The sequence below is a fragment of the Desulfobulbus sp. genome (genome assembly GCF_030824455.1).
Lineage (GTDB): Bacteria > Desulfobacterota > Desulfobulbia > Desulfobulbales > Desulfobulbaceae > Desulfobulbus.
In genome coordinates, this window is sequence record NZ_JAVBXR010000013.1 from 1 (window position 1) to 57,396 (window position 57,396).

Sequence of the window (57,396 nt, forward strand, 5' to 3'; positions counted from 1 at the left end):
CCGATCTCATCGCCCGCCTCCGTCTTTATCTCCGCAAAAAGGCCTTTGAAAAAAGATCATTAAAAAACTGCGAGATAGCCGAAAGTTAGCCCACAGTTCCGTCAAGCAGGAGCAGTGTGGCGCCTCCCGTGCAAATGTCCGTAGCCAAGTGGATAAGTTCGTTCCCCCTGGCTTGGACCTGACCAATGGAAAACCCCGGCGCTGAAAATCAAAACACCACCTTGCAGGCGTTTCATCGCCTCTTTCCCACGGAAGAGGCCTGCGTCGACTTTCTCTTTCCGTTGCGCTGGCCCCAGGGGTTTGTCTGCCCCTTTTGCCGCACCCGCCACCCGCGTCTTGCCCTGCGGCGCTACATCATTTGTCCGCACTGCGGCAACCGCAGTTCGCTGACCACCGGCACCCTGATGCACGGGGCCAAAAAACCGATCAAGGACTGGCTGTTGGCCATCTGGTGGTTCAGCGCCTCGCCCTTTGACGTCAGCGCCAAGGAGCTGCAGCGACTCTTGGGCCTCTCCTGTTACCAAACCGCCTGGACCTGGCTGCAGAAGCTGCGCCTAGCCATGGGCCGGGCCGATGGAGAGCGCTGTCGGGGCGTGGTCGAAATCGGCTGCGGACCGACGGCGCCCGCCTATGAGCGCAAGGAGCGCGCCCTGGTGCTGATTGCGGCCGAAATCGTGCTCACCCTGGGCATCACCGGACGCATTCGCATGCGCCACATCCCCCGACTCGACGCCGAAACCCTGCCCCTCTTCCTTCACGACGCGGTCCAGGTCAACAGCAGCCTGCTGGCCGGCGACGAACAGCTGCTGACCCTGCTCAACCAGGTTGGGGCCTATCACGTCGCGCCGACCGAACCCGAGCAACCCTCGCGCGCCACTGAGCTGGCCCGCAGTTTCGAGACCTGCCTCCACACCGTCCACCGGGGCGGGGTCACGGTCAAGCATCTCCAGCTCTATCTCGACGAGTTCTGTTTTCGCAACAACGCCTCGTTCCTGCCCGACCATCTGGCGGTGTTCAAATCCCTGCTGGCCGGCGTTCTGGACGAATCGATCCAGCAGTATCGGCACGCCGTCCAGGCCGGCCGCACGATTGACGAGGCACCGCTTCCAAGGAGGCAGCCATGAAAAATCCGGTGCAACTCGGCCTCTGGCTGTTGGCCCTCACTGCGGTCGGCATCTTTGGCTACAACGTCTATTTGCGCGAAACCACGCCACCGCAGCGCGCCTACACTGAATTTCTCTCCGAGCTGCGGCAGGGCGCCATCGCCAAGGTCCATATTCAGGGCCAGACGCTCACCGGCGAGGATACGGCCGGCCGCGCCTTTGGCGCCTTTGTTCCGGACGTGGCCGCGCTGACCCCGCTTTTGGTGGAAAAAGAGGTCGTGGTCACCGGCGAGCAGGCAACCCCTTCCGGCCTGGCCGACGCCTTCAAAACCCTGCTGCCGGCCCTGCTGATCCTCGGCGGCTGGCTGATCTTCAGCAAAAAATCGTTCAAGGGCGACTTTGCCGCCGGCCGCGACTCGCGCTTTACCCCGATCAAAAGCGAGCGCATCACCTTTGCCGATGTGGCCGGCATCACCGAGGCCAAGGAAGAGCTGCAGGAGATCGTCGAGTTCCTCAAAAATCCGACCAAATACAGCCGCCTGGGCGGCCGCATCCCCAAGGGGGTGCTGCTCCAGGGCGCGCCCGGCACCGGCAAGACCCTGCTGGCCAAGGCCATTGCCGGCGAGGCCTCGGTGGCCTTCTTTTCGATGGGCGGCTCGGATTTTGTCGAAATCTTCGCCGGAGTGGGGGCCTCGCGGGTGCGCGAGCTGTTCGCCGAGGCCAAAAAGAGCGCGCCCTGCCTGATCTTCATCGACGAGATCGACGCCATCGGCGGCCGACGCTCCGGCGGCCAGAACAGCGGCGCCAGCGACGAACGCGAGCAGACCCTCAACGCCCTGTTGGTGGAGATGGACGGCTTTGATTCCGAGGAAACGATCATCATGATCGCGGCCACCAACCGTCCCGACATCCTTGACCCTGCCCTGCTCCGTCCCGGCCGGTTCGACCGCCAGATCACCATCTCCCTGCCCGACGTCAAGGGCCGCCTCAAGATCCTGGAAGTGCATGCCCAGAAAATCGTCGCTGCCCCGGAGCTCAATCTGGCGGCCATCGCCCGCTCCATTCCGGGCTTCAGCGGCGCCGAGATCGCCAACTTGGTCAACGAGGCGGCCCTGACTGCGGCCAAGCGTAACAAGGACGCCGTGGAAATGACCGATTTCGAGGAGGCCAAGGACAAGATCGTGATGGGACTGGCGCGCAAGAGCGTGGTGGTCAGCGAAAAAGACCGCCGCCTCACCGCCTATCACGAGGCGGGCCACGCCATTGTCGGCCTGATGCTGGAAGAGACCGATCCCCTGCACAAGATCACCATCATCCCCCGGGGCCGGGCCATGGGCCTGACCCAGCAGGTGGCTCTGGATGAACGCCTCACCTATTCCCGCGAATACCTGCTCAACCGCATCGCCATTCTCATGGGCGGACGGGCGGCGGAGGAGCTGGTGTTCAACCGCCTGACCACCGGGGCCAGCAACGACATCGTCCAGGCCACCGAGATTGCCTCCCGCCTGAGCTGCGAATGGGGCATGAGCAGCGTACTGGGGCCCATCGCCTACCGAACAAGCGGCGACGGGTTTCTCGGCGAAAGCGGCCAGATCAAGCCGTACAGCGAGATGATCGCCCGCCGCATCGACCAGGAAATCAAACATCTGATCGGCGACTGTTACGACCAGGCCGCCGAGCTGTTGAAGAAGCACAACCGGTTTCTCCATAAATTCGCCGAGGCCCTGCTCCTCAACGAAACCATGGACGCCGAAGAAGTGGATCTTGTGTACCGCAGTTACCTGAAAGAACGGGAGCTTGAACGCATATTGACCGAAAACGGAGGAAAGAATGACAGCATCAACACCAATGAACAGACGGAGGTTTTCCCATGACAATTAACCCCAAGGCCGTGCTTGCGGCTGCGGTTTTGCTGCTGGCCGGGACGCTGACCACGCCGGGCCGGGCCATGGACCAGCTGGACGCGCCGGAAACGGTGACCATCGACGCCCTGGCCGACCTGTACAAACCGGTCGAATTCAGCCACAAGCGCCATGCCCAACTGGCCCGCTGCAAGGACTGCCACCACCACACCACCGGTCAGCAGGACATGGACCCCAACTGCGTCCGCTGCCACGCCCAGTCTCCCGAGACCGGGCGGGTGAGCTGCCAGGACTGCCACATCAAAAAGCAGTTTTACCCGGAACAGGTGATTGCCGGCAACAACCCCAACATCTACCACATCGACAAACCGGGGCTGAAGGGGGCCTATCACCTCAACTGCGTGCCCTGTCACATTAAAAAGAACGCGCCTTCCGAATGCGACAGCTGCCACGCCCTGACCGACAAAGGCCGTGATTTCTTCCATGTTGGCGGCGAGAAAAACGGCAAGGCCGGTCCGGCCAAGGGCAAGGACGAACATGCCCGCTGATGGCGGCCATATCCTGAACACCAACCATACAGGTGAACGATAATGAATAAACTGATTAACCGGAGAGGGTTTCTGCAGGGCAGCCTTGTTGCTTCCGCCGCCGCAACCGTCTCCCTGGCAAAGAAATCCGAGGCCGCAACCTTTGAAGGCTACCCCAACGCCATGGGCGTGCTGGTGGACCTGTCGCGCTGCGTCGGCTGCCGCAGTTGCGAAGCCGCCTGCAACAAGGAGCAGAACCTGCCGGCGCCGGCCAAGCCCTTCAACGATTTCTCGGTGTTCGACGAGATGCAGCACGGCCAGAAACGGCGCACCGACGAAACCCGCTACACCATCGTCAACCGCTACGACATTCCCGGCCGGGAGCACCCGCTGTTCCGCAAAATCCAGTGCAACCACTGCCAGGAACCGGCCTGTCTGACCTCCTGTTTCGTCAACGCCTACACCAAAACCCCGGAAGGCGCGGTGATTTACGACCCCGACGTCTGCGTCGGCTGCCGGACCTGCATGGTCGCCTGCCCCTTCTACATCCCCACTTTCCGCTATTCCAGCGCCTTTCATCCCCGGATCATGAAGTGCGTGTTCTGCTACGACACCCGGCTGACCAAGGGATTGCCGCCGGCCTGCGTCGAGTCATGCCCCCAGGAGGCGCTGACCTTTGGCCGCCGCTCCGATCTGCTGGACATGGGCAAGCAGCGCATTCGCGAAAATCCTGGCGCCTACGTCGACCACATCTACGGCGAGCACGAGGCAGGCGGCACCGCCTGGATGTATATCTCGCCCGCGCCCTTTGAGCAGGCAGGCTTCGACGTCACCGTGCCCAAGGAACCCATCCTCAACTACGTCAAAGATTTCCTGTCGATCGTCCCCATGGTGCTGACCATCTGGCCGGCCCTGTTTGCCGGCTTTCACCTGCTGGCGACCAGAAAAGACAAGATGGAACAACAGAAAAAGAATGAGAACGAGGGGGAGGTCTGAACCATGAACGCCTTTATCAGCAACAAGCAGGAAATACCCATCGCCTCCCATGTCAAGCCGGACGGGGGCGCCTGGAGCATCAAGGAAAAACTGTGGCTGGGTCTGAGCCGCGACGAATACAAGGCCCAGTTTCTGCGCAATCCGGTTAACTGGGCGTTAATTGTGATTTTTGCCGTCGGCGTGCCGATCATCCTCCAGCGCTATCTCTTCGGACTCGGCTCCATCACCCACGCCTCCAACGACTACCCCTGGGGCCTGTTCCTGGGCTTTGGCCTGTTCGGGATGGTGCCGCTGTCGGCCTCGGGATTTCTCCTGGGCACCACGGTGGAGATCTTCGGCCGCAAGGATTTCGTGCCGATCGAGCGGCTGGCCCTGCTCAACGGCCTGCTCGGCTACTTTTTTGCGGTGGTCTACCTGGAGGTCGACCTGGGCATGCCCTGGCGGCTCTACTACCCGATGTTCGTCAGCCTGGGGCCGGCGGCGGTGCTTTTCCTCGTCGCCTGGCATGTGGCCACCTATCTGTCGGTGCAGGTGGCGGAGGTGTCGTCCGCCTATTTTGAATGGATCGGCTGGCTCAAGGGCAAACGGTTCATCAAATCGATTGCCGTTGGTCTGACCATCTCCGGCATCATCCTCTCCACCTTGCATCAAGGCGCCCTGGGCGCGCTCTTTACCTATGCGCCCGCCAAGGTGCATCCGCTCTGGTTTTCCGCCAATTTCCAATGGATCCACTTTTTCTGCTCAGCCATCTTCGCTGGGTTGTCGATGGTGATTGTCGCCAGCGCCCTGTGCAAAAAATACATGGCTTGGCGCTGCGACCGGCGCTTCCTCGACAGCGTCGACGAACTGACCTTGGGCCTTGGCAAAGGCTGCGCCTATGCCATGATCACCTACTTGGTGATCAAGCTGGTCGGCGTGGCTCACGACAACGACTGGGCCCACCTGCTCACCGGCTGGGGCCAGTATTTCCTGCTGGAGATCGGCGTGGCGGTGGTGCTGCCGATGTTCATGTTTGCCGTGGGGGTCAAAAATCGGCTGGTGGGGATGGTGCGCTGGGCCGCGTTGATCAGCGTGCTCGGCATCGTCTGGAACCGGCTCAACACCTCTATGATCTGCTTCAACTGGCAGCTCTACCAGGAGATTCCGCACTGGAAAGAGGTTTGGACGACCGTCACCATCTTTGCCCTCTACTTCATTGTTTACCGCTTTATCCTCTACCGTCTGCCCATTCTCTACCAATGGCAGGGTGAAAAATAATGCGTTCGGTTGCGGATTCCGGCATCCCCCCGCTCTCTTCCCGCGCCGGGATCCGCAACCACCCCGGAGGTGAACAGTGACGGCACGCAGGCAAGGCGCGATGGTGCGGAAAATGGCTGACTGGCCGCTAAATCGGGTGTTTTTCGCCATCACCGCCGCGGTGTTGGTTTTCCTCGCCCTGGTTCTCGCCCTCGGCGTTCGCCAATACCTGCTGTATCACCAGTGCAGCCAGGCGATGACCGAGGGCGACCAGCTGCTGTTCCAGTTCACCGCGGTCAAGGATCATCTCAACGAATCCCTGATTCTGCGGGAAGAAGTCAACCTGCGCGCCTTGAACGGCGAATTGCAGAGTCTGGAAAAAGCGGCCGAGGTCTTGGCGCGCAACCTCCTGGTTCCAGAGAGCCTCAAAGCAACCCTGCCCTCCCGGGTCGACCTGGTCGGCCTGGAGGTGCGGCTTCGGGCCATTCAGGAGCAACCGCAGGAAAAAATTCGGGAAACCGCCGAGCTGGCGCGCCTGCTCAACAGCGTCAACATTGGCCTGCAGCAATTCCGTTTTGGCCTGAGCGACTATACCCAAACCATCCTCCTGGGACTGCACAAGATCATTGTCGGGGCATTGGGGTTGATTGTGACCCTGTCCTGCACCCTGCTCTACCTGCTCAACCGCCGTCTGGCCGCGCCGATCCTCGAACTCTGCACATTGACCGCCCCTGCCGGCGAGGAGGACGACGACGCGCCGTGCTCCCTGCGCATGCTGACCACCCGGGTCCGCGACCTGCTGGCCGGCGAGGAGCAGCGGCGCGCAAGACCGGAAGAGGCGCCCCCCGACGATCCCGAGCAATTGCGGCGGGCCGCGCTTCGCTATCGCTACGCGGTCACCGGCTGCATCGGCGCGGAATTGACCAGCGAACTGACCAATCGCATCAACGGGGTGATCAATTACACCCAAACCCTGATCGACATCGACGAACAGGGCGGCGATCGGAAGCAGTCCGTGGTCGTGCAGCAATCGCTGGTGAGCGAAGAGAAGAAGACCGCCGAACTGGTCGGCGCCATGCAGCGCATCGGCCAATGGCAGCCGGCCCGGGCCTCAAGTGTATCCCTGGCGACCCTGTTTCGCCTCCTGGCTCTGGTGTTCGAAAAACCGTTGCGGGCCGAATCCATCACCCTCGATCTGCCCGTCGAATGCAACCAGGAAGCAGCCGTTGCAGCCGGCGATCTCTGGCTGGTGCTGCTTGCCTTGATGCAGCAGGGCCGCCGCGCCCTCAATCGCGCCTTGCCCGGCAAGCAGGGTGAAAAACGGCTGCAGATCGAATGTCGCGTTCACCCCGGCGAAACCCGCCGCCTCACCTTAACCCTGACCAACACTGCCGGCGCCTGGGACGACGACAGCGCCGGCGCGGTCTGGCCGCCGCTTTCTTTTTGCACCCACCTGTTGCAGATGCACGGGGCCTCGCTCGCCCCTGAATCGACCGGCGGCGAAACCCGCCTTCTCATCGAACTGCCGTACCGCAGTTCCGTTGCCTGACTTCCGCCCCTGACACACCCTTCCCGCCACAGATTCGCGCACAGCGGCTTTTGCATTCGCCGCGCAACCGTGCCTAACCGCGCCTGACCTCACCTCGCCCAGCTGTCTCCAGACCTTGCCAACCTGTCCGCTCACCTGTCTGCCACATGCCGCAACACAACCGTGCCGCAATCGCCACACCTTCGCCGTTGCCGCGCCACGCACCTGTGGTCCCCGTGCGGCGTCGCCACAAATGCGTGGTGCGGCAAGACGCTCCAGCCACAACTTTCAATTAAATTAAATCGAAATAAATCAAATATTTATTCAGAATTTCATTTTAAATCCACCCCGCTCCTTTCTCTGGCGCCGGGGGTGCAATTCCAAGGGCAAAGCAACGCAAACTCGCAGCCTACCCCAGCCCAGGAGGACATTATGACCACTCAAATTATCAACAAGAACGAAACCAAGACCGATGTTGCCCAGGAAACCTCCAAGTTCACCATCCGAGTGGTCATGACCATGGCCGCAATGATTGGCGTGTGGGCCTTGGCCTGCCTGATTGGCGGTTTGGCCAGCGGCGGCGTCGGCAACCTGATCAAAGGATACGTCAGTACGATTATCGGCTACTGATTCACTGAAAATGCAGAGCAAAACAAGGAGCGCAACAATGTCTGAAAACACCAACAGCAAAAAAGTTTCCGCCGTCATGCTGGGGTTTGGAGCCCTGGTTGTCCTCTGGGTGTCGGCCGCGTTTGTCGGCGCCCTGCATCATGCCAACTGGCAGTTCGGCGAACTGGCGCGGCAGTACATGCTGGCCACCGGGATGATGAAGCCGCTGCACACTCTGGTTGATTTTTACTCGCACATCAAAGGCGTCGAATACCTGATCTGCGTCGCCTTCTTTGTCGCCTTCCCGGTGTTCTTCAAGTACGTCAACAAGGAGAAGCGGACCGTCCAGGTGAGCAAATAAACCGCCCGGCGATTGCCGCCAGACCATGGATCAGCCCCATTCCCCGTCGCACGGCGGAGAATGGGGCCTTTTCTTTTTCCCCCTCATCAGGGCAAGCCCGCGACAGTCACCCCAAAAAGCGGCGCGCTGTTGCGCCAGCGGCGCATCCCGTCCATCCAAGCCGCAGCCTGTTGCAACAATCCCCCAAACTTCCCCTTTTTTCTGAGAGTGCTTGACATCGAATCGCCTCTTTTGTACCACTTCTTGGTGTCGGTTCACGCGACAGTTGCTGCGGATCAGGACAAGGGGCGCAGACCTTGACCTTTTCAGAATGCACCGCAGCACGCCCCTTCGATCCAGACGACATAACTTCATCTTTCCTCTGTGGAGCCGCCCATGAAAGCCAGCAGCCCCAAGCGCCTGACGGCCCGAAAGATGTGGTGGTTGTTGCCGGCGCTGTTGGCCTCGAAGAATGTAACGTCTCTAGACCTGTCGCACGCTTCGGCTTCCGACGCCTCGCCCGTTGTTCTCCGCCTGGCCAACGGCGAATGGCCGCCGTATACTGGCCAGCATCTGCCCGCCCACGGCTGCGATTCCCAGGTGGTGACCGAGGTCTTTGCCCAGGAGGGCATCAGGGTGGAATACCAATTCCTTCCCTGGGCGCGCGGCCAGTTGCTCTCGCAAAACGGGAAGGTCGACGGCACGCTCGAATGGGCGGACACCCCTGAACACCGGCTCACTCATTTTCTCAGCAAGGAGCCGCTTTCCCGCCAACAGTGGGTCTTTTTTCACCGCAAAGACAAAACCGTCTCCTGGGAGCGCCTTGACGATCTGCATCACCGCTCCATCGGCCTGACCATCGGTTACGCGTACAGCGACGCCTTTACCGATCTGCACAAGCAGCGCCCGGCCATGTTCCATGAGGCGGCCGGCGATCTGCTCAATTTCAAAAAACTGCTGACCGGACGAATCGACCTCTTCCCCATGGAGCTGGCCGTCGGCCGGCATCTGATCGCCAACAACCTAAGCGCCGATGAGCAGGCGGAACTGACGGCCCATCCCAAACCCCTGGCCGAATTTTCGCCGCATCTGCTGCTTTCCCGCGCCCTGCCCGACAACGAGCGCCGGATGCAGCTTTTTGATCAGGGCCTGCAACGGCTCAAGGCCAGCGACCGTTACCGCGAAATCATGGCGCCATGCACGTGTGAAAGCCCATGAAAACAAAAACTCCCCTCAACTGCAGCGTTCGCGCCCACACCCCATGAAGCCCCTGCTCCCTTTGCTCGCCTCCCTGAGAAGCCGCCGCCTAGCGCTGAGCCTGTTGCTGGCCATTGGCGGCTGCAGCCTGGCGTGCATTGCGCTGGCCATCGGCTTTCAGCTCCACAGCGAGTACCGCCGGGATCTCGACGGCATCGCCCATCGCCTCCAATTCATTGAAAACAGCTATGTCCCGCCTCTGACCGCCGGGGCCTATCAACTGGACGACGAACAGGTGCGGCTGCAGCTCAAGGGCGTGCTGCAACTGCAGGACATCGTGTATGCGCGGGTGCGCGAGGACCTCAACAAAGGCTCCTACGACATTGTCGAAGGCGATCCGGAAGCTCGGGGCGCAATCATTCGCGAATACCCCCTGGTCTATCAGGCCAATCAACCGGTTCCGGTGGGCGTGCTTGAGGTTCGGGCCAGCCTTGACGGGGTTTATGCCCGCCTCAAGGAACGGATTCTGACCATAGCCCTTACCAACGCCCTGCTGATTGTCCCTCTGGCCGGCGTCATTCTGCTCATCCTCCAGGTTGCCCTTAACCGGCATCTGACGCGCATGGCCCGATACACCGGCAGCCTCAGCCTCGACAGTCTGGATCAGAGTTTGAGCCTGCAGCGCGCGCCGAGCCGCTCCGGGAACCAGGACGAACTCGATCAACTGGTGCAGGCCATCAACGAGATGCGGTTGCGCATCCGCGACGACGTGGCGCATCGGCAGGCGGCGGAACAGGAACTGCTGTTCCGCAAGGCCATGCTTGAATGCGTGCTTGAAGCCCGCATCGACGGCATTTGCATCATCGACGCCGACAACGCCTGTTTGTTTGGCAACAACCATTTCCGCAGTCTCTGGCATGTGCCGATCCACTGTCTGCCTGGCGCTCCGGCCCAGCCGATCTTCGCCTTGATCGAGGAGCAACTGCTTGAGCCGGAGAGTTTCCGGGCCGCCCTGGACGAGGCGCGGCAAGCTCCTCTTACTGAGCTTCAGGGAGAAACGGTCCTGATCAGCGGCAGGGTCCTTGAATACTCCAGCGTGCCGGTGCTCACCACCGAGGGCAGGCTCTACGGCCGACTGTGGAGTTTCCGCGACGTCAGCCAGCGCAAACAGCTGGAAGAACAGCTGCGCCAGAGCCGCAAGATGGAAACCCTGGGCAACTTGGCCGGCGGCATAGCCCATGATTTCAACAACCTGCTCTCGCCGATCATTGGCTATGCCGAACTCGGCCTGAGTCGGCTGGAGCCAAACGACGCCCTGGTTGTCGATCTCAACCAGATCCGCAAAGCCGCCGCGCGGGCCGCCGATCTGACCCGGCAGATTCTCGCCTTCAGCCGCAAGCAGATGCTTGAGGTCAAGGTGATTGATCTCAACGAGCTGATCCGCGATTTCGAGCCCATGGTGCGCCGTTTGATTGGCGAGTCGATCACGGTGCGCACCCTGCTTTGTCCGCTGCCGGCCCTCATTCGGGCGGACAAGGGCCAGATCGAGCAGGTAGTGCTGAACATGGCGGTCAACGCCCGCGACGCCATGCCCGAGGGCGGAACCCTGACCCTCGAGACGGCCGAGGTTGCCCTGGACCAACGCTATGCTGAACGCCACGTCGAGGTCGAGGCCGGCGACTATGTGATGCTGTCGATCAGCGACACCGGCGTCGGCATTGAAGAGGCCATCCAAGACCGCATCTTCGAGCCCTTCTTCACCACCAAAGAGCGCGGCAAGGGCACCGGCCTGGGCTTGGCAACCTCGTTTGGTGTCGTCAAGCAGCACCACGGCCATCTCTGGGTCTACAGCGAGCCCGGCCACGGAACCACCTTTAAAATCTACCTACCCAAGGCCCAAGAGGACCTGTCGGCGCCGGAAGCGGTTGCAGCCGCAGTTCCGGCGGATTCGTTCGGCGGCGAACACATTCTGGTGGTTGAGGACGACGCCATGGTGCGCGAGTTGGTCTGCGACACCCTCGTCTCGCACGGCTACCGGATCTCGGAGGCGGAGCATCCCGACATGGCACTGGAAATGGCCGCCCGGATTGATGACGTCGACCTTCTCCTCACCGACGTGATCATGCCGGGCATGAACGGCCGGGAACTGCACCGGCGTTTGTCCGCCCGCATCCCCGATCTCAAGGTGCTCTACATGTCGGGCTACTCGGAAAACGTCATTGCCAACCAGGGCATGCTCTACGAGGGGGTTCATTTCATCCAAAAACCGTTCTCGGTTCGCGCCCTGCTGGAGAAGATTCGCCAGTCCCTGGGGTAAACCGCGCAATTCGACTGGGTTCCCGGCCGGCCGCCCGCAGGGTGCGGCTTTTTTTGCGGACTACAGGCGAATCGCTCACGGGCGTGCAGAGTATCCTTGAGATTTGGCGAATGAATAGGTATACATTTCGCTTTTGAATTCTCACGAACCCATGACGTTCCATGAAAACAAGCGACACATCCACCGCCCCCCCCGTGTTTGAGCTCAAAGGCAGCGTTTTGACCGTGATGGTGCTGCACGTCCGGGAAACCAATCCGGAGTTGCTCTATCCGCAGTTGGAGAAAAAGATCGGCCCGGCCCGCTCTTTTTTTGCCAACGCGCCGCTGGTGATTGATCTCAAAATGGTCGCCGAAGACGAGCAGTCAGCCCTGGATTTGCAGTATCTCGCCGGCTTCCTGCGTGGTCTGGGCCTGGTGCCGGTGGGCGTGCGCGGCCACGTCGCAGCCATTGCCGACCGTGCGCTTGCCACCGGCCTGGGTTTGTTGGCCGCCGCGCCCAAGACCGAGAAATCAGTCGCCAGCCCGGAGGAAGCCCCACCCCAGGCCGTTGCAGAGAAACAACCGGCCGAGGAACACACGGCCGATGCGCAGCCCCCGGAGCCGCCGCAACCGGCCCGGGCCGCAACCATGGTGATCGCCCATCCGGTGCGCTCCGGCCAGCAGGTGGTGGCCCCCGAAGGCGATCTGGTTATTTTGTCCTCGGTCAACGCCGGGGCAGAGGTGATTGCCGCCGGCAACATCCATATCTACGGGGCGCTGCGCGGACGGGCCATGGCCGGCGTGCATGGCGACGTTTCCGCCCGGGTGTTCAGCCTGCAGTGCAACCCGGAACTGGTGGCCGTGGCCGGCGAGTATGTGGTCAACGATCTGCTCGACCGGGCGGTGCTCAATCAGAGCGTGATCGTCACCCACGGCACGGGCGGCCTGCGCTTTGAGGTTCTGGGCGACTTCCGCCCCCATGGGTGACGTGCAAGGAATATGATGACATTAAACAGGAATGCAGCATTCTTGACAGAGAGAGAACAAGGAGGAACACACGTTGTCTAAAGTGGTCGTTGTAACGTCCGGCAAGGGCGGAGTAGGCAAAACAACTACCAGCGCAGCCTTTGCGGCGGCCCTGGCGGTACGCGGATACAAAACAGTCGTCATTGATTTCGACGTCGGTCTGCGCAATCTCGACCTGGTCATGGGCTGCGAACGGCGGGTGGTCTACGATCTGCTCAACGTCATCCACGGCGAGGGCGCGCTCAATCAGGCCCTGATCAAGGACAAGCGGGTGGGCAATCTCTATATCCTGCCGGCCTCGCAGACCAGGGACAAGGACGCCCTGTCCAACGAGGGCGTCGGCAAGGTGATTGAGGCGTTGCGGCAGAGCTTTGAATACATCGTCTGCGATTCGCCGGCCGGGATTGAAAAAGGGGCGATGTCGGCCATGTATTTTGCCGACGAGGCCCTGGTGGTCACCAACCCCGAGATCTCCTCGGTGCGGGATTCAGACCGGATCATCGGCATGCTGGCCAGCAAGACCCAACGGGCGGAGCAGGACAGCGACCCGGTGAACGTCCACCTGGTGGTGACCCGGTACGATCCAGTGCGGGTGGAGCGGGGCGACATGCTCAGCGCCGACGACGTGTGCGAAATTCTCGCCATCCCCTTCCTCGGGGTGGTGCCTGAATCCAAACTGGTGCTGGCCGCTTCCAACTCGGGCATTCCGGTGACGCTTGCCGAGGACAACGACGCCAGCGAGGCCTATTTCGACATGGTGGACCGGTTCCTCGGCGAAGACGTGCCGTACCGTTTTATGGATGTTCAGAAAAAGGGTTTTTTCTCCCGCTTCTTTGGATCGTGACGCCATGAACCTCTTCGACTTTTTCCGACCTAAGAAACCTAAATCCGCGTCGGTGGCCAAGGAACGCCTGCAGATCATCGTCTCCCACGAACGCCGGCGCTCATCCACACCCGACTTCCTGCCGCAACTGCAGACCGACATTCTGCAGGTGGTGCGGAAGTATATCCAGATCAACGAAAACCAGATCAAACTGTCGCTGGACAAAAGAGGCGACTGCGAGGTGTTGGAACTCAACATCTCGCTCTCCGAATCGGGAAAGCCCTAAGCAAATCCGGCGGGATGCAGGTTGATTGCATCCCGCCGGAACACTCCTCGCCGCGCCGCGATCAAGCGCCCGGTTCCCATTGCGGCTCCGGCGTCTGATCGCGTCTGCTTCTCCTACCCCTCGTTTTACCGGGGCGGCCTGTCGTCTGGGCCACCGCTTTCCGAAGCGTGCCGGCTTTGCTCCGGACGCGCCTCTTTCCTCGCCCTTTTGTCAGCACAGTCGACCGTTGAACGCTCGTTCACCGGCGTCCGGCTGATACTTGCCCTGCGTCAGGTCAACTCATCCGCGCGGGAGCGCAACCAAGCTATCGTGCGCGCGGCGCCGAAGCCCATTTTTTCACAATCAGTTTGAGATACAACCGTTCGACCTTGGTGCGAGCCCAGGGGGTGCGGCGCAGGAATTTGAGACTGGAGGCGATGGAGGGATGGTCCTGGAAACAGCGGATGTTAACCTGCTCAGCCAGCCCTTCCCAACCGCACTGCGCCTGCAGTTCGGTCAGCATCTGCTCCAGGGTGACGCCATGCAGGGGATCTTTGTTTTTTTCGGTATCCATGGGAGATGCGTAATCGGGCGGGTGTGTGCTGCTGGGTGCGGAAAAAAATCAGGGGAACAGCAGGTCCGGCGGTGGGGTGCGGTTCGCCGGACCCGTTGTGGTCAGCCCTGCTTCATGAACGCATGAATTTCATCGTAGGTGATCACCTGGATGTCCGCTTCCATGTTGAGAGACTTGATCTTGGTCGGCGGGGCCTGGCCTTGGCGCACAGGCAGGAGTTGAGGTTTTTCCTCGTCAACAAAGACAATCACCGCCGGGGCGCGGTCCGTGTCTTCGAGACGGAACCCGTGCAGTTTTTGAGTCTCTTTGTCAATGACTACCGTGTCGTTTTCTATGGACAACATCGTGCTTTTCCTGGTGAGAGCGTTGCAGGTTGCAGCGCCGGGCAACGGGTGCCCCAACGCGGATTTCCCCCCTTCTATACCATTCCTCAACCGAGAGGTTAAGCAAAAAGGCGCTGCAGTCACACGCCCGTGCGGCAGCCGTGCACCGCAGCCCCGTGCGCGCCGACCATTTCCGGCTGTTCCGGGATGCAAAGCGGCGTTCCCAGGGCGGCGGCAAGTAACCGCACCACGCAGGGATTGTTGGCCACGCCGCCGGCAAAGAGCACCGGGGAGGCAAGCCCCACCCGGGCCAGCATGGCGGTCGTTCGTTTGACGATCGAGGCGTGCAGCCCAAGGGCAATGTCGTGCGGGTCGCGCCCCCGGGCCATCAGACTGACCGCCTCGGTTTCGGCAAAGACCGTGCACATCGAGTTGATCGTGAGCTGCTCCTTGCCCTCCAAGGCATAGGCCCCGAACTCGGCCAGCGGAATCTGGAACACCGTGGCCAGATGTTCCAGAAACTTGCCGGTGCCGGCGGCGCAGCGGTCATTCATCTCAAATTTGAGGATCTTGCCGCCCGCCGCCAGGGCAATGGCCTTGGTGTCCTGGCCGCCGACGTCGAGCACGGTCCGCGCCTCGGGACACAACGCCGCGGCCCCCAGTCCGTAGGCCTTGATCTCGGTGATGGTCTCCACCGCCGCGCAGAGGCCGGCGTTTTCCACCAGTCCTCGGCCGTAGCCGGTGGCCACCAGCCGATCAAGGCGCACGCCCGCCAGCAGTGCGCGCGCCTGCCGCAAAGGATCAAAGGTGGTGGCCGTCTTGCGCTGATCCACCACCCGGTCGCCGTCGTGGAGCACCAGTTCAATTGAGCGGGAGCCGACGTCCAGCCCGCCGACAAGCGGCACGCTACCCACGCTCCCGACGACAACCCGGCGCCGCGCCCGCGTTTTTGCGGCCCAATCCGCTCATTTGATCATCTCAACAAAGGCCTCGACCCGGGTCTTGAGCTGCTCGACATCCTCCATGCTGTAGTCGGTGGCAATCGACAGCATCGGCGTTCCGTCCTGGCTCAGGGTCTTTTCGATCTTGATCGCCTCGTACTCATAAGGCTGGCAGAACAGCAGACTGTAGTGGATGACGCCGTCGGCCTGCAGATCCTTGACCATGGCGCGGACGTTGTCCTGCCGCTCCTGGTTGGGGGTGAAACAGGCGCAGTCGATCTTGAGATAGCGATCCACCAGGGCGTCGATCATCTCGTCCAGGGTTGCGGCCTCCTCGCTGACCAGATCGCGGGTGTTGCGGCTGCCGATGCACGATTCCTCGCCGACAATGACCGCGCCGCTGCTCTCGACAATGTAGGGCAGCTTCCAGTTGGGTACGGCCATGGGACAGCCGCTGAGCAGCAGACGCGGCGTTCCGGCCGGGGCCACGCCTTCCTTTTTGCCCACCCGTTCCCCGATCTGATCGCAGAGGGCGTTGATGCTGGCGGTGAAGCGGATCGGGTCGTCGTAAAAGGCCACCTGGTTGATCAAAAGGGCGTCGCGGCCGGAGATCGGCGCCGGATCGGCCTGACGCAGCGCATTCAACCGCTGCAGCGCCCGCCGTTTGGCGTTGACCGTTTGAATGGCGGCCTGCAATTTTTCGGCGGTGATCTGGTTGCCGGTGAGTTCTTCCAGCAGCTGTTTGTACCGCAGGACCTCGCTCTTCCACAGCAGGCGGTCGGCGGCTGTTTTGCGTTGCGGCACTTCCAGCACCTCCAGCGGCACATGCTCGGCAAAGGCCTCGTAGGCTTTTTTCTTGCCGTCGCAGGTGGTCTCGCCGATCACCAGATCGCAGGATTCGGTGAACGGACAGAGCCGGGCCAGCTTGAAGCCAATAAAGGATTTGATCAGGGCGCAGGTGTTGCGCGGCACCAGTTGTTCGGCCTCAGCGAAGCCCGCCTCGGCCCCGGAACAGAGCCCGACGTGAACGGCGTCGGCGGCCAGGGTCAGTTCCTCGGGCACAAACACGCAGAAGGTTCCCACAATCTTGCGGCCGGAGGCCTTGGCGTCCTGCAGCTCTTTGATGCGCAGGCCATGCACCTCGCTCAGGACAAAATCCAGATATTCCATCCCTTTGAGCCGTCCCGACTGGGACAGGTAGATATCGCCGTAAAATTTGCCCAGCACCGCCAGCAACCCGTCATGGGCCGGGATGTCCAGGTTGAGTTGTTCCCACATTGCCTGATGCGCGTTTGTCGTCATCGTTCTTTCCCTCCAAGGTAAGCGTAGTCAAGAGCCCCCTTCTATCATAGGGGGCCAGGATCCGGCAAATAGGTATTCCTGAAGAGTTTGGCGCGTCCAAAAGGAATATCCTATACCAACCTCCTGGCGAGGATCGCCGGCAATGGGACAATCCCACCAAACGCGGATCAGGAAACGAGCGAGGCGGCAGTGCATGGTGCACGCCTGCACTTGCCCGCAACTTCGCCCAGGAGGGAATGAAAAATGGGCGCGGTGCAGCCTTTGACCTGTACACAGCGAATCGACTCGCCTATCCTTGAGCATATTGACGCCTTCGGCCCACAACCACAACCAAATGCCAGATTGCCGCGCCGTCGCCACCCTGCAGAGCCGTGGCAGCAAGCGCCAGGAAAGCCCGATGAACAAGAAACACACCGTCGCCCAGCTGATCAGCGTAGACCGGGTGCAGCGGTTCAACTCGCAAATTATTGTCGGCATCATCGCCTCGATCCTCATTTCCGTGGTCATGGCCGGCATGCTGCTCGAGGTGACGCCGCCCAGCAAGGTGGCCTGGTGGCTGTCGGCCTTCCTGGTCACCAGTCTGATCCGGCTGTCGATCTACCTGTACTACCGACGACGCGGCACAACCGTCGAATCGGTGGGGCTGCAAAAAAACCTCCTGCTGCTGTCGCTGTTTTTCGCCGGCTGCATGTGGGGCACGGCGGCCATCTTCCTTTTTCCGTACAACTCGATCACCCACCAGGTGTTGCTGGCCTTTGTGCTCGGCGGCATGGTCGCCGGTTCGGTGAACATCTTTGCCTCGATCATGACCAGCTTCTACGTATTCAGCATCCCGACCATCGTGCCGTTGACGGTGGTGCTGTTCAGCATCGGCGACCGGCTGCATATGGCCATGGGGTTGATGCTTTCGATCTTTGTGCTGTTCATGGCCCTGGCCAACAGGAAAATCAATCTGGAAATTTATGAATTTCTGGTGCGTAAACATCAGAATCTCGAGCTGATCCGAAATCTTGAGCTGGAAATTGGGGTGCGGCAGGCGGCAGAGGAAAAATTGCTGCTGAAAAATCAACAGATCGAATCCATCGTCGAAGAGCGCACCGTGGAACTGCGGCAGGTCAACGAGCAACTGCTGGCCGAGATTGACGAACGGATCGAGGCGGAAAAGGCGCTCAAGGAAAGCGAGCTGAAATACCGGGAGCTGGCCAATTCGCTGCCGCAGATCATCTTTGAAACCGACGCCGCCGGCCGGATCACCTTTGCCAACCGCAACGCCGGCAAACTGCTGGGCTACGCCAAAACCGACTTCAGCCAGGGGCTGAGCGCCTTTGACGTTCTCGCGGCGAGTCAGGCTGCGCAATCCGTCGCCGGATTGCGCGCGGTCTTGCAGGGCCGCCCACTGACCGGGGAAGAATATCAGGCCCACGGCAAAGACGGCCGCAGTTTTCCGGTTTCGGTGCATGCTGCGCCGGTGTGCCAGCACGGGGCCATTGTCGGCGCGCGGGGGCTGATGATTGATCTCACCGAGCAAAAGCGGATCGAGGCGGAACAACACCGGTTGCAGAACCAGTTGCAGGCGGTGCAAAAGATGGAGGTGCTGGGCGCGGTGGCCGGAGGCGTGGCCCACGATCTGAACAACATCCTCTCGGCCATTGTCAGTTATCCCGATCTCTTGCTGATGCAAATCCCGCCGGACAGCTCGCTGCGCCAGCCCCTGCTGATCATGCAGGAGTCCGGCAAACGGGCTGCCGCCGTGGTCCAGGACCTGCTGACCCTGACCCGCCGGGGAGTGGTGGTTGAGGAGGTGCTGAATCTCAACGAAATCATTGAGCGCTACCTGCAGAGCCCTGAACATGAACAGCTGATGCAGGCCCATCCGGGCGTCCGGGTGCGCGTCGCGCTGGATGAGCGGCTGCTCAACATGACCGGCTCCAAGGTGCATCTGTTGAAAACCCTGATGAACCTGGTCTTTAACGCGGCCGAGGCCATGCCCGACGGCGGCTTCATTGACGTCGCCACCGGCAACTGCCGCCTGGACCAGCCGCTGAGAAAATACGACGCCGTGGTCTCAGGCGAGTATGTGGCGCTGACCGTGGCGGACACCGGCACAGGGATCGCCCCGGAGGACATTGACCGCATCTTTGAGCCTTTCTTTACGCGCAAAAAAATGGGCCGAAGCGGCACCGGGCTGGGCATGGCGGTGGTGTGGGGCGCGGTTCAGGATCACGGGGGCTACATCGACGTGACCAGCGTCGAGCATCAGGGAACCCGCTTTGCCTTGTACTTTCCGGCAACACGAAGGGAAACCGACGGCGGCGAGCAACCGGCGCCGATCGCGGCGTGGCAGGGCAAGGGCGAATCCATCCTGGTGGTGGACGACGTCCCGGTGCAACGGAGGATTGCCTCCGACCTGCTGACCCATCTGGGCTATCAGGTCGCCACGGCGCAGAGCGGCGAAGAGGCAGTCGAGTTGCTGCGCGCCCGCCCGGTTGATCTGGTGGTGCTCGACATGATCATGGCGCCGGGCATGGACGGCCTGGACGCCTTTCGCCAGATCCGCCGCATGTATCCGGGCCAGAGGGCGGTAATCGCCAGCGGCTATTCGGAAACCGAACGGGTTCGGGAGGCGCTCGCCCTGGGAGCCGGACCCTACGTCAAAAAACCCTACACCTGGATCACCCTTGGCCAGGCGGTCAAGACTGCGCTGAACCGCGCGGAGACAACGCCCCAAGCCTTCGGACCAGCCGGCGAGGCGTGACCGGCGCCAACACGCCGCGCCCGTTGGTCCCGCCGGTCAACCGCAGGCCGCGGTCTCTTTGCCGCGCAGGTAGGTTTCCAGGCGTTCCCTGTCCGCCCGGCAGACCGCGCCCCCCACAAAACGCTGAATAAGCAGAGCCAGTTGCGCCTGATGCAAGCCGTCCATCTCCTGCTGCAAGCGGTAATACATCCACACGCCGCCCCGACGGTCCTGCAGCCAGCCGCAGCGTTTCAGGGTGGCCAGATGGCGGGAAACGGTCGACTGCGGCATGTCCAGGGCCTGCATCAGATCGCAGACGCACAACTCCTGCCCAGACTGGAGCAAAATCAGGATCCGCAGCCGGGTTTCGTCGGCAAGCGATTTGAAAATTTCCACGGTTGTTTGCATCAGGCCACCATATCGTGAGCAGGAATTCCCGTCAAACATTCCCGAAACAGGCTCATCCATCTCGAATTACAGATACACAGCCTGCTGCCAACCCAGCGCGAGCACACATCCGCCAAGATGTGACCGCTATACGAACTAACACAATAGTAACATTTTCACAACAAAACAAACAATTAAGCAGCCGCGCACCCTTTTGCCGATTGACCCCGCACGCATTGCACCAAGGCTTGACGCATCCGTACAGGCGGATTAATATCATGGCCACAATTGGATCAACGCCGGCCAACAGGCCCGCCCCCTTCCCTCTTTCATCAAGGACGCGCCATGCGACAGCACCCTAAACAGCTTGGTTTTCTTGACCGCTTCCTCACCCTGTGGATCTTTCTCGCCATGTTCGCCGGCGTCATGCTGGGGTATGCCGCACCCGGCGCGCCGGACCTGATCAACGCCTTCCAGGTCGGGACCACCAACATCCCCATTGCCGTCGGCCTGATCATGATGATGTACCCGCCCCTGGCCAAGGTCCGGTACGAAAAATTGGGCCAGGTGTTCCGCAACGGCAAGGTCTTGCTTCTCTCCCTGGTGCAAAACTGGGTGATCGGCCCGGCGCTGATGCTGTTGCTGGCCATCGCCTTGCTTCCCGATCACCAGCACTATATGGTCGGCCTGATCCTCATCGGCCTGGCGCGCTGCATAGCCATGGTCATTGTCTGGAACGATCTGGCCGACGGCGACGCCGAATACTGCGCCGGCCTGGTGGCCTTCAACTCGATCTTTCAGGTGCTGTTCTTCTCCGTCTACGCCTGGATCTTCATCACCGTCATTCCCCGCTGGTTCGGCCTGACCGGGGCGGTGGTCGACGTCTCCATCGGCCAGATCGCCCAGTCGGTGTTCATCTACCTGGGCATTCCCTTTATTGCCGGCATGCTCAGCCGTTTGATCGGCGTCAGGATGAAAGGCGAGGACTGGTACGAAACGGTGTTCATCCCGCGCATCAGCCCCCTGACCCTGATCTTTCTCCTCTGCACCATCCTGGTGATGTTCTCGCTCAAGGGCGAGCACATCGTCCAATTGCCCCTGGACGTGCTGCGCATCGCCCTGCCTCTGACCGTCTATTTTCTGGTGATGTTCGCGCTCTCCTTCTTTCTTTCCATGCGGGCCGGGGCCACCTACGAACAAACCGTGACCCTGAGCTTCACCGCCGCCTCCAACAACTTTGAACTGGCCATTGCCGTTGCCATCGCGGTGTTTGGCGTCAACTCCGGCGAGGCCTTTGCGGCGGTTATCGGCCCCCTGGTTGAAGTGCCGGTGCTCATCGCCCTGGTCAATGTGGCCCTCAGGCTGAAAACCAAATACTTCCCGCAGGAACAGCGAACCCTCGCCGGGGTCTGCCACGTCCGCGCGCCCCAGGAGAACAGATCATGACAGACCCGGCAAGCCCGGATCGGGAAGCAACCGCGCCGCCCGCCAAGACCACCATTCTCTTCCTCTGCACCGGCAATGCCTGCCGCAGCCAGATGGCCGAGGGCTGGGCGCGGCATCTGCGCGGCGAGGTTGTCGCCCCCTATTCCGCCGGCATTGAACGGCACGGCTTGAACCCGTATGCGGTGCGGGTCATGGCCGAGGCCGGCGTCGACATTTCGCGCCAGCACTCCAAACTGACCACCGAGTTGCCGATTGCCGCCTTTGATTATGTGATCACCCTCTGCGGCCATGCCCACGAGACCTGCCCCTATTTCCCGGCCAAAACCATGCATCACGGCTTCCCTGATCCTCCCGAACTGGCGAAGACCGCCACGACGGAGGAGGAAATCCTTGCGGCCTACCGCACGGTGCGCGATCAGATCCGCGATTTTGTTGCAGCCCTGCCGGAGTCGCTCCGCACGTAGGCGCTCAGCGCTCGCCCGCTTGAGGATCTCCCGACGGCGCCGTCGCTGAAAATCGCGGCAGCGCCTGTGTTTTTCCCGTCCAGGGGCAAGAGAGGATTGCCTTTCCCGCTGCAATGGTTACAATTCAGCCACAATCTCGCATCCCCACCACACAACCAAGGAGAAAACCCCTATGCAAACACAGATTGGAACCCGCGACATCACCCGCGCCCAGGCAAAGCAGGAGGCTTCCACCGTTTTTCTGGCCAAGGTGTTCAACTGGATGGCCATCGGCCTTGCCGTCACCGGCGGCGTCGCCTTTCTCACCGCCCAGTCCGGCATGGTCAGAACGCTGGTGTCCAGCCCGCTCTTTCTCATCCTGGTGCTGGCAGAGTTGGGCATGGTCTTTTTCCTCTCCGCCCGCATCGACAAACTGCAGCCGGCCACGGCCACCGGGCTGTTTGTCGGCTATTCGGTGCTCAACGGCATCACCCTGTCCACGATCTTCCTGGCCTACACCCACGCCTCCATCGCCGCCACCTTCCTGGTGACCGCCGGCATGTTTGCGGCCATGGCAGTGTATGGCCTAGTCACCAAACGCGACCTTTCCGGCATGGGATCGTTCATGTTCATGGGCTTGATCGGCATTCTGCTGGCCTCGGTGGTCAACATTTTCCTGAAAAGCTCGGCCATGTACTGGGCGATTTCCGCCATCGGCGTACTGGTCTTTGTTGGCCTGACCGCCTACGACGTGCAGAAGATCAAAAACATCGGCGAAGAAGGCATTATGCAGCAGGGCGAATCCGCCATCCGCAAGGGGGCGATCATCGGCGCCCTGGCGCTCTACCTCGATTTCATCAACCTGTTCTTGATGCTGCTGCGCTTCTTCGGCGGCAGCCGCGACTGAACACCCCGCCTTTTTTAGGCGTCAACAAAGGGATCGACCAGGTCGATCCCTTTGCATTGTAAAGGGTTCCCGCTGCGTCGGGATTTTTCCTTTTTCTGCTTGACGCTTATAAATGAACATTATAATATCGTTCAATTTTATTGTTTCCGGCCTGCGACAGGCCTGAGATGGAAGAGAAGCGCACATATTGGATATGTGTCATTTATCAAGTTCTGGGAGGTAATACGCTATGTCTGTTTATGTTTTTGGTCACAAAAGTCCGGATACCGATTCTGTCACCGCTGCAATTGCCTATGCTGAGTTGATGAAAGCCCAAGGGGAAGATTATGTTCCCGTTATGCAGGGCAAACTGAATCCTGAAACAGAGACCGTACTCAAACGGTTTGGCTTTGCCGCTCCCGAGATCATGACCGACGCAGCCGGCAAAAAGGTTGCTCTGGTTGATCACAGCGACCTGGCGCAGGCTCCGGACAATCTCACTGCCAACGATGTTGTTGCCGTGGTTGACCATCACAAAATCGGCGACGTCACCACCAATCAGCCGATCTTTTTCTGCAACATGCCGGTTGGCTGTACCTGCACCGTGCTCAAGATCCTCTACGATGTGAACGGCGTGGCTGTTGCGCCCAAGGTTGCCGGCCTGATGCTTGCCGCCATCCTCAGCGATACCGTGAATTTCAAATCCCCGACCTGCACCCCTGAAGACAAGAAAGCAGTCAAAGAGTTGGCAGCCATTGCCGGCGTCACCGACTGCGACGAGCTGTTCATGGAAATGCTCAAAGCCAAGAGCGCTGTTGCCGGCGTTCCTGCCATGGATCTGCTCCACCGCGACTACAAAGACTTCGATATGAAGGGCAAAAAAGTTGGCGTTGGCCAGCTTGAGCTTGCCACCCTGGAGCAGGTTGCCGAGATGCGCGACGCCCTCTACAACGCCATGAAAGAGCAGAAAGGCAGCGAGCGTCATTCCGTGCTGCTGATGCTCACCGATGTTGTCAAGGAAGGCACCGACCTGATGGTCATCTCCGACGACCCGGCAATGATCGAGACCGCCTTTGGCGCCAAGCTCGCCGGCAACTCCATGTGGATTGACGGCATGATGAGCCGCAAGAAACAGACCATCCCGAATCTGCAGAAGGCTTTCGGCTGCTAAGCAGGATTGTTCCAGCAATAAAAAAAGGCCGCCCTCAGGGGCGGCCTTTTTTTATTGGCGCGTGTCTTTGCGTACCCGCATTGTTCGTTGTTATTGCGGCCCGCGCTGCTGTTGGTCCGACTGCCGCCGGGTCTGCCGAACCACCGCCTCGACTTCCGGATCGTTGGCCACGGAGAGTTTCAAGGCGACGAACCGGTTGGCGAAAATGGACGTTTTCCCCTCCGTCGCCGCCGGTGAGGACGGCTCGCCTTCCTGCCAGCGTCCATGCCCGTTCCAGTTGACGTCAAGCACGCCCAGGTATTTGCCGCGGGTTTCGGTCTGGGCGATCAAGGTCTTGTTGACCAAGAGAGGCGTCATGTTGCCAACCACGTGTCCAGACTGGAGAATGAGGTCGATGGCGTCATGGCTTCTGGCGATGTCCTGATTGTCCGGCAAGGAATAGTTGGACAACAACAGGATGAAATCCGCTTTGCCTTGCACCTCGGCCAAAACCGCCGGCAAACTGTCCCGCCAGGCGAGCGCCTGCGTCTCCCCGGCCTCGGCGCGCACAGCAGTGTGGTCGGCAAGCCCCAACACCGCGACCTTGAGCCCATTGACCTGACGCCACAGCACCGGCACCAACAAAGGCTTGCGCGTTTCGGGGTCGACCAGATTCAACGAAACCCAACTCCATCCAGGCGGTTTGTGATGCTGACGAAGGAAGGACATCCCGGCCGCCAGGTCCCGACTGCCGACGCCGGCCACGACGCCGCCCATTTTCTGGTTGGCCTCAATCACGCCGGCGGCGGTGATTTTGGCAGCCGTCATATTTTCCGGCGGCAAGACGTCGGCCGGGAACAGCAGATTGCCGCTGTTGACAATCAAGGCCGGACGATTCGGATCCGCAGCCAACTGTTTGGTTAAAAACGCTTTTTTGGACAGACCGCCCAATTTGTGGGAGCCTCAGCCGCAGCCGTCGAGTTCGCCGAGGTTGTCGTTGGCGTAGATGAACCGCAGCTCGGCCGCCTCCGCCCCGCCCCAGCTCAAAAGGGCCAGCAGGCAGAAAGCGGCCAGCACCGGTTGCAGTCTATTTTTTCCGCGTCTGTTGTTCGTGTTGTTCATGGTGTTGCGCTCGCTGTTTGAGTATCTGTTTCCATTTGGTGAGGCGATCTTTGATCACCGCCTCGTGTCCTCGGTTGGTCGGCTCGTAATAGACGTTGCCCGCAAGTTCCGGCGGCAGGTGCTCCTGCAGGACCAGCCCGTCGCGGTCGTCGTGGGCGTACTGATAGCCGTGGCCGTAGCCGAAATCCTTCATCAGCGCCGTGGGCGCGTTGCGAATGTGCAGGGGCACCGGCAGGGAGCCGGTGCGTTCAATATCCGCCCGCACCCGGTGGGTGCAGACGTAAACCGCATTGCTTTTCGGCGCCGTGGCCAGGTAGGCGGCCGCCTGATACAGGGCCAGTTCGCCCTCCGGAGAGCCCAGCATGTGATAGGCCTCGCGGCAGTTCAGCGCCACCTGCAAGGCCTGGGGATCGGCGTTGCCGATGTCCTCCGAGGCAAAGCGAATCATCCGCCGGGCAACGTAGAGGGGATCCTCGCCGCCGGTCAGCATCCGCCCCAGCCAGTAGACCGCGCCGTCCGGGTCGCTGTCGCGCAGGCTTTTGTGCAGGGCCGAAATCAGGTTGTAATGCTCCTCGCCCCTGGCATCGTAGCGCAGGGTCTTCTGCTGCAGGGTTTCCCGCACCTGGGCCGCGGTGATGGTTGACGCGCCCGGGGCAATCTCCGCCTCTGGTTGGCTCCGCAACAACTCCAAGGCAAGCGCGACCGTGGTTTCCAGATGATTGAGGGCCCGGCGGCAATCGCCGTCCGCCGCGTCGGCAAGCAGGGTCAAGGCCTCGTCGTCGATAGCCAACCCATGACGACCCAGGCCGAGGCTTGCGTCCGCAAGGGCCCGCCGCATCACCTGCTTGAGATCGTCGCGCTCCAGGGGGGCCAGCAACAGGACCTGACAGCGGGACAGCAGGGGCGCGGTGATCTGAAACGAGGGATTTTCCGTGGTCGCCCCAATCAAGGTGAGCAGGCCGCTTTCCACATGGGGTAGGAAGGCGTCCTGCTGACTCTTGTTGAAGCGGTGGATTTCATCGACAAAAAGAATGGTCGGGGTGTCGCTCCGTTCGCGCTCCACCTTGGCTTGATCGACAATCTGCCGGATCTCTTTGACCCCGGAAAGCACGGCCGAGAAAAAAACAAAATGGGCGGAAACGGTGTGAGCGAGGATGGTGGCCAGCGTGGTTTTGCCCGATCCCGGCGGCCCCCAGAGAAGCAACGACGGAATCCGGCCGCTGTCAAGCAGCTGTTTGAGGAATTTTCCTTCGCCGACCAGGTGGCGCTGGCCGACAAAATGTTCCAGTCGAGTCGGACGCATCCGGTCGGCAAGCGGGGTGTTGGCGGTTTTTGGCTCAAGCATGGCCGACTATACCCCAATGTGGGCAGAATGAACAGCAGGACGAGCCCCTCGGCAGCGCTTATCCGGCGCTATTGCTTGCCTTGCCCACCCGCCGATGGTAACATGAACGGTAGATTCTATGGGAGTTCCAGCGTGAGAACATCAATGAAACCTACCGTTGCCCTGCTTGCCGTTGACGACGGCCAAGCGGACGCGATCCTGGCGGTTCTGTCGCGGCGACACATTCTCCGTTGCCGCAACGAGCAGGATGCGCTGGCGGCCTGCGCCAATCAGGCCGTGGCCTTGATCCTGATCGTCGACAACCCGCCCGCCCTTGACGGACGCCAGGCATACATCCAACTTGCAGGCGCGCAACCGGGCCTGTCCGGCGTGCTGCTTTCCGCCGCCCCCAGCCCTCAACTGCTGCAAGGCGCCCTGGAGGCCGGTTTCTCCGGGTTGGTGGAGCTGCCGCTCAACCCCGCCTATCTTGCCCGGGTGGTGCAGCAAGCCCTGGAGCGCCACAGCCTGCAACGGGAAAACACCCGTCTGCGCACCCTGATCCCCCTGTACAGTTTGGGCGAGCAGTTTCTTGCCGCCTCCACGGAGCCGGAGATCCTCGAAGGCCTGATCAATGCGGTCGATCAGCAGACAGGGGCCACCCATATCTCGGTAATGCTGCTTGACGCCAAAGAGCAGTGTCTGCGCATAGCCGCCTCGCGCGGCATGGATCCGGTCCTGGCGCGGTCGATCTGCCTGCAGCCCGGCGACCAGATCGCGGGCTGGGTGTTCCTACAGGGAAAAGCAGTGATTCTCAACAAGGAAGATCAGGACGACTCCATTTTCTCCCCGTTGCTGCGACAACCCGACATCGTTTCCGCCATTTCCTTTCCGCTGAGAATCCGCGAACGGGTCATCGGCGTCCTCAACGTCAGCCAGAAGGCGACCGATGAACGATTTTCCGACGCCGACAACGAGATGCTGGGCATCATCTGCAGCCAGGCCGCCAACGCCCTGGAAAATCTGCGGGCGCGGCTGCAACTGGCGGAAACCACACGCACGCGCACCCTGTTTGAACAGTACGTGGCCCCCGAGGTGGCGGAACTGCTTTTAACCCGCAATTCCGACCTGATGGAGCTGGGCGAGATCACCGAGGTGACGGTGCTGTTTGCCGACATCAGAAACTTCACCCGATTGGTTCAGCATATCGACCTGCGGGAACTCCGTCTGTTTCTCAACGATTTTTTTCAGTTTTTTACCGAGGAAGTGTTTCAGTGGCAGGGCACGGTCGATAAATTCATGGGGGATGCGGTGCTGGCGGTCTTCGGGGCACCGGTCAAACAGGAGCGACCGAGCCTGGCGGCGGCGCGAGCGGCTTGGACGATCAGGGCGCGCTTTGCGGCCCTGCGCGAGCAATGGCTGCAACGCGGCGCCGAATTCGCCGACGTCGATCTGGGCATCGCCGTAACCAGCGGCACGATATTCCTCGGCAATATCGGCTCCGCCCGGCGCCTCGATTACACCGTGGTCGGCAACGAGGTCAACATTGCCCAGCGGTTGGCGGCGGAATCGTCGTCGTGTCGGATCTACGTCACCGACGCGGTGCGGCAGGCGATCAGCGATAGTTTTGCCGTCAAGGCCTTAGGAGAGATGCAGCTGCGCGGGCTGGAGAACACCATCCCGGTCTTCTGCATTACGGAAGAAAAAAAACCCTCGCTGTGACGCGGGGGTACATCAGGGGGCGCCACCGATAAAGCGGCCGAATTTCTGCCACCAGCTTCCTCGCTGCCCCTGGTTTTGCCGTATCGCCTCGCGCAACTCCAGCATCTGCGGATCTTCCGGGTCGCCAATAAATTCCACCCCCATCTTAAACGCCCGTATTTCCTCCTGGCGCACCAGCCCCATCCAGACGGGCTGGGCCAGAAGCATGCACTGATTGAGATCCGGAGGATGATCGATCATCAGTTGCAGCACGCAGTCGTCGACTTCGCGGGTCGAATGGAAGACATGAAAATTGTTGTGCATCACCTGACTCATCAGCAGACAGGCCCCGTGGGCCGACAAATCGATGATCCGACCGGCAAATGGGCCGGCAAAAACGCGGTTGTCTTGTGCGCCGACAACACGCACTTCCAGGGGAAGATAATCGAGGATGCGTTGGGACCTGCGGGATTCGGAGTCCATAAAGGCCTGTTCTTTTACGGCGCGGCTGTTATCGGGATGAAAAAAGAGACGTCCCGGTGTATGATGCTGACTCGAATGCATAGTAGCACACCCGGAACTGTTCGGAACAATGAAATCTTACAACAGCAGGCAGCAACAGCCTCTTTTCGGCGCGCTGCCTGCTTTCTTTTTGGCGAACTCGCCAAGAGGGGCAATGAAATTACGAAATCAAGAGCTGTTGCGCTCCCAGTGTTACGCGAACGGCAAATGGGTCGAAAACGCGGACGGCGGCCGGATAGCGGTCTTTGACCCGGCCAACGGCAAACCGGTTGGATCGGTTCCGGCCATGAGCGGCAGGGAAACGGCGACCGTCATTGAAGCCGCGCACCGGGCTTGGCCGGCCTGGCGGGCCCTCACCGCCAAGGAAAGGTCCCGCCTGCTGCGGCGCTGGTACGATCTGCTGGTGGCTCACCATCAGGACCTGGCGGTCATCATGACCATGGAGCAAGGCAAACCGCTGGCTGAGGCGCGCGAAGAGGTGCTCTACGGCGCCGGCTACATCGAGTGGTACGCCGAGGAAGCCAAACGGGTCTACGGCGACACCATCCCCATGGCCCAGCAGGGCAAACGGATTGTCGTCCTCAAGGAGCCGGTGGGCGTCTGCGCCGCCATCACCCCCTGGAACTTCCCCTCGTCGATGATCTCCCGCAAGGCGGCCCCGGCCCTGGCCGCAGGCTGCCCAGTGGTGGTCAAGCCCGCCAGCCAAACGCCCTTTTCCGCCCTGGCCCTGGCCTGGCTGGCCGAACAGGCCGGCATCCCGCCCGGCGTTTTCAATGTGGTGACCGGGCCAGCAGCGGAGATCGGCGCCGAGATGACCGCCAACCCGCTGGTGCGTAAACTCAGCTTCACCGGTTCCACCGCAGTGGGCAAGATTCTCATGCGCGATTGCGCGGCCACGGTGAAGAAAGTTTCCCTGGAACTCGGCGGCCATGCCCCGTTTATCGTCTTTGACGACGCAGATCTTGACGAGGCGGTGCGCGGGGCCATAGCCTCCAAGTACCGCAATTCCGGGCAGACCTGCGTCTGCGCCAACCGTTTTTTTGTGCAGGAAGGGGTGTACGCGCAATTTGCCGGAAAGTTGGTCGAAGCGGTGCAACGGCTCCGGGTGGGCAATGGTTTCCAGGATGGGGTGCAGCAGGGACCGCTGATCGACCTGACCGCCGTGTTGAAAGTTGAGGCGCAAATCGACGACGCCATAAGCAAGGGCGCCCGGGTCGCCTGCGGCGGCAAACGGGTGGGCGACGCGGGCTTTTTCTTTGAGCCCACGGTGTTGCTCGACGCCACCCCTGAGATGTTGATCGCCAGGGACGAGACCTTTGGCCCTGTAGCCCCGCTCTTCTCCTTCAAGAAGGACAGCGAAGCCGTGACCCTGGCCAACGCCACTCCCTACGGGTTGGCCTCGTATTTTTACAGTCGGGACATCGGCCGCATCTGGCGAACCGCCGAGTCGTTGGAATACGGCATGGTAGGGGTCAACACCGGCCGAATGTCGTCGGAGGCGGCGCCGTTTGGCGGCATCAAGGAGTCGGGCATTGGCCGCGAAGGCTCAAAATACGGGATCGAAGAATACCTGGAGATGAAGTATCTCTGCCTGGGAGGGTTGGGACAAAGAGAATAAGGCCGCGTTGTTTTCAGGAAGCGGCGGGGTCTGGCTCCAGATCGCGGCTGTCGACAAAGGCGTAGGCGCTGTGTTTGTGAATCGACTCAAAGCTCTCCACCCCCACCGAGAACCAGGCGATCTCGGGGTGGGCCATCGCCTGCTGGGCCACCTTGCGGGCCACGTCCTCGACAAACATCGGCTGGGCGTAGGCTTGCTCGGTCACATATTTTTCATCGGGGCGCTTGAGCAGGGCATAGACCTCGGACGAGCCGCACACCTCGACCAGACTGATCAGATCCTCCAGCCAGATCAGGGCCAGCGGCCGCACCGTCAGGGTGACTTCGGCCCGCTGATTGTGCGCCCCGGCCGCGCTGATTTCCTTGGAGCAGGGGCAGAGGGTGGTGACCGGAACCACCACGGTCAGCACCGGCTCGCCGCTGGTTTCCGAAGAGGCAAGGAAGGCGCACTGGTATTCCATCAGACTGGGCGTGCCCGTGACCGGCGCCTGCTTGGCGATGAAATAGGGGAACCGCATCTCCAACTGCGCCTCAGCGGCCTGCAGCTGCTCGCGCACTCTGCCCAGCAGGGCCGGAAAAACACCGGAATGGATATCCGGCAGAAACTCCGCCAGGAGTTGGGTCATGACGCTGACGCAGGAGTCGAGACCGTCTCGGGGCGTCTGCGCCTGCAGATTGATCGTGGCCACGGTGTGCTGGACGCTGCCGCCCTTTTCAGGGATGCAGACCGGACAGGTAAAGTTGTTGACGCCAACGGATTGTAGGGGCATGGGCAGGTCTCACAGTGAAAGATGCACGCCCATTACCCCATTTTATCGGGATCGGCAACCGCCATTGACGGTCTCGGCCTGTGTGTCCAAGGGCGCCAATCCGCCCCCAAAGATTGCGGGCCGCTGCTTCTTTGTTTGATCGTTGCCGCGAACCGTGGTATTTTGACCCGATAAAAATTACAGAAAATATCCAACATGGACACTGTACGCATCGACAAATGGCTGTGGGCCGCCCGGTTTTTCAAGACCCGGTCCCTGGCGGCCAAGGCGGCGAGCGCCGGCCATGTGACCCTCGACGGCAACAAAATCAAGCCGGCGCGGATGATCCAGGCGGGCGACATGCTGACCATTCGCCAAGGGGTTTTCGAGTGCGTGGTCCAGGTGCTTGTGCTCAGCGAACAGCGCGGCCCGGCCGCGACTGCCCGCACCCTCTACGAGGAAACGGCGGCGTCCCTGGCCAAACGGGAGCAACTGGCTGCCGAGCGCAAGGCGCTGAACCTGCAAGGCAATCAGCCGGACCGGCGGCCGGACAAACATGAACGGCGGAAAATCCGTCAATTTTTAAAAAAAGAATAGGTTGTGGAAGGAGAAAGCATGAGACGAGTGGAGCGGGCGCTGATCAGCCTGACCGATAAAGCAGGGGGTGAAGATTTTGCCGGGGCGCTGGCCGCCATGGGGGTTGAGATTCTTTCCACGGGCGGCACGGCCCAGAAGCTGCGCGCAAGCGGCCTTACGGTAACCGACGTATCCGAATTCACCGGTTTCCCCGAAATGCTCGACGGCCGGGTCAAGACCCTCCATCCCCTGGTCCACGGCGGCATTCTCAACCAACGCGACAACGCCGACCATCAGGAGCAGTGCCGACAACACGGCATCAAACCCATCGACATTATTGCGGTCAATCTCTACGCCTTTGCCAAAACCGTGGCCAACCCCGACTGCACCCTGATCGACGCCATCGAGAACATCGACATCGGCGGCCCCACCATGCTGCGGGCCTCGGCCAAAAATTTCCAGGACGTCACGGTCATCGTCGATCCCGCCGATTATCCTCTGGTGCTGGCGGAACTGCAGGCCCACGGCAACACCACCCTGGCCACCCGTTTTCGTTTGGCGCGCAAGGTTTTTGAACTGACCGCCAGCTACGACGCCGCCATTGTCCAGTGGCTGCGTCAGGTTGATCCGGAAACCAACCCTTATTTTGCCGGAGCGGGCGATCATGCGTAAAATGGCGGTGCTGCTCTCGGGCAGCGGCAGAACCCTGGACAACTTCCACGACCGAATCACCGCCGGAACCTTGCAGGCCGAGATCCCGGTGGTCGTCTCCAATGTGGCCTCGGCCCTTGGGCTGGAGAAGGCTAGGCGCTACGGCTACCCCGCCTTCCATGCCAAAAACGACGGGGAGATCAATCGCATTCTCGCCGACTACGAGGTCGATCTCATCGCCCTGGCCGGCTACTTGAAGCTGTACACGCCGCCCGAGGCGCTGAGCCGGGCGGTGCTCAACATTCATCCGGCGCTCATTCCCGCCTTTTGTGGGGCCGGCTACTACGGCCACCACGTCCATGAGGCGGTCAAGGCCAGGGGCTGCACGGTGAGCGGCTGCACGGTTCATTTTGCCAACGAATCCTACGACCAGGGGCCCATTGTGCTGCAGCGGTGCGTGGCCCTGGACGACAGCGACACCCCGGACGAGATCGCCGACCGAGTGTTTGCGTTGGAATGCGAGACCTATCCCGAGGCGATCAATCTGGTGGATGCACGAGGCGTTGACTATTTCTGGAACAGGGTGAAAGCATGACCGCACGGACCATTATGATCGGCAGAGACATCGAACGCAGCCTGGATCGCATCAGCCTGGAGATCGTCGAGCGCAACCACGGGGTGACCGGCCTCTCGATTATCGGCATCCACACCGGCGGCGTCTTTCTGGCCCAACGGATCAAGCAGAAAATCGAGGAGCGGGAAGAGACGACCCTGCCCACGGGCAATGTCGACATCACCCTGTACCGCGACGACTGGAGCCTCATCTCCCAGAATCCGATCGTCAAAAAATCGGACATCGGGTTTCTTCTGGAAGACAAGCGGGTCATTCTGGTGGACGACGTGGTCTTCACCGGCCGGACCATCCGCGCCGCCATGGACGCCATCATGGATTACGGCCGTCCGTTGTCGATCCAACTGGCGGTGCTGGTTGACCGCGGCGGCCGCGAACTGCCGATCCAGCCTGACTATATCGGCATGAGCGTCAGCCCCGCTCCCAACGAACGGGTGGATGTCCTGTTGAGCGAAAAGGACGACCGCGACGCGGTGGTGCTGTCCAAGCGTTGACCCTGCCCACCGGGCCAATAGTTCTTAACCGCCGACTTTACCCCCGACCTCTGAGGAGACGCCTCCCACGCCATGACTGAGCAAGCGGCATCCCCCGTCATTCCCGCCGACCTGGAAATAGTATGCCGGCGCATCCGCGAAAAAGCGGAGAGTTACGAGCAATACAATTTTTCCCAGGGCCGCAACGACTTCCTCAAAGCCTTTTTCGACCTGGCGCAGGAATACGATTCTCTGGAGGACTTCTACCGGATCTGCGTATCCGTGCCGCTGGCCCTGGTCGGCGTCGCCAGCGCCGTGTATCTCTGTCAGGGCGAGGAAGACGGCCTGCAATTGGTCTGCTCCAGCGAGCGCGGCGTGCTCGCCCAGCCCGAGCCGGCGCGCTATCCCATCCAAATGCAGGAAACCCCCTACGAACTGGCTGGCTCCTACATTGCCCCGATTTTCAGCAAGTACCCCTATAGCCGCAAGGAAAACGGGTGCGGGCGACAGGAGCCGGAGCAGATCAGGCTGTGGGAGGATGTGCATGGGCTGTGCGGCGGCGGCAGGACACTGGGGATGTATGAAGTCCACCGCAAGGAAGGGCTCACAGAGGCCGACAAATTCTTCTTTGCCAAATACGCCAATCGGATCGGCTACAACCTGGCCAACCGCCTGATTGCCAGTCAGAACATTGAACGGTTGAAGTTCATCAACACCCTGGTCATCGACATCGAACACAACATCATTGTGCCGAACATGTATTTCCGGCATTTGTTCAACCAGCTCAAGAAAAAAATCGGTTTGATCGACGAGCTGAAAAAGGAGATTGCCGGCAGTCACGACCTGGAACAGCTTGCCAGCCCTTGCAGCCACTGCTGCGGCCAACTGCAGACCGTGCAGAACGAACTGCTCAAGTATTACCAGGAAATTGTCAAACACCACGCCAACATGAGCCTGTTTATCGAGAGCCTGTTCCGGCGCGAACACTTTGAACGCGGCCATCTGGTGCTCCATCCTAAACGCTGCTTTGTCGAAAAAGAGGTGATCATGCCGCAGTTGGAGCACTACGCCAGTCGGCTGCAGGCCGCCGGCGTGGTGGTGGATCGACCGCGCAACATGCACGAGGAGGAATTCCCGATTCTGGTCGACATTGGCCTGTTGGCCCAGGTCTACGCCAACCTCTTTTCCAATGCGGCCAAGTACACCAAGGAGGTCGTCGATCACGAGGGACGGCCCCGCAAGGCCATGGCCTATGGCCGGGAAGTGGTCGAGAATTTTCTCCGCCCCGGCCAGCGGGGCATCAAATTCAACGTGTTCACCACCGGCCCCAACATGCCGACCGAACAAGGCAACCGCTTGTTCCAGGAAGGCATGCGCGGCGACGACAACACCGATGTCCCCGGCACCGGCCACGGGTTGTCGTTCATCCGGCTGGTGGTCGAGATGCACGGCGGCCTGGTGGGCTACGAGCCCACGCCCGAAGGCAATAATTTTTATTTCATCCTTCCGCTTCCGCCCCTCAACTATCCGTTGGTTTTGAGTGCGCCCCACGAATAGGCCTTCTTTTTCCCCTGTCTTGACGTTTTCGCCGCGGCCCTTGGGCCAAGGCGCAGCCGCACTCTGACGCAACCTCCCGGATTCCATCGCATGACGCCAACCGATTCTGCACCGCCCTCTCCTTCGCCCATGGAACTGCTCGCTCCGGCCGGCTCCTTGGCTGCCTTTGAGGCCGCCCTGCAGGAGGGCGCCGACGCCGTCTACATCGGCGCACCTGGTTTAAACGCCCGCGCCCTGGCCAGGGACTTCACCTTTGGCGAAATCGCGGCCATGACCGCACACGCCCACGCGTGCGGCAAAAAAATCTACGTGGCCATGAACAGCCTGATGAAAGAAGACGAGGTCCGTCAGGCCCTGGAGACGCTGTCGATGCTGGCCAAGATCGGCCCGGACGCCCTGATCCTCCAGGATCTGGGGGTTTTGCATCTGGCGCGCCGCTTTTTTCCGCAACTGGCGGTCCACGCCTCGACCCTGATGACCGTCAACAATTCCATGGCCGCCGCGCACCTCAAACGCCTTGGCTTTGAACGCATCGTCCTGGCGCGCGAACTCAGCCTGGAAGAAATCGGCGCCATCCACGACCGTTGCGACGTGCCGCTGGAAATCTTCATTCACGGGGCCATGTGTTTCAGCTACTCCGGCCTGTGCCGTTTTTCCAGCCTCCACGGCGGCAAATCCAGCCTGCGAGGCCAGTGCGTCCAACCCTGTCGTCGCCGTTATGAATGGCAACCCTCGGGAAAACGCAGTGTCGGCGGGCATGCCGGCAAGGGCCTTGGCTATTTTTTTTCGATGAACGATCTCAGCGGCATCGAGCATCTGGCCGAGGTGCGGCAGGCGGGCGTGGTCAGCCTCAAAATCGAGGGGCGGCTTAAGTCCGTGGAGTATGTCCGCAACACGGTTCGCGCCTATCGTTTGGCCTTAAACGCGCTTGATGCTCCGCCGCAACAGCGCAGCGGCATGCTTGAAGAGGCCCAGCGGTATCTGGACGCCGCCATGGGCAGGAAGCGGTCGTCGGGATTTTTTGTGCCCGGCAAGGAAGACCGGATGATTTTGCCCAAGCTTTCGGGCAGCACCGGCGAGGTAATCGGCAAGGTCACCCGGATTGACGAGGTCAAGGGCTTCCGGGGAGCTCGAACACTCACCCTGCAGGTTGGGCTGCAGACGGCGGTCAAGCTGGGCGACCGCTTGCGCCTGTATGAGGAACGGAGCGGGGATCGCAAGAGCTTTTCCCTGCGCGCCTTGACCGTGAAAGGCAAGCAGGTTGACCAAGCGCAGTCAGGTCAGACGGCGCTGATCACCCTGCCCGACATTGAGCCAAGCATTTTTCGCCAACCCTCGCATGGCCTGTTGTTTCGGATCGACGTCAGCGGACGGGCGGAAAATCAACGCTCGGCTCTGACGCGAAGCGCCGCCAAAATGCCGCCGCCTCTGCCAGATCCCTTCCAAGTCGAAAAAGCCCTGACGACGCTGGCCATGGGCACGGAGCATAAACGCGACGGCCGCGACCGCTCGCCAAGCCAGCGACCAGCAGCCGAACGCAATCGTCCGCCCCAAACACGCCCCACTGGGCCGCAGTGGTGGCTCAAGGCCCAATCTCTGGAATCGCTCGGTCAGCGCTATCCGTTCAGGGTAGCCAAGTTTTTGATCGACCTGAACCAACGCAATCTCGAATATTTTTTGTACGTCCGACAACGACGCAGCGCCAAGCTGCCCCCCTTGGTGTGGGCCTTGCCAACGGTGATTCACGAAGCGCAACTACCCGGGGTCCGGAAAGCGGTCGAACAGATTCGGCTTCTGGGGCCAAGCTGTTTTCAAATCAGCCAGATCGGGCAGATGGCTCTGTTTTCGGATGAAGGGCAAACGCCAACCGAACACAGCCTCGCAGTGTACGGCGACTACAGCTGCAACGCGCTCAACAGCCCGGCCCTTCGGATGTACGGCGAATGCGGGCTGGCCGGCGTCCAATTTTCCCTGGAAACGGATCGAGCGACCCTTGCCGCCGCCCTAACCCATTTCTCTCAATCCCCCCTGCCGCAAGACGACCAGCGTATGCAGGTCGGGCTCCATGTCTATGGCCGGCCGCCGCTCTTCTCCGCGCGCCTGGACGCCCCGCATTTCCAGGGGCAGCGAACTTTTGCCAGCTCCCGGGGGGAACGATTTTACCTCGACCGCCGCGAAGAAACCCTGTATGCCTTTTCGCACTCGGCCTTTTCCCTGCTGCAATACACGGACGAACTTGTCCAGGCGGGGGTCGATTATCTGGTGGTGGACATCAGCCATGGACAGGCCAAACGGGAGTGCGCCGAGGTGACGGCTCTGCTGAGCGGCCGAGGCGACACGCCCACGGTTTTTTCCGGCAACTACGCTGGCGCACTTGTCTGAAATAGGGTAAATGCTGGCCCGAAGAGCGCAAGGTTGATCCCTTGCTGTGAAGATTTCTCTCTATTCCACGACTTTCGTTTTTTCTTTTTGATGGACAACAAAACCCTTTTTTTAAAACTGCAAACGGTGTTGAAACCGTATCACACCAAACTGCTGCTGGCTATGGGCGGCATGATTGCGGTGGGCGGCTTCAACGCCTTGCAGGCCTATATGGTCAAGCCCCTGCTTGACGAAATTTTCGTTAATCACGATGCTCGCCTACTGCATCTGTTGCCACTGGGGCTGATTGCGATTTTTTTCGTCAAAGGCCTTTTCTTTTTCATGTATTCTTATCTCCTGGAGATGGTCGGCCAGTGCGTGATTCGCGACCTGCGCAACAAGATTTACACCCACCTCCATGACATGCCGCTTCATTTTTTCCACCAGCATCCCACCGGCGAACTGATCTCGCGGATCATGAACGACGTCACCATGCTGCAAGGGTCGGTGACGCATGCCCTGATCCGGACGCTGCGCGATTTTTTTTCCGTGATTGGGTTGATCGGCGTCATCTTCTTCATGGATTGGCGACTCGCCCTGGTGTCCATGCTCTTCCTGCCCATGGCCGCCGTGCCCATTGTTGTTTTCGGCAAGAAGTTCCGGAGAATCAGCACCACCTACCAAACCAAAATTGGCGAGGCCACCAGCCAACTGCATGAAACCATTGCCGGGGTGCGCATCGTCAAGGCCTTTGGCATGGAGCAATTTGAAAAACAACGCTTCGGCGCTAAAATGCAGGGCATCATGGACACCCTGATGTTGGAGACCAAGTACAGTTGTCTCTCGCATCCGATGATCGAATTCCTCGGCGGCATCGGCATGGCCATGATCATCTGGTTTGGCGGCACCCAGGTATTGCAGGGCAACTCCACGCCTGGCTCCTTCATGTCCTTCTTGACCGCGTTGATTATGCTCTACGAACCGGTCAAAGGCGTCAGCAAAATCAACACCACCATTCAACAGGGGCTGGCGGCATCCACCCGGATTTTCACCCTCCTGGATCTCCAACCGGACATCCGCGAAACCGCCGAGGCTGTTGTCTTGAAACCGTTCAAGAGCAGCATTGTTTTTGCAGACGTCAGTTTCCATTACGAAAACAACGAAACAGTCATTAAGCATCTCAACCTTCGCGTCAACCGGGGCGAGGTGCTGGCCGTGGTCGGGCCTAGCGGCAGCGGCAAGACGACGCTAGCCAACCTGCTCCCCCGTTTTTACGAGGTCAGCCAAGGGGCCGTGCGCATTGACGACGTGGATATCCGCCAGGCCACCTTTGCCTCACTCCGCAGTCAGATGGCGCTGGTGACGCAACAGACAATTCTGTTCAACGACACGGTCCGCAACAACATCGCCTACGGACGGCCCGACTGTCCGGAGGAAAAGATAATCGAGGCGGCGCGGTCAGCTTTTGCATTGGATTTCATCATGGAGCTGCCCCAGGGATTTGACACCATCATCGGCGAATCCGGCGCCCGCCTCTCCGGCGGTCAGCAGCAGCGAATTTCCATCGCCAGAGCCTTGCTCAAGGATGCCCCAATCCTGATTCTGGACGAAGCGACTTCTGCTCTTGACACCGAATCGGAACGCGAAGTGCAGAAGGCTTTAGAAAATCTCATGCAAAACCGCACCACCATCGTCATCGCCCACCGCCTGTCAACCATTCAAAACGCAGATCGGATCATTGTCCTCAAAGACGGGCAGTTGGTGGAAGAAGGAACACATGGAGAGTTGCTTGCATCGAAAGGGGAATATAGCGGATTGTATCACTTGCAATTCAAATAATATATAACAGCAAATCACTATTCATAGTTAACCGAAAAATAAGATGAAATTAAATTCTAAATACAATAACACAATTAAAAAAAAAGAATATTTTAGCAACAATCGGCAAGATATGCTTTTTTACATTCCAGATTGGGTGAACACGACATTAGAATTTGGTTGTGGAGACGGATCATTCTCTGAGCTTGTAAAAAATAAATATGGCTCTGAAAGTTGGGCTGTTGAGATAGAAAGTGAATACGCAAAAGAAGCATCAGGTAAAATTGATAGAGTGATAAACAATGACGCGTTTAAATCTTTACCAGAATTACCAGATAATTACTTTGACTGCATTATTATGTTTGACTTCTTGGAACATTTACAACACCCATGGACTTTACTAGAAAAAATAAAATGTAAATTGTCAAAAAATGGCATCATAGTTACATCGATACCAAACATTAGATATTATCGGGTATTTAAAGATTTATTATTGCACGGAGAATGGAATTACCAAGACCAAGGAGTCTTAGACATTACTCATTTAAGATTTTTCACTTACAAAACCATAATAAACATGTTTCACGATCTTGACTACGAAATAATAACAATGAAAGGAATACACCCAACTCGAAGTAAAAATTTAAAAATTATAAACTTCATGACATTTAATTTATTTTCTGATGCAAAATATTTGCACTATGTAAATGTGGTGAAACCAAAAATATAACTGGAAAATTAAATTTCATTCGAACAAAAAAATGAAAAATTGCACCGAAATTGAAATAAAATACAAAAAACGATTTTCAATTTGCACTCTTGTCACTAATTTTTCAGAATACGAAGAGATGGTTCACTCATTTGAAACAGCCGGATTTTCAGAAAAAACTGCTGATTTCTTCTACATTGACAATTCAGAATTCAATCACGACGATGGCTACACAGGTACAAATAAATTTCTTAATCAATCGAATTACAAATATATCATAATTTGCCACCAAGATATTCTTTTAAAATTTGACAGCATTGACGTTTTAGACAAATGTATCAATGAGATAGAAGAATTAGACCCCAACTGGGCAATATTGGGAAATGCTGGTTTTCAAGGATTTACAGAGAGATTTTACAGAATCACTGACCCGTGGGGCGACAATAGAAATACTGGAAAATTTCCCGCAAAAGTCAAAAGTCTAGATGAAAATTTTTTACTAGTCAAAAACGAATCAAACCTTAGTTTATCGCACGATTTATCGGGTTTCCATATGTATGGAACAGATTTATGCACCATAGCTAAAATATTAGGGTGGAATAGCTACGTAATCAATTTTCATCTCTTCCACAAAAGTGCCGGCAATGGTGGCAGTGATTTCAATGCTTCCAGATCTATGTTTATTAAAAAATACCAAAAATGCTTAAAATCGCTTTGGATTCGCACTCCATGCACCTCTTTAATTGTCACCAAAAGTCGCTGGCTCAACAACATCCTAAATCGAAAGTTTTTTTACAGCATAAAGAAAAGGGGAGAACAATTGAAATGTTTTTTTAACGTTTGAATTGCTCATCGTCGTTCGCATGCAAACAATGACAAAATTGATGCATTATAAAATGAATTCCATCCCAACAATTTCCGTTTCCCTATTACTGTTTTTAATTCTTGGGCTCTTGGTTCGAATCATTACCCATAATCATTTAGTAATCATCAACCCCGATGGCATTCTCTATATTTACCAAGCAAAAGCCATTGCCAGCGGCCAATGGGATCTCCTCAATCAATGCCAGCTGCCCTATGTTTCCCTGTATCCATTCCTGATCGCGCTTGCCCACCTGTTTGTGCCCAGTTGGACGACGAGCGCTCAAATGGTTTCCCTCTGTTGCGGCATGGGCATGCTGGCAGTGCTGTATCCGCTGCTGCGTCAATTTTACGATCCTGCCGTCAGTAGGCTCACCACCCTGCTTTTTGCCCTGACGCCCATGCTGGTTCGCTACAGCGCCGACGCTATGCGGGACGCAACCTTCTGGTTCTTTTTCCTCGCTTCAATGCTCGCGTTTGTCGTGCACAGCAAGCAATTGCAATCCCCACGCAGATCCTTCTTTTGGCTGCTGACCAGCAGCGTCTTCATTCTGCTGGCGGCATGGAGCCGCATTGAAGGCTTGGTTTTGCTGCCCGCCGCCTGCTTGTGCATTGTCCTTGCCCAAGGCGAACGAAAATTGTCCCGCTTGCTGACGGTTCTTCTCCCGTTTTTGCTGCTGGCCCTCGCCGGCGGGTCCGTGTTGCTGCTTTACGGGGTCGACGTCTTCAGCCTGATCCGGCTGAATGAAGTTGCCGACAAATTTATCCAACCCATGGTCTCTTACCAAGAACTTCGCCAAGCGTTGAAAACATTGTTTAGCGGGTACGGTTTTTCGTTGCTTGGCAATTTTCTTGAGACTTCTTACCATGTTGTTTGGCTGATCGCGCTTGGGTCCATTTTGAGCAACGCCATGGAGTCTTATTTTTATCCCTACGTGCCGTTCTATCTCCTTGGGGGCGTTGTGTTCTGCACCCAATCCCGACGCCGCTCCGACTTTCTCTACGTCCTCCTGATCATTGGCGCCTCCTTTGTTCTTTTGTGCGCCCATGTCGTTCAGACCTGGGTCATGACCTATCGCTTCATTGCCCTATTGCTGCTGCCCTCCTGTCTTTTTGCCGGACTGGGCATACAAACGGCGCTCGATTGGCTTGCGGCGCGACCTCAATGGACCCCCAAAAAAGCCTTCGCCATGGTCGCCGCATTTATAGTGCTGGCGTCATTGCCGAAAAACATGCGCTCAATTGAGGACGACAAGGCTGTCTACCCTCAAATCGGCCAAGCAGCCGCTCAACTGGTCCACAACCAATTGCCTGTCGGCATTGCCGGCAGAAGGTCGATCGCGCACAATTGGATTGTCTTCTACGCCAACGCCGATTCCACCACCCCCCTTTGTTATCACGACAGCATTGTGACCCCTGGCTCCGTTGCCGCGCTTGAACAATTGATGCGCGCCCGAAACATGCAGTTTTTCCTCTGGGAGGAGTTGGCGTGGAAAAATGGGTCGTTCGGTCACTCAAGCATGGAGTTTCAAGACCGGTTTGAAGAAATGGGGCGTTGGCGACACGAAGACACTGGAACACTTATCCTGTTCCGGCTTAAAGGCGAGCATGAGGCGCTTCCGGACGCTTGATCCGCCCAACCGACGCATCCGTTCACACAACACGTCAACCGCATCATCATCGCCCATTCTGCACGAAAATAGGTATCCATTGAATATTGCGCTCGTTCACTCCAATTTTACCCGAGGGGGGGGCATGGAAGCGTACCTGCTCTCCCTGGTCCGTGGTTTCCAACGCCAAGGCGACCTGGTCACTGTGCACGCCTGCGCCGTTGATCCGGAGTTAGTCAAGGAAACCGGCTGCACTGTTCGGAGAATCAGGCCGATTCTGCCCCGGAAAATGCGAGAATTTCGTTTTTTGCAGCAATGCGATCAATTGCCGCTGAAACAGGAATATGATCTGGCCATTGGCATGGCCAGAACCAGCAGCACGCATGTTGCAGTGTGCGGCGGCGTCCATGTGGAAACCATCCGCCATATCCGCCGCACCGCTTTGTTGCGTGGCGTCTACGATCTGTTTGAAACCTATTTTGAACGAAAAATGTTCCGTACGGTCCCCCACGTCATGGCGCACTCGGCCACGGTGGCGCGGGAAATTCTCGCCCATTTTCAGATCGACGGCTCCAAGGTGCAGGTTGTCTATCCGCCCATTGACTCGGCGGCCTTTCGTTTCTTCGACAACCACGAGCGCGCCCAGGCCCGCGCCGCCCTCGGCATTGACGACAGTCGCCTGATTTTCCTCTTTGTGTCCTGCGGCCACCAGCGCAAAGGCCTGCAGGAACTGCTGCGCGCCTTTGTCTCACTGGACCCAAAGCGTTATCAGCTCCTGGTGGCTGGCAGCAAAATTTCCATGCCGCACCCCGACAACGTGCGCCACCTTGGCTATTGCACCAATCTGGCCCCGGTGTACGCTGCTGTGGATTACACCATCCTGCCGTCGCACTACGAACCGTTTGGTTTGGTCGTCCCTGAATCAATGCAATGCGGCTCCCCGGTTGTGGTCACCAAACAGGTCGGCGCCGCAGAGCTATTGCAAGGGGAACCCTCTGTGCTGCTGGACGACAACCAGCCCGCAACCATTGTCGACGCGCTCAGGCAACTTGATCGGGGCCTGAGGGTCGAGCCCGGGTTTGCGGATCGGCACGGTTTGGGAATCAATCACCATATCAATGAAATTAAACGGCTTTTTGGCTAAAACGGATTCATGGACTTAAACGGCAACCGGATATTGGTCGTCAAGCAAAGCTCCCTTGGCGACGTCATCCATACCTTTCCAACGACCCACGCGCTCAAACGCTGCTTTCCGCAGTGCTCCATAGGCTGGGTGGTGGAACAAGGCTATGCGGCGCTGGTTGGCCAAGACGATTCGGTCGACCGTGTGCATCCCATGCACATCCCGTCGACCAGCAGCCCGGATTCCACCTGGTTTTCGTATGGAAGCGCGCTCGCAGCAACCTTGCGGGTCCTCCATGATTTGCGGCGCTCCTTTGCCGCCGCGCCCTACGATTTGATCCTCGACCTGCATGCCTCCTTTCGCAGCGGGCTCATGGCCGTCATGAATCCTGGCGGCCTGCGCGTCGGCTTTAAAGACGCTCGGGAATTGAACACCCTGTTTCAACACCGGTTGCTCGACGTCCCAGAGGGCACAGTGCATGCGGTGGATAAGAATCTGCTGTTTGCATCGCACTTTGCCTGCCCGGTCGTGCCGGCGGATTTTTATCTGTGCTCAAGCACGTCCGATGAAGAGCGGGTTGCCGTATTTTTATCGCAATCCGGCATTGGCCCTGATGATCGTTTTGTGTACGTCAATCCCGCCGCCCGTTGGCAATCCAAATTCTGGCTGGAGACCCGCTGGAGCCGACTTTGCGACCGGTTGGCCGATGCTGGCGTGCGAGCCGTGTTTGGCGGCAGCGGCAGTGATGTGGCCTACATCCAAGAGGTCATCGGGCGCATGAACCACTCCGGCGCCGCAATCGCAGCCGGCCAGTTGAGCCTGACGGAATCGGTCGCCCTGATGAAAAGAGCCTCGGCCTACGTGGGATTGGACACCGGCCCCATGCACATCGCCGCCATGGCCGGCGTGCCGGTGGCGGCCCTGTTCGGCCCGACCCACCCTGAACGGGTTGGCCCATATAGGGTCCGCAATGTGATCGTGCGGGCGGAAAACGTGCCGTGCCTCTGCTGTCGGAAACGGGTGTGCGACCACATGAGCTGCATGCGCTCCATCAGCGTGGAGCAGGTGTTCGCTGCAGTGATGGGTTTACTTTGAGAAATTGACGATGATAAAAGAAAACGTGCGGATCAGCTTGATCGTGACCACCTACAACTGGAAGGAGGCGCTTGAGCTTGTGTTGCGCAGCGCCTTTTACCAAACGCTGGCGCCGATGGAAATTGTGGTGGCCGACGACGGTTCGCGGCCGGACACCGCCGAACTTATCCGCAACATGGCGTCTCAAGCGCCGGTGCCCCTGGTGCACTCCTGGCATGAAGACGACGGCTATCGATTGGCAAAAAGCCGAAACAGGGCCATCGCCCGGGCGCAAGGGGACTACATTCTGCTGATCGACGGCGACATCCTGCTGGATCGCCGCTTTGCAGCCGACCACCTGGCCGTCGCCCGGCGAGGATACTTTGTCCAGGGGCCGCGCGCTTTACTGGGCGACAAGTTGACCGCGCAGGTCTTTGCCCGCGGCGCCCTTACCATTCCCCTGGGCGCCAGAGGCGTCGGCAACAAGAAAAACTGCCTGCGTTCTGAACTGCTTTCCCGGCTGTTTTCCCTGAAAAGCACCAAACTGCAGGGCACCCGATTGTGCAATTTTGCTTTTTGGAAGGAGGATGCACTCCGGGTGAACGGATTTAATGAGGACTTTGTCGGATGGGGACGGGAAGATTCCGAATTTGTCGCCCGGTTGCTCAACTGCGGGGTGCAGCGCCAGAATCTGAAATTTCGCGCATTGGGATATCATTTGCACCACCCGATGAACAATCGGGACCGGCTGGCTCTCAACGACGATCTGCTGCAGCGGACCATCGAAGGGCGGCTCACCTGGTGCAAAACCGGGCTTGATCAGTATCGCAGTTGATTCAGGGCGTGCGCTTCAGGGGAGGAGAAGGCGGCGGGATCCAGGCGGCCTGGAGTTCGTGCAGCTTGGCATACTTGTAAAACGTCCCTTCGAAATTGCCGAGGGCGATGATAAAGCCGGGCCAGCCGTCGAGGAGGCCCCGTTTCAACACATACATGTGGAAAAACGACCACACCCCGTGCACCAAGGCCTGCGGCAAAGAGCCGGTTCGGCCCCGTTGCGCAAGCTTCTGTGCGCCGAGCGACGAGTATTTGTTGGCTTTGTGCACCACCTCTTCGAGGTTTTTGTACGGCACCTGCCAGATGGGGTTGCGGAGAAATCCGACCGGCAGGCGGGAATGGATGGAAAACTCCTCGTGCACCTGGTCGTCTTTGAACACCAAGGCCCCTTTCTTGAACAGCTGCGGCTGGCGGTAATCGGGATAAAATCCTGAATAGCGTATCCAGCGACCCATGAAAAAATTTCTCCGGGGAATGTAATAGGCGTCTGCTTGCGGAGCCTGAACGCAGGTCAGGATTTCATCACGGGCTTCCGGGGTGCATCGTTCGTCCGAATCCAACGAAAAAATCCAATCGTGGGTGCAGGCGGCCATGGCCTGATTGCGCAGATCGCCAAAGCCGCGAAAGGGAATTTGCACCACCCGCGCCCCGAGTTCCTCGGCAATGGCCACCGTGTTGTCCTGGCTGGAGGAATCCGCAACCACTATTTCATCGGCCCACAGCACCGAATTGACGGCCGCGCGGATTTTGTCCGCCTCGTTGTAGGTAATGATGTAAACGGAAATTTTGTTCATGCTTGGCGGATGACCTGCTGGGGGGGACGAGCTTTCGCCGCGCTGGCAAGTTGCACCACAATCCGGTCGGTCTTGTGCAGGCGCTCGACCAGGGTGCGGAATAAATGCTTGGAGACTTCCGGATATTTTTCGATCAACTCCGCCAATTTGGCGCCCGGATACCGTTTGATCGTGCAACGCCCCACGGAAATGATGGAGGCGGAACGCGGCTCTTCCAAAATTGCCGCCATTTCGCCAAAGTATTCGCCAGGTTCGGTAATTTCCGCAATCTTTTTCCCCGAACGCAACACCGCCACCTTGCCCCGAATCAATTTGAAAAAATCCCGATCCTTGTTGCCTTCCTGGATCACCACATCCCCGTCTTCGTATTCCTCCACATCCGGGTTTACCAGATACGCCGGCAGACTGTCTTCATGGGCCACGGTCCGTTTTAACACCTCTTCGAGACTGGTGACGCCTTCCCGCGCCTTTTGCAGACCGGCCTCGCGCAGGGTAAACATGCCTTCCTGCATGGCGACCTTGCGCAATTGCTCCTCGGAAACTTCCGCCTGAATCGCTTCGGCCACCGCTTCCGTCACTTCCATAAGCTCAAAAAAGCCAACCCGGCCCCGATACCCCAACCCGTTGCAATCCGGGCAGCCTCTGGCTTTGAATAATTTCAATTCGTCTAGCTCGTTCTCCCTGAATCCGGCGCTGAGGAGCGTTTGCTGGTCATATTCCGCCGGCGTTTTGCATTTCGCGCACAATCGTCTGGCAAGGCGCTGAGAGAGCACCATGGTCAGCGAAGAGGCCAGGATATACGAAGGAATGCCAATATCCACCATACGGCTGACCGTGGCCGGCGAATCGTTGGTGTGCAGCGTCGAGAAGACGAGATGGCCGGTCATGGCCGCTTTCATTGCGATCTCCGCGGTTTCAATGTCGCGAATCTCGCCGACCATGATAATGTCGGGATCCTGGCGGAGAAAGGCCTTGAGCGCCGCAGCAAAGGTCATGCCGACCTCGGCGTTGACGTTGACCTGGTTGATGCCCTTGAAGTTGAACTCGACCGGGTCTTCAGCGGTCAGAATTTTGATGTCTTCGGTGTTCAGGGAGTTCAGCGCGGAATAGAGGGTGACGGTCTTGCCCGAGCCAGTCGGCCCCGTCACCAGCAGCAAGCCCTGGGGGCGCGTAAGGCATCTTCTCAGCGCTGCAAAGGTCTCGACGGTAAAACCAAGCTTGGTCAGGTCGACATTGAGCGAGTCCTTATCCAGAATACGAAGAACAATGCCCTCGCCGTAGAGCAGCGGCAGGGTGGAGACCCGGAAATCAACCGCCCGGTTGCGGCCGAGACGGATTTTAATGCGGCCGTCCTGCGGCACCCGACGCTCGGTGATGTTCAACCCTGCCAGGATTTTCATGCGGGCAGCCATGGCGTTTTTAATCGTCAAGGGCAGGTTCATCGACTTGAACAGGGCGCCATCCTTGCGATAGCGCACCTGCATGGTCTTCTCAAACGGCTCGATATGGATGTCGCTGACCCCGTCCTGCACAGCCTTCACCAGGATGCCGTTAACCAGCTTGATAATGGGGGCGTCTGAGGCGGAAAACTGCTCGAAAGAGCCTTCGTCCGCCCCGCCGCTCTCAATCTCGAAATCCTCCGCCGCATCGGAAACCAAGGCGCCAAAGTCGTCAACCTGGGTAACAGCCTCCTCTTCCGCCTCGGTTTCAAATTTAAAGAAGGACTGATATTCTTCGTCGCTGATATGATAATATTTTTTATAGGCGTCTATGATGTCCTTGGCTGTCGAGACGCAGACCGTAAGATTTTTCTGAATAATATCTTGCAGTTGCTCAACGTCCAAAGAGTCAGTCGGCTCCGCCATGGTGACCTGCAGCGTGTTCCCGGCGATGCGCAACGGGAAGGCCATGAACTGCTTGGCAGTTTCGTAGGGAACGAGGCTCAGCGCCTCCTTGCTCGGCGCCTCCTGGTCGACGACGACCAGGGTATAGTTGTGCATCCTGCTGAGAAAGTTGGCGATGGTGTCCCGTTCGATCGCGCCGCTTTCCAGCAAGATGCGACCCAGCCGCTCGCCTGTTTTCTTCTGAACAATTTTGGCTTCCTCAAACTGGGTGGCAGTGATGTAGCCTGCCTTGCTCAGAAGTTCGCCAATTTTCAATTTGCCGGCTCCGGACTGGTCTTTGACCGTCCGTTTCATCGAGCTTCTCTGCGAATCTGTGAGTGGTTGCCCTGGTTTTATAGCCATGGATGTGTATAGACCCTATGCGTCAAGAGAAATGGGATTTTCAGATAGTGTACTACAAAAGCGCATGCTGGTCAAAAAGGAAGAAAACCTTTTTTGGAAGGACAGTTAAGGCGCTGACGCCGGCGCCCAATCAATGCAGCCGGCCCCAGAAGCCTCTTTTCAAGAGAAGACTGCAGGAAATCGTTCTTGAAGCGCTTGCTGCAACGGAATCATCACCTCGCGCATCGAGGGCTCGGCGGCCATTGAAGTGCGAAGTTCGAGGATATGCCGCCATTCCAGGAGATTGGCGTAGACGATAATCTCGGTCTTGCAGGAATTGGGCAGCACGGTGCGGGCGGCCTGCGGGGTTGCGGTCTGCAGCAGACGGAAGTACTGCTGTTCCATGGCCTCCATCGACTGCTTCCAAACGGCAAACTCTTCGCTCTGCTCGTCAAAAAAAACCGGTTTGATAAAGGTCACCTCGTTGCCGAATTTGTCGGCGGAATAGCGACAGTATCGCTGGCTCTCCTGCAGAAAGGTACAGGGACGATGGCGAACCAGTTCGTGGGTGACCGCCCGATTGACGATGAACTTGACCGCGAGATAACGATGCTTGGCCAATTGCGGCGGAGCCAACTGCTCAACGGCTGCAAGGCTCAGTTCTTCAATAACAATGCCGTCGATTGCCTTTTCCCCTGACGCAAGGTGCAGGGTTTCAAAAAAATAGGGGTGTTTGCGCCTGAGGAACAGGCCAATGGCCTGGGAGACGGCGTCCTCGGGATGAAACAGCAGCATCTCGCGATAGGCGCGGATGGAACCAGTGATCAGCAGCCGATTCCCCTCCAGCTGATCGATCTGGAGAAATTTGGGTTGAAGAAAATACAGCGCCTGAATCGGGTCCGACCCGGCACAGGCGACGATCAATGTCGCCACGCCCATCTCCAGCACCGAGTTGTGACCGTTCTCCGCCATTTTCCTGACAAAGGGAATGGCGGAATCACGGTCAATCCGGTTTTCGCTTTTGTAGCAGATGCGACCGCAGTATTCGATGCGGACCGGCAGGCTCTGCTGGTCAAGTTCATCAAGAATGGTGAAGCTTGGCTCGATTATGCGCATGGGGAACCGACAAGAAATGGGGAAAAAAAACGCCGCCTTGGCCAAGCCACAGGCGGCGTTGGAGAAAACGCTACTTGTTGTTTTCTTCCCAGAAGGGAGACATGGCCCGCAGCTTGGCAATGATGGCCGGCATTTTTTCAAGGACAAAATCGACTTCTTCCTCGGTGTTGTAAATCGACAGGCTGAAGCGGATGGAACCGTGCGCGGCGGTGAACGGCACCCCCATGGCGCGCAGCACATGGGACGGCTCCAGCGAACCGGAGGTGCAGGCAGACCCCGAAGAGGCACAGATGTTGTGCTGATTCATGTGCAGCAGGATGGCCTCGCCCTCAACGTACTCAAAGCTGATGTTGGCGGTGTTGGGCAGCCGCTGTTCCGGATGACCGTTGAGCAGCGCCTTGGGAATCGAGGTCAGCAATCCTTTTTCCAGCTTGTCGCGCAGGGCCCGCACCCGGGTGTTTTCCTCGTCCATCTTGGCCGCAGCCAAGGCGCAGGCTTTGCCCAGACCGACAATGGAAGCGACGTTTTCCGTGCCGCCGCGACGACCGCGCTCCTGGTGGCCGCCGTTGAGAAACGGAATGAACGGCGTTCCCTTGCGGACGTAGAGCACGCCGATTCCTTTTGGGGCGTGGAGCTTGTGGCCGGAAAGGGAGAGAAAATCAATCGCCGTTTCCTTGAGGTTGATTGGAATTTTGCCCACCGCCTGGACCGCGTCGGTGTGGAACAGGATGCCGCGTTCCTTGGTTATCCTGGCCATCTCTTCCACCGGAAAAATAACCCCAGTCTCATTGTTGGCCCACATGACGCTGACAATCGCGGTCTCGTCGGTGAGGCTGTCCTTGAACCGTTGCAGATCCAGGGTGCCGTCGGCTTCAACATGCAACCGGGTGGAGTGATATTTGCGGCCGGTGAAAATCTCCAGATTGTCGCAGAGATTTTTCACTGCCGGATGCTCCACCCGGGTGGTGACCACATGATTTTTTTCAGGATAGGTCTGGATGGCGGAAAGAATGGCGGTGGAGTCGCTTTCCGTGCCGCAGCTGGTGAAGACGATCTCCTCGGGGCTGGCGCCAAGCAGGTCGGCGACCTCCTGCCGGGCCTGACTGACCGCCTGGCCGACCTGGCCGCCAAAGGTGTGCATGGACGAAGGATTGCCGTATAATTCAGTGAGATAGGGCATCATGGCGTCCAGCACCTCGGGAGCAACCCGGGTGGTGGCGTTGTTGTCCATGTAAACTACCTGGTCTGGCGAAACAGTCATTATTTGTCCTCCTCGACGATCAGGCTTTCAAGCACCTGTTCACGCAACTTTTTCTCCACATATTCCTTGAGGGTGGTCCGCGACGAATGGCAACCGGCGCAGGAACCGCGCAACGACACGGTGACGAAGTCGCCGTCCACGTCAATCAGGCGAATGTCGCCGCCGTCCTTTTTCAGGGTGGGCTTGATTTCCCGCTCAATGACTTCCTCGATTTTTTTAATTTTCTCCAGGCTGGTCATCCGTTTTTGCTTTTTCACCCCCACGGTCTGCTCGGGCAGCCCTTCCGCCGTTTCCACTAGCAGCTCGCGCAACCGCCCCTCACACTTGCCGCAACCGCCACCGGCCTTGGTGAAGTTGGTGATTTCCTCCACCGAGGTCAGCGAATTCTCCTTGATGGCGCGGATAATCTCCAGATCGGTGACGCCAAAACACTCGCACACCACCTCGCCCTGCGCCATAGGCAGGATAACGCCGGTGTAGTCGGCAATGGCGGCCTCCAGGGCCTCGCGTCCCATCACCGAACAGTGCATCTTTTCCTTGGGCAGACCGCCAAGGGCCCTGGCAATGTCGTCGTTGGTCAGATTTTTGGCGTCTTCCAACTTCATGCCCTTGAGCATCTCGGTGAGCATGGAGGACGACGCAATGGCCGAGGCGCAGCCAAAGGTCTTGAACTTGGCGTCGGTGATGATCTGATTTTCATCGACCTTGATGGTCAGGCGCAGGGCGTCGCCACAGGCTATGGAGCCGACGTTGCCGACGCCGTCGGCGTTTTCGATCTCGCCGACGTTCTTCGGATTAATGAAATGTTCCTGGACCTTGTCTGTATATTCCCACATGACCGATTCTCTGTGTAATGGTTTCCGATGATCTTCCCGAGCCCCTTGGCGTGCAGCATCTGCAGGGACAAATGTAAATTTCTACATTAGGGCAGGAGTCCGATTTCGGCAAGCATCGATTTGGCGCTTTTTACCAGCAACGTGGTTTCCTCCCGGTTCCTCGCCTCGACATAAAAGCGGACCTTGGGTTCGGTGCCCGACGGTCGGATCATAATCCAGGAGCCGTCCTCAAAAATCATTTTGCGGCCATCGACGTCGATCACCTGGGCGATGGTTTTAAGCCCATCCCCCACCCGCACCTGGCTGCCTGGGCCGTATTGCTCCAGTTGTCCCAGGGTCTGCAGCAGAGTTGCTCCCTGCTGTGACACCACCACGCCGTCGCGATCGGGATAGAAGCAGCCAAAGGTCGCCTCAATTTCAGCCAGATATTCGCCCAGGGATTTTTTTAGGGTCATGACCATGTCGATGGCCAGAATCAGGCCAATAAAGGCGTCTTTTTCCGGGGTATGGCCGATGATTGAAATGCCGTCCGACTCCTCGAAATAGACCAGCGCCTTGTTGATTACCGGCTTGAATTCCTTAAAGCCGACCTTGGGTTCAAAGACCTCCTCGCCCAGCTGCTCGGCCACGGCGTTGGCCAGATTGCTGGAGGCCACGGTTTTGGCGACCATGCCGCGTTTGCCTTTGATCTCATGGAGGAAATGGTAGGCCATGGCCCCGAATTGGTTCATCGAGATCTCGATGACGCCGTCGGTGAAACGGATGCGGTCGCCGTCCGGGTCGATGATCGCCCCGATTTTCAGCGGTTCGCTCCGTACCGCCAAGGTGCGCATCACTGGCTGCATATTGGCGGACGAAGGTTCCGGCGCAATGCCGCCAAAGGTCGGGTCTTGGCTGTCCCGCAGCAACACCAGCCGGTCCGCCGGCGGATTATTGAGCAGGCGGCGCAGATATCGACGCGACGCGCCATGCACTGCGTCAACGCAGACCACCACCTCGTCGTTGGTCGCCAGGTCGGCAAGCAACTGATCATAGGCAATGCCGTGGAGCGCGGCGCCGTTTCGCACCAGCTGCCGCCAGCTCTCCAGTGCGTCTTCCATGACCACGCCCGGCAATTCTGCCAGCGGTTGCTGCAGATTGCAACCCGCCGGAATAAAGGGAACCGCGTCCTGCTGCACATACTCACCGGCAAACCGGGTGATGGCGTCGGTCAGCACAGGGGCGGCCGGTCCGGCGTCGGCGGCGTTGTACTTGAACCCGCCGTATTCCATGGGGTTGTGACTGGGGGTCAGGTTGATGGAAAAGGCGGCCTTGCGAATCAGCACCGAGGCCGACAAGGCTCCGGTGGTGGCCTCGCCGGCGTAGAACACCTTCACCCCGTTGGCGCACAAAACATTGACCGCCGCCAAGGCCAGCAGAGGACCGCCAAAACGGTTGTCAAAACCAACCACGCAGCCGCGCTGCTGCATTTCGGCAAAGCTGTCGACCCCGAGGGCTGCGCGCAGCTCCGCGTTGCCCTCGGCTTGCCGGTACAGGTTGAGAATGGCGGCGGTCACCGCAGCCACCGAGTGGACAAAAAGATCCTTGCCAAGCGTGCCCCGCCACCCGGAGGTACCAAAGGCAATCACCGCACGGGGCAGGCCTTGGTTGGAGAGCATTTCATCCTCGACCAGACGGTAGACCCGGTCAATGCCGCCCTGCCACTGCTGTCGCGACTGGGCCTCGCCTGCCCCTGCGCGGCCAGCCACCAGCTGCTTGATCGCGTCGAAATAGTTGCTTTGCTTGTGATTTTCTTCAACAGTATACCGACTTAGAATCAATTCGATCTCTTTTTCGATGGTCATGTCCGCTCCGTAGGGGGTTCAAGTGATCGGGCAACGTTGAAAAACCAAACATTCCATCAGTATAGCCCCCGGCAAGGTTCTTGGCAAGATGCTACCGATCTGGTTGCCCCGCACGACAATCAGCCGGAACAGGCAAAGGCAGACGTTTCGGTTGACCGGCGGGGGGATTTTTTTTATATATCAGTACTTTTAGAGTTATATACGCTGGTTTCCAAGAACAGACGGTTTGCGGAAAGGGCGGCATCCAACCGGCGGTTTCATTTCACAAGGGAGTAACAGATGGAAAACCAACACAAAAAAGCACTCATTCTTTGGTTTGATGAAATCGGCATTGAGGATGTGCCGATGGTGGGCGGCAAGAATGCTTCCTTGGGTGAAATGCACCAGAAATTAACCTCCAAAGGCGTGGTCGTGCCCAACGGGTACGCCATCACCGCCTATGCGTACCAATATCTTCTCAAAGCGGCGGGGGTTGGAGCCGCCATTGAGGAGGCGCTCGCCGGTCTGGACACCCACGACCTCTACAACCTACAGGAGCGCGGCGCCAAGGTGCGGGACATCATCCGCAACGCCGAGTTCCCTGCCGATCTGCGTCAGGCGATCATCAGCGCCTACAACACCATGGAAAAAGAGTACGGCGCAAACGTCGACGTCGCGGTCCGCTCTTCCGCCACCGCCGAGGACCTGCCCGACGCCTCCTTTGCCGGCCAGCAGGACACCTACCTGAACATCTGCGGGCCTGAGGCCCTGATCGACGCCTGCAAGCGCTGCTTTGCCTCCTTGTTCACCGACCGGGCCATTTCCTACCGCCACGACAAGGGGTTCGGTCAGTTCGACGTCTATCTGTCGATTGTGGTGCAGAAAATGGCGCGTTCCGACTCCGCCTGCTCCGGTGTCATGTTCTCCATTGACACCGAATCCGGCTTCAAGGACGCCGTTTTTCTCACCGGCTCCTGGGGGCTGGGGGAAAACGTGGTCCAGGGCGCGGTCAACCCCGACGAGTACTACATTTTTAAACCAACCCTCAAAGAAGGCAAGCGGCCGATCGTCGGCAAGCGGGTGGGGACCAAGGAAATCAAGATGATCTACAACACCGAACCCGGCGCCGCCGAACCGGTGAAGAACATCGACACCACCCCCGAGGAACGCGGCTCCTACATCTTGAGCGACGACGAAATCCTCCAGTTGGCCCGCTGGGCCTGCATCATTGAGGATCATTACGGCCGCCCGATGGACATCGAGTGGGCCAAGGACGGCGACGGCAAAACGGTGGGCACCGGCAACCTGTTCATCGTTCAGGCCCGGCCGGAAACCGTGCATTCCCAGGCGTCCAAGCGGACCATGGAAACCTATGTGCTCAAGGGAAAAGGCACGCTGCTGGCCAGCGGCCAGGCGGTGGGGGCCAAAATTGGCCAGGGCGTCACCCGCATTCTCAACGACGTCAGCCAGATTCACGATTTCAAAGCCGGCGAAGTGCTGGTGACCGACATGACCGATCCGGACTGGGAGCCGATCATGAAGACCGCCGGCGGCATTGTCACCAACCGCGGCGGCCGCACCTGCCACGCGGCGATCATCTCCCGCGAGCTGGGCATTCCCTGCGTCATCGGCACCGAAAACGGCACCAAAATGATCAAGGACGGCCAGCAGGTCACAGTTTCCTGCGCTGAAGGCGAAACCGGCCACATCTGGGACGGTCTGCTCGACTTTGTGGTCGAAACCCTGGATCTCGACAACATCCCGGCCACCCGCACCAAGATCATGATGAACGTCGGCCTGCCGGAAAAGGCCTTTGTCGAGGCGCAGTTGCCCAACGAGGGCGTCGGCTTGGCGCGCGAGGAGTTCATCATCAACTCGCACATTGGCATCCATCCGCTGGCCCTGATCAATTACGAAAAACTGCAGGCCCAGGCCAAGGACGACGACGAGATCTTCGACATCATTGAGGACATCGACGCTCGCACCTCAGCCTACCCAACCGACAAACGCCAGTATTTTATCGACAAACTGGCCGAAGGCGTGGGCCGGATCGGCGCCGGCTTTTACCCCAAGGACGTCATCGTCCGCCTGTCCGATTTCAAATCCAACGAATACGCCAACCTGATCGGCGGCCATCTCTACGAGCCCGTGGAATCCAACCCGATGATCGGCTGGCGCGGCGCTTCGCGGTACTACGACCCGCGCTACAAGGCGGCCTTTGAACTGGAGTGCAAGGCCCTGCTCAAAGCCCGCAACGAAATGGGGCTGACCAACATCAAATTGATGGTGCCTTTCTGCCGCACCCCGGCGGAAGGGCGCAGGGTGATTGAAGTGTTGCGGGAATTTGGGCTGGTGCAGGGCGAAAACGGACTGGAGGTCTATGTGATGTGCGAGATCCCGTCCAACGTCATCAGCGCCGACGCCTTCTGCGACGTCTTTGACGGATTCTCCATCGGTTCCAACGATCTCACCCAGTTGACCCTCGGCCTTGATCGCGACTCCGACCTGGTGGCGCACATCTACAACGAGCGCAACGAGGCGGTCAAAACCCTGATCAAGATGGTGATTGCCACGGCCAAGCGTCGCGGCCGCAAGATCGGCATCTGCGGCCAGGCGCCGTCGGATTTCCCCGACTTTGCCACCTTCCTGGTTGAGGAAGGAATCGACTCGATCAGCCTGGTGTCGGACACAGTGGTGAAAACCCGATTGGCCATCGCGGCCAAGGAGCGGGAAATGGGCGTCAACCCGTAAGTTTCTGCGGGCGGCAGACACAAGGCCTGACGGGACACGCTCCCGCCAGGCCTTCTTTTTTTGACGATCAGTTTTCGACCAAAGGCGTGGCCTCGTCGATCAGCATGATCGGGATGTCGTCGCGGATTGCAAACACCAACCGGCAGGTTCGGCAGACAATCCGATCCTGCTCCTGCTGCAGCTCAACCGGCCCCTTGCATTGCGGGCAGGCAAGAATTTCCATGAGTTCTTTTTTGATCATCTTCGTGGTCCTCCAGCGTTTTCGCTTCGTTGCGGCGGCTCCGCCGCGCTTTGCCTTCAAGCAACAGCCCTGCCAGACACATCCAGGGGCAGTCGCGCTTTTTTGCTGTTGCCCACTGTACCGTATTGCCTTCGGTGGGTAAAGCCGCTTGCGGCATGAAGGCTTTAAAGTGGCGGCGGAAAATATTTGTGCTCATTTCGTTATTCTGATAAACAGAGGACGGTTGACCTGCGCTGCCCCCAATGCCCCAGCCGGACCGGCAACGGTGCAGCGCACGGACGCCGGAAGGAGCCGTTCTCGCAACCGCAGTCAAGTTGCACGACCCCTCAAGATTTTGCCAACCGTGATGAATATGGCCGAAATATCATTGAAAAAAATCATCCCAGTGACCGAGGCGGTGGGTATGGTCCTCCCCCACGACATCACCGAAATCGTCAAGGATGGGTTTAAAGGGCGCGCCTTTAAAAAAGGGCACGTAATCCGGCCTTCGGACGTGGAGCATCTCCGACGGCTGGGCAAAGAGCACATCTATGTGCTGCAACTGAGCCCCGAAGAGATCCACGAAAACGAGGCGGCCCTGCTGATGGCCAAGGCCCTGGCCGGCGCCGGCGTCGAATATTCGACCGAAATCGTCGAGGGCAAGGTCAGCCTGACTGCGGCCGCCGACGGCCTGCTCAAGATCAATCGCGAAGCGCTTTACCGGTTTAACCTGCTGGGCGAGGTGATGTGCGCTACCCTGCAGGACAACACCCCGGTCAAAAAGGGCGAGCAGGTGGCGGCCTCGCGGCTGATTCCCCTGGTGGCCGAGCGCAGAGTGGTTGATCAGGCGGTGGCAATGGCCGCGTCGGGAACGCCGATTGTCCGGGTAACGCCGCTGGCCAAGGTGAAAGCCGGCCTGGTGATCACCGGCAGCGAGGTCTTTTACGGTCGCATCCAGGACCGGTTTGAGCAGGTGTTGCGCGACAAGTTGACCCTGTTAGGTTCCGAGGTCGCCATGGTGGGATTTGCCCCGGACGATCCGGCGCAGATTGCGGCGGAAATCCGCA

General features: G+C 58.9%; 52 protein-coding genes (1 of these 52 only partly in view). 35 read left to right on the plus strand and 17 right to left on the minus strand.

Annotated features, from left to right (window positions below):
* The first annotated feature begins 185 nt into the window (after window positions 1-185).
* From RCH93_RS01840 to minE, 13 genes are all read left to right on the plus strand, one after another.
* Complete coding sequence (locus RCH93_RS01840) at window positions 186-1,124, plus strand: transposase (RefSeq protein WP_306546531.1); 939 nt, start codon at window positions 186-188, stop codon at window positions 1,122-1,124.
* The gene (ftsH, locus tag RCH93_RS01845; protein ID WP_306546533.1) at window positions 1,121-2,977 is read left to right on the plus strand and encodes an ATP-dependent zinc metalloprotease FtsH; all 1,857 of its coding nucleotides are present in this window, start codon (window positions 1,121-1,123) and stop codon (window positions 2,975-2,977) included. The genes RCH93_RS01840 and ftsH overlap by 4 nt, the downstream gene beginning before the upstream one ends.
* Window positions 2,974-3,513: a cytochrome c3 family protein gene (locus tag RCH93_RS01850; RefSeq protein ID WP_306546535.1), complete on the plus strand. Its 540-nt coding sequence runs from the start codon at window positions 2,974-2,976 to the stop codon at window positions 3,511-3,513. Before ftsH ends, RCH93_RS01850 begins: the two co-directional genes overlap by 4 nt.
* A gap of 42 nt (window positions 3,514-3,555) precedes the next feature.
* The gene (locus RCH93_RS01855) at window positions 3,556-4,488 is read left to right on the plus strand and encodes a 4Fe-4S dicluster domain-containing protein (RefSeq protein WP_306546537.1); all 933 of its coding nucleotides are present in this window, start codon (window positions 3,556-3,558) and stop codon (window positions 4,486-4,488) included.
* 3 nt (window positions 4,489-4,491) lie between these two features.
* Window positions 4,492-5,745 carry a polysulfide reductase gene (locus RCH93_RS01860; RefSeq protein ID WP_306546539.1) on the plus strand — a complete coding sequence of 418 codons (1,254 nt, stop codon included), beginning with the start codon at window positions 4,492-4,494 and terminating at the stop codon, window positions 5,743-5,745.
* A 112-nt stretch (window positions 5,746-5,857) separates the two neighbouring features.
* Window positions 5,858-7,273 carry a hypothetical protein gene (locus RCH93_RS01865; RefSeq protein ID WP_306546541.1) on the plus strand — a complete coding sequence of 472 codons (1,416 nt, stop codon included), beginning with the start codon at window positions 5,858-5,860 and terminating at the stop codon, window positions 7,271-7,273.
* Window positions 7,274-7,684: 411 nt separating this feature from the next.
* Complete coding sequence (locus tag RCH93_RS01870) at window positions 7,685-7,882, plus strand: hypothetical protein (protein WP_306546543.1); 198 nt, start codon at window positions 7,685-7,687, stop codon at window positions 7,880-7,882.
* A 37-nt stretch (window positions 7,883-7,919) separates the two neighbouring features.
* Complete coding sequence (locus RCH93_RS01875) at window positions 7,920-8,222, plus strand: hypothetical protein (protein WP_306546545.1); 303 nt, start codon at window positions 7,920-7,922, stop codon at window positions 8,220-8,222.
* A 375-nt stretch (window positions 8,223-8,597) separates the two neighbouring features.
* Entirely contained in the window at window positions 8,598-9,419 is an 822-nt protein-coding gene (locus tag RCH93_RS01880) for an ABC transporter substrate-binding protein (protein ID WP_306546547.1), read from the plus strand.
* 43 nt (window positions 9,420-9,462) lie between these two features.
* Window positions 9,463-11,715, plus strand: a complete 2,253-nt coding sequence (locus tag RCH93_RS01885; protein ID WP_306546549.1) for an ATP-binding protein — start codon at window positions 9,463-9,465, stop codon at window positions 11,713-11,715.
* A gap of 161 nt (window positions 11,716-11,876) precedes the next feature.
* Window positions 11,877-12,680 (plus strand): septum site-determining protein MinC, encoded by an 804-nt coding sequence (gene minC / locus RCH93_RS01890; protein WP_306546551.1) that lies wholly within the window; start codon window positions 11,877-11,879, stop codon window positions 12,678-12,680.
* Window positions 12,681-12,753: 73 nt separating this feature from the next.
* Window positions 12,754-13,563, plus strand: coding sequence for a septum site-determining protein MinD (minD, locus tag RCH93_RS01895; protein ID WP_306546553.1), 810 nt, complete (start codon window positions 12,754-12,756; stop codon window positions 13,561-13,563).
* Between the two features lie 4 nt (window positions 13,564-13,567).
* On the plus strand, window positions 13,568-13,828 hold the full coding sequence (minE, locus tag RCH93_RS01900; RefSeq protein WP_306546555.1) for a cell division topological specificity factor MinE: 261 nt from the start codon (window positions 13,568-13,570) through the stop codon (window positions 13,826-13,828).
* Window positions 13,829-14,132: 304 nt separating this feature from the next.
* Here the strand turns inward: minE and RCH93_RS01905 are convergent, their stop codons facing one another.
* The 4 genes from RCH93_RS01905 to RCH93_RS01920 form a co-directional block, all read right to left on the minus strand.
* Entirely contained in the window at window positions 14,133-14,381 is a 249-nt protein-coding gene (locus RCH93_RS01905) for a VF530 family protein (protein WP_306546557.1), read from the minus strand.
* 101 nt (window positions 14,382-14,482) lie between these two features.
* Window positions 14,483-14,725 (minus strand): hypothetical protein, encoded by a 243-nt coding sequence (locus tag RCH93_RS01910; protein ID WP_306546559.1) that lies wholly within the window; start codon window positions 14,723-14,725, stop codon window positions 14,483-14,485.
* 119 nt (window positions 14,726-14,844) lie between these two features.
* A complete protein-coding gene (locus RCH93_RS01915; RefSeq protein ID WP_306546561.1) occupies window positions 14,845-15,618 on the minus strand; it encodes an acyl-CoA dehydratase activase in 774 nt (257 codons plus the stop codon).
* Window positions 15,619-15,669: 51 nt separating this feature from the next.
* Window positions 15,670-16,947: a double-cubane-cluster-containing anaerobic reductase gene (locus RCH93_RS01920; protein ID WP_306546563.1), complete on the minus strand. Its 1,278-nt coding sequence runs from the start codon at window positions 16,945-16,947 to the stop codon at window positions 15,670-15,672.
* 397 nt (window positions 16,948-17,344) lie between these two features.
* Between RCH93_RS01920 and RCH93_RS01925 the strand changes: the two genes are divergently transcribed.
* Window positions 17,345-19,702, plus strand: a complete 2,358-nt coding sequence (locus RCH93_RS01925; RefSeq protein ID WP_306546565.1) for a response regulator — start codon at window positions 17,345-17,347, stop codon at window positions 19,700-19,702.
* Window positions 19,703-19,738: 36 nt separating this feature from the next.
* On the opposite strand, the gene RCH93_RS01930 is transcribed toward RCH93_RS01925, so the two are convergent.
* The gene (locus tag RCH93_RS01930) at window positions 19,739-20,089 is read right to left on the minus strand and encodes a metalloregulator ArsR/SmtB family transcription factor (RefSeq protein ID WP_306546567.1); all 351 of its coding nucleotides are present in this window, start codon (window positions 20,087-20,089) and stop codon (window positions 19,739-19,741) included.
* A 324-nt stretch (window positions 20,090-20,413) separates the two neighbouring features.
* On the opposite strand from RCH93_RS01930, the gene arsB reads away from it, so the two are divergent.
* The 4 genes from arsB (at window position 20,414) to RCH93_RS01950 (ending at window position 24,014) form a co-directional block, all read left to right on the plus strand.
* Complete coding sequence (arsB, locus tag RCH93_RS01935) at window positions 20,414-21,514, plus strand: ACR3 family arsenite efflux transporter (RefSeq protein WP_306546569.1); 1,101 nt, start codon at window positions 20,414-20,416, stop codon at window positions 21,512-21,514.
* Window positions 21,511-21,978 (plus strand): arsenate reductase ArsC, encoded by a 468-nt coding sequence (locus RCH93_RS01940; RefSeq protein ID WP_306546571.1) that lies wholly within the window; start codon window positions 21,511-21,513, stop codon window positions 21,976-21,978. Before arsB ends, RCH93_RS01940 begins: the two co-directional genes overlap by 4 nt.
* A gap of 172 nt (window positions 21,979-22,150) precedes the next feature.
* Entirely contained in the window at window positions 22,151-22,864 is a 714-nt protein-coding gene (locus RCH93_RS01945) for a Bax inhibitor-1/YccA family protein (protein ID WP_306546573.1), read from the plus strand.
* Between the two features lie 229 nt (window positions 22,865-23,093).
* The gene (locus RCH93_RS01950; RefSeq protein ID WP_306546576.1) at window positions 23,094-24,014 is read left to right on the plus strand and encodes a manganese-dependent inorganic pyrophosphatase; all 921 of its coding nucleotides are present in this window, start codon (window positions 23,094-23,096) and stop codon (window positions 24,012-24,014) included.
* 90 nt (window positions 24,015-24,104) lie between these two features.
* Here RCH93_RS01950 and RCH93_RS01955 read toward each other — a convergent pair whose 3' ends face one another.
* The 3 genes from RCH93_RS01955 to RCH93_RS01965 are packed head-to-tail and all read right to left on the minus strand — an operon-like array spanning window position 24,105 to window position 26,460.
* Window positions 24,105-24,944 carry a hypothetical protein gene (locus tag RCH93_RS01955; protein ID WP_306546577.1) on the minus strand — a complete coding sequence of 280 codons (840 nt, stop codon included), beginning with the start codon at window positions 24,942-24,944 and terminating at the stop codon, window positions 24,105-24,107.
* 12 nt (window positions 24,945-24,956) lie between these two features.
* On the minus strand, window positions 24,957-25,115 hold the full coding sequence (locus tag RCH93_RS01960) for a hypothetical protein (protein WP_306546579.1): 159 nt from the start codon (window positions 25,113-25,115) through the stop codon (window positions 24,957-24,959).
* On the minus strand, window positions 25,081-26,460 hold the full coding sequence (locus RCH93_RS01965; RefSeq protein WP_306546581.1) for a replication-associated recombination protein A: 1,380 nt from the start codon (window positions 26,458-26,460) through the stop codon (window positions 25,081-25,083). Before RCH93_RS01965 ends, RCH93_RS01960 begins: the two co-directional genes overlap by 35 nt.
* A gap of 144 nt (window positions 26,461-26,604) precedes the next feature.
* On the opposite strand from RCH93_RS01965, the gene RCH93_RS01970 reads away from it, so the two are divergent.
* A complete protein-coding gene (locus RCH93_RS01970; RefSeq protein ID WP_306546583.1) occupies window positions 26,605-28,158 on the plus strand; it encodes an adenylate/guanylate cyclase domain-containing protein in 1,554 nt (517 codons plus the stop codon).
* Window positions 28,159-28,170: 12 nt separating this feature from the next.
* Here RCH93_RS01970 and RCH93_RS01975 read toward each other — a convergent pair whose 3' ends face one another.
* Window positions 28,171-28,620: a hypothetical protein gene (locus RCH93_RS01975; RefSeq protein ID WP_306546585.1), complete on the minus strand. Its 450-nt coding sequence runs from the start codon at window positions 28,618-28,620 to the stop codon at window positions 28,171-28,173.
* Between the two features lie 193 nt (window positions 28,621-28,813).
* Between RCH93_RS01975 and RCH93_RS01980 the strand changes: the two genes are divergently transcribed.
* Window positions 28,814-30,277, plus strand: a complete 1,464-nt coding sequence (locus RCH93_RS01980) for an NAD-dependent succinate-semialdehyde dehydrogenase (RefSeq protein ID WP_306546586.1) — start codon at window positions 28,814-28,816, stop codon at window positions 30,275-30,277.
* A gap of 13 nt (window positions 30,278-30,290) precedes the next feature.
* Here RCH93_RS01980 and RCH93_RS01985 read toward each other — a convergent pair whose 3' ends face one another.
* On the minus strand, window positions 30,291-31,046 hold the full coding sequence (locus RCH93_RS01985; protein ID WP_306546587.1) for a GTP cyclohydrolase I FolE2: 756 nt from the start codon (window positions 31,044-31,046) through the stop codon (window positions 30,291-30,293).
* A gap of 195 nt (window positions 31,047-31,241) precedes the next feature.
* Between RCH93_RS01985 and RCH93_RS01990 the strand changes: the two genes are divergently transcribed.
* From RCH93_RS01990 to RCH93_RS02050, 13 genes are all read left to right on the plus strand, one after another.
* Window positions 31,242-31,622, plus strand: coding sequence for an RNA-binding S4 domain-containing protein (locus tag RCH93_RS01990; protein ID WP_306546589.1), 381 nt, complete (start codon window positions 31,242-31,244; stop codon window positions 31,620-31,622).
* Window positions 31,623-31,640: 18 nt separating this feature from the next.
* Window positions 31,641-32,273, plus strand: a complete 633-nt coding sequence (locus tag RCH93_RS01995; protein WP_306546591.1) for an IMP cyclohydrolase — start codon at window positions 31,641-31,643, stop codon at window positions 32,271-32,273.
* Window positions 32,266-32,847, plus strand: a complete 582-nt coding sequence (locus tag RCH93_RS02000; protein ID WP_306546593.1) for a phosphoribosylglycinamide formyltransferase — start codon at window positions 32,266-32,268, stop codon at window positions 32,845-32,847. The genes RCH93_RS01995 and RCH93_RS02000 overlap by 8 nt, the downstream gene beginning before the upstream one ends.
* Complete coding sequence (gene pyrR / locus RCH93_RS02005; protein ID WP_306546595.1) at window positions 32,844-33,377, plus strand: bifunctional pyr operon transcriptional regulator/uracil phosphoribosyltransferase PyrR; 534 nt, start codon at window positions 32,844-32,846, stop codon at window positions 33,375-33,377. Before RCH93_RS02000 ends, pyrR begins: the two co-directional genes overlap by 4 nt.
* Before the next feature lie 72 nt (window positions 33,378-33,449).
* Entirely contained in the window at window positions 33,450-34,913 is a 1,464-nt protein-coding gene (locus tag RCH93_RS02010) for a sensor histidine kinase KdpD (protein WP_306546597.1), read from the plus strand.
* Between the two features lie 90 nt (window positions 34,914-35,003).
* On the plus strand, window positions 35,004-37,295 hold the full coding sequence (locus RCH93_RS02015) for a peptidase U32 family protein (protein ID WP_306546599.1): 2,292 nt from the start codon (window positions 35,004-35,006) through the stop codon (window positions 37,293-37,295).
* 90 nt (window positions 37,296-37,385) lie between these two features.
* Complete coding sequence (msbA, locus tag RCH93_RS02020; RefSeq protein WP_306546600.1) at window positions 37,386-39,113, plus strand: lipid A export permease/ATP-binding protein MsbA; 1,728 nt, start codon at window positions 37,386-37,388, stop codon at window positions 39,111-39,113.
* Window positions 39,114-39,156: 43 nt separating this feature from the next.
* The gene (locus RCH93_RS02025) at window positions 39,157-39,822 is read left to right on the plus strand and encodes a class I SAM-dependent methyltransferase (RefSeq protein ID WP_306546602.1); all 666 of its coding nucleotides are present in this window, start codon (window positions 39,157-39,159) and stop codon (window positions 39,820-39,822) included.
* Window positions 39,823-39,853: 31 nt separating this feature from the next.
* Window positions 39,854-40,645: a hypothetical protein gene (locus RCH93_RS02030; protein ID WP_306546604.1), complete on the plus strand. Its 792-nt coding sequence runs from the start codon at window positions 39,854-39,856 to the stop codon at window positions 40,643-40,645.
* 109 nt (window positions 40,646-40,754) lie between these two features.
* Window positions 40,755-42,293: a glycosyltransferase family 39 protein gene (locus RCH93_RS02035; protein ID WP_306546606.1), complete on the plus strand. Its 1,539-nt coding sequence runs from the start codon at window positions 40,755-40,757 to the stop codon at window positions 42,291-42,293.
* A 124-nt stretch (window positions 42,294-42,417) separates the two neighbouring features.
* A complete protein-coding gene (locus RCH93_RS02040) occupies window positions 42,418-43,416 on the plus strand; it encodes a glycosyltransferase family 4 protein (protein WP_306546608.1) in 999 nt (332 codons plus the stop codon).
* 9 nt (window positions 43,417-43,425) lie between these two features.
* On the plus strand, window positions 43,426-44,490 hold the full coding sequence (locus tag RCH93_RS02045) for a glycosyltransferase family 9 protein (protein ID WP_306546610.1): 1,065 nt from the start codon (window positions 43,426-43,428) through the stop codon (window positions 44,488-44,490).
* A gap of 25 nt (window positions 44,491-44,515) precedes the next feature.
* Window positions 44,516-45,304 carry a glycosyltransferase family 2 protein gene (locus RCH93_RS02050; RefSeq protein ID WP_373693243.1) on the plus strand — a complete coding sequence of 263 codons (789 nt, stop codon included), beginning with the start codon at window positions 44,516-44,518 and terminating at the stop codon, window positions 45,302-45,304.
* Between the two features lies 1 nt (window position 45,305).
* On the opposite strand, the gene RCH93_RS02055 is transcribed toward RCH93_RS02050, so the two are convergent.
* From RCH93_RS02055 to RCH93_RS02080, 6 genes are all read right to left on the minus strand, one after another.
* On the minus strand, window positions 45,306-46,097 hold the full coding sequence (locus RCH93_RS02055; RefSeq protein WP_306546614.1) for a glycosyltransferase family 2 protein: 792 nt from the start codon (window positions 46,095-46,097) through the stop codon (window positions 45,306-45,308).
* The gene (pilB, locus tag RCH93_RS02060; RefSeq protein WP_306546616.1) at window positions 46,094-48,295 is read right to left on the minus strand and encodes a type IV-A pilus assembly ATPase PilB; all 2,202 of its coding nucleotides are present in this window, start codon (window positions 48,293-48,295) and stop codon (window positions 46,094-46,096) included. Before pilB ends, RCH93_RS02055 begins: the two co-directional genes overlap by 4 nt.
* Before the next feature lie 207 nt (window positions 48,296-48,502).
* Entirely contained in the window at window positions 48,503-49,438 is a 936-nt protein-coding gene (locus tag RCH93_RS02065) for an FAD-dependent thymidylate synthase (RefSeq protein WP_306546618.1), read from the minus strand.
* Window positions 49,439-49,508: 70 nt separating this feature from the next.
* A complete protein-coding gene (gene nifS / locus RCH93_RS02070; protein WP_306546620.1) occupies window positions 49,509-50,699 on the minus strand; it encodes a cysteine desulfurase NifS in 1,191 nt (396 codons plus the stop codon).
* Complete coding sequence (gene nifU, locus RCH93_RS02075) at window positions 50,699-51,535, minus strand: Fe-S cluster assembly protein NifU (protein WP_306546622.1); 837 nt, start codon at window positions 51,533-51,535, stop codon at window positions 50,699-50,701. The genes nifS and nifU overlap by 1 nt, the downstream gene beginning before the upstream one ends.
* A gap of 86 nt (window positions 51,536-51,621) precedes the next feature.
* Window positions 51,622-53,379 (minus strand): phosphoglucomutase, encoded by a 1,758-nt coding sequence (locus tag RCH93_RS02080; protein ID WP_306546624.1) that lies wholly within the window; start codon window positions 53,377-53,379, stop codon window positions 51,622-51,624.
* Window positions 53,380-53,658: 279 nt separating this feature from the next.
* On the opposite strand from RCH93_RS02080, the gene ppsA reads away from it, so the two are divergent.
* Window positions 53,659-56,109: a phosphoenolpyruvate synthase gene (gene ppsA, locus RCH93_RS02085; RefSeq protein ID WP_306546626.1), complete on the plus strand. Its 2,451-nt coding sequence runs from the start codon at window positions 53,659-53,661 to the stop codon at window positions 56,107-56,109.
* Window positions 56,110-56,176: 67 nt separating this feature from the next.
* On the opposite strand, the gene RCH93_RS02090 is transcribed toward ppsA, so the two are convergent.
* Window positions 56,177-56,350, minus strand: coding sequence for a Trm112 family protein (locus RCH93_RS02090; RefSeq protein WP_306546628.1), 174 nt, complete (start codon window positions 56,348-56,350; stop codon window positions 56,177-56,179).
* A gap of 352 nt (window positions 56,351-56,702) precedes the next feature.
* Between RCH93_RS02090 and RCH93_RS02095 the strand changes: the two genes are divergently transcribed.
* A protein-coding gene (locus tag RCH93_RS02095) for a molybdopterin-binding protein (RefSeq protein ID WP_306546630.1) crosses the window boundary here: on the plus strand, window positions 56,703-57,396 show its 5' portion. It continues 350 nt past the right edge of the window; the window shows 694 of its 1,044 coding nt (coding positions 1-694); the start codon lies at window positions 56,703-56,705; its stop codon lies beyond the right edge, outside the window.

What these genes read in the sequence shown, in the direction of transcription:
- RCH93_RS01840 (WP_306546531.1), top strand. Translation starts at nt 186, where the DNA reads ATGGAAAACCCCGGCGCTGAAAATCAAAACACCACCTTGCAGGCGTTT.
- ftsH (WP_306546533.1), top strand. Translation starts at nt 1,121, where the DNA reads ATGAAAAATCCGGTGCAACTCGGCCTCTGGCTGTTGGCCCTCACTGCG.
- RCH93_RS01850 (WP_306546535.1), top strand. Translation starts at nt 2,974, where the DNA reads ATGACAATTAACCCCAAGGCCGTGCTTGCGGCTGCGGTTTTGCTGCTG.
- RCH93_RS01855 (WP_306546537.1), top strand. Translation starts at nt 3,556, where the DNA reads ATGAATAAACTGATTAACCGGAGAGGGTTTCTGCAGGGCAGCCTTGTT.
- RCH93_RS01860 (WP_306546539.1), top strand. Translation starts at nt 4,492, where the DNA reads ATGAACGCCTTTATCAGCAACAAGCAGGAAATACCCATCGCCTCCCAT.
- RCH93_RS01865 (WP_306546541.1), top strand. Translation starts at nt 5,858, where the DNA reads ATGGCTGACTGGCCGCTAAATCGGGTGTTTTTCGCCATCACCGCCGCG.
- RCH93_RS01870 (WP_306546543.1), top strand. Translation starts at nt 7,685, where the DNA reads ATGACCACTCAAATTATCAACAAGAACGAAACCAAGACCGATGTTGCC.
- RCH93_RS01875 (WP_306546545.1), top strand. Translation starts at nt 7,920, where the DNA reads ATGTCTGAAAACACCAACAGCAAAAAAGTTTCCGCCGTCATGCTGGGG.
- RCH93_RS01880 (WP_306546547.1), top strand. Translation starts at nt 8,598, where the DNA reads ATGAAAGCCAGCAGCCCCAAGCGCCTGACGGCCCGAAAGATGTGGTGG.
- RCH93_RS01885 (WP_306546549.1), top strand. Translation starts at nt 9,463, where the DNA reads ATGAAGCCCCTGCTCCCTTTGCTCGCCTCCCTGAGAAGCCGCCGCCTA.
- minC (WP_306546551.1), top strand. Translation starts at nt 11,877, where the DNA reads ATGAAAACAAGCGACACATCCACCGCCCCCCCCGTGTTTGAGCTCAAA.
- minE (WP_306546555.1), top strand. Translation starts at nt 13,568, where the DNA reads ATGAACCTCTTCGACTTTTTCCGACCTAAGAAACCTAAATCCGCGTCG.
- RCH93_RS01905 (WP_306546557.1), bottom strand. Translation starts at nt 14,381, where the DNA reads ATGGATACCGAAAAAAACAAAGATCCCCTGCATGGCGTCACCCTGGAG.
- RCH93_RS01910 (WP_306546559.1), bottom strand. Translation starts at nt 14,725, where the DNA reads ATGTTGTCCATAGAAAACGACACGGTAGTCATTGACAAAGAGACTCAA.
- RCH93_RS01920 (WP_306546563.1), bottom strand. Translation starts at nt 16,947, where the DNA reads ATGACGACAAACGCGCATCAGGCAATGTGGGAACAACTCAACCTGGAC.
- RCH93_RS01925 (WP_306546565.1), top strand. Translation starts at nt 17,345, where the DNA reads ATGAACAAGAAACACACCGTCGCCCAGCTGATCAGCGTAGACCGGGTG.
- RCH93_RS01930 (WP_306546567.1), bottom strand. Translation starts at nt 20,089, where the DNA reads ATGCAAACAACCGTGGAAATTTTCAAATCGCTTGCCGACGAAACCCGG.
- arsB (WP_306546569.1), top strand. Translation starts at nt 20,414, where the DNA reads ATGCGACAGCACCCTAAACAGCTTGGTTTTCTTGACCGCTTCCTCACC.
- RCH93_RS01940 (WP_306546571.1), top strand. Translation starts at nt 21,511, where the DNA reads ATGACAGACCCGGCAAGCCCGGATCGGGAAGCAACCGCGCCGCCCGCC.
- RCH93_RS01945 (WP_306546573.1), top strand. Translation starts at nt 22,151, where the DNA reads ATGCAAACACAGATTGGAACCCGCGACATCACCCGCGCCCAGGCAAAG.
- RCH93_RS01950 (WP_306546576.1), top strand. Translation starts at nt 23,094, where the DNA reads ATGTCTGTTTATGTTTTTGGTCACAAAAGTCCGGATACCGATTCTGTC.
- RCH93_RS01960 (WP_306546579.1), bottom strand. Translation starts at nt 25,115, where the DNA reads ATGAACAACACGAACAACAGACGCGGAAAAAATAGACTGCAACCGGTG.
- RCH93_RS01965 (WP_306546581.1), bottom strand. Translation starts at nt 26,460, where the DNA reads ATGCTTGAGCCAAAAACCGCCAACACCCCGCTTGCCGACCGGATGCGT.
- RCH93_RS01970 (WP_306546583.1), top strand. Translation starts at nt 26,605, where the DNA reads ATGAAACCTACCGTTGCCCTGCTTGCCGTTGACGACGGCCAAGCGGAC.
- RCH93_RS01975 (WP_306546585.1), bottom strand. Translation starts at nt 28,620, where the DNA reads ATGGACTCCGAATCCCGCAGGTCCCAACGCATCCTCGATTATCTTCCC.
- RCH93_RS01980 (WP_306546586.1), top strand. Translation starts at nt 28,814, where the DNA reads ATGAAATTACGAAATCAAGAGCTGTTGCGCTCCCAGTGTTACGCGAAC.
- RCH93_RS01985 (WP_306546587.1), bottom strand. Translation starts at nt 31,046, where the DNA reads ATGCCCCTACAATCCGTTGGCGTCAACAACTTTACCTGTCCGGTCTGC.
- RCH93_RS01990 (WP_306546589.1), top strand. Translation starts at nt 31,242, where the DNA reads ATGGACACTGTACGCATCGACAAATGGCTGTGGGCCGCCCGGTTTTTC.
- RCH93_RS01995 (WP_306546591.1), top strand. Translation starts at nt 31,641, where the DNA reads ATGAGACGAGTGGAGCGGGCGCTGATCAGCCTGACCGATAAAGCAGGG.
- RCH93_RS02000 (WP_306546593.1), top strand. Translation starts at nt 32,266, where the DNA reads ATGCGTAAAATGGCGGTGCTGCTCTCGGGCAGCGGCAGAACCCTGGAC.
- pyrR (WP_306546595.1), top strand. Translation starts at nt 32,844, where the DNA reads ATGACCGCACGGACCATTATGATCGGCAGAGACATCGAACGCAGCCTG.
- RCH93_RS02010 (WP_306546597.1), top strand. Translation starts at nt 33,450, where the DNA reads ATGACTGAGCAAGCGGCATCCCCCGTCATTCCCGCCGACCTGGAAATA.
- RCH93_RS02015 (WP_306546599.1), top strand. Translation starts at nt 35,004, where the DNA reads ATGACGCCAACCGATTCTGCACCGCCCTCTCCTTCGCCCATGGAACTG.
- msbA (WP_306546600.1), top strand. Translation starts at nt 37,386, where the DNA reads ATGGACAACAAAACCCTTTTTTTAAAACTGCAAACGGTGTTGAAACCG.
- RCH93_RS02025 (WP_306546602.1), top strand. Translation starts at nt 39,157, where the DNA reads ATGAAATTAAATTCTAAATACAATAACACAATTAAAAAAAAAGAATAT.
- RCH93_RS02030 (WP_306546604.1), top strand. Translation starts at nt 39,854, where the DNA reads ATGAAAAATTGCACCGAAATTGAAATAAAATACAAAAAACGATTTTCA.
- RCH93_RS02040 (WP_306546608.1), top strand. Translation starts at nt 42,418, where the DNA reads ATGGAAGCGTACCTGCTCTCCCTGGTCCGTGGTTTCCAACGCCAAGGC.
- RCH93_RS02045 (WP_306546610.1), top strand. Translation starts at nt 43,426, where the DNA reads ATGGACTTAAACGGCAACCGGATATTGGTCGTCAAGCAAAGCTCCCTT.
- RCH93_RS02055 (WP_306546614.1), bottom strand. Translation starts at nt 46,097, where the DNA reads ATGAACAAAATTTCCGTTTACATCATTACCTACAACGAGGCGGACAAA.
- pilB (WP_306546616.1), bottom strand. Translation starts at nt 48,295, where the DNA reads ATGAAACGGACGGTCAAAGACCAGTCCGGAGCCGGCAAATTGAAAATT.
- RCH93_RS02065 (WP_306546618.1), bottom strand. Translation starts at nt 49,438, where the DNA reads ATGCGCATAATCGAGCCAAGCTTCACCATTCTTGATGAACTTGACCAG.
- nifS (WP_306546620.1), bottom strand. Translation starts at nt 50,699, where the DNA reads ATGACTGTTTCGCCAGACCAGGTAGTTTACATGGACAACAACGCCACC.
- nifU (WP_306546622.1), bottom strand. Translation starts at nt 51,535, where the DNA reads ATGTGGGAATATACAGACAAGGTCCAGGAACATTTCATTAATCCGAAG.
- RCH93_RS02080 (WP_306546624.1), bottom strand. Translation starts at nt 53,379, where the DNA reads ATGACCATCGAAAAAGAGATCGAATTGATTCTAAGTCGGTATACTGTT.
- ppsA (WP_306546626.1), top strand. Translation starts at nt 53,659, where the DNA reads ATGGAAAACCAACACAAAAAAGCACTCATTCTTTGGTTTGATGAAATC.
- RCH93_RS02090 (WP_306546628.1), bottom strand. Translation starts at nt 56,350, where the DNA reads ATGATCAAAAAAGAACTCATGGAAATTCTTGCCTGCCCGCAATGCAAG.